The 57,671-nt window shown below is 64.7% G+C and carries 52 protein-coding genes and 1 pseudogene (1 of these 53 only partly in view); 35 read left to right on the forward strand and 18 right to left on the reverse strand.

Features of this window, described 5'->3' with window-relative positions; all coding sequences use genetic code 11:
• The first annotated feature begins 356 nt into the window (after positions 1–356).
• From L8H00_RS12825 to L8H00_RS12920, 20 genes are read left to right on the forward strand one after another with little or no spacing between them, the layout of a single operon-like run.
• Positions 357–611, forward strand: coding sequence for a hypothetical protein (locus tag L8H00_RS12825; RefSeq protein WP_232307963.1), 255 nt, complete (start codon positions 357–359; stop codon positions 609–611).
• A gap of 40 nt (positions 612–651) precedes the next feature.
• Positions 652–936 (forward strand): type IV conjugative transfer system protein TraL, encoded by a 285-nt coding sequence (traL, locus tag L8H00_RS12830; protein ID WP_133192342.1) that lies wholly within the window; start codon positions 652–654, stop codon positions 934–936.
• Complete coding sequence (locus L8H00_RS12835) at positions 937–1,521, forward strand: type IV conjugative transfer system protein TraE (protein ID WP_133192341.1); 585 nt, start codon at positions 937–939, stop codon at positions 1,519–1,521.
• Positions 1,518–2,330, forward strand: a complete 813-nt coding sequence (locus tag L8H00_RS12840) for a type-F conjugative transfer system secretin TraK (protein ID WP_133192340.1) — start codon at positions 1,518–1,520, stop codon at positions 2,328–2,330. The genes L8H00_RS12835 and L8H00_RS12840 overlap by 4 nt, the downstream gene beginning before the upstream one ends.
• The gene (locus L8H00_RS12845; protein ID WP_133192339.1) at positions 2,327–3,655 is read left to right on the forward strand and encodes a TrbI/VirB10 family protein; all 1,329 of its coding nucleotides are present in this window, start codon (positions 2,327–2,329) and stop codon (positions 3,653–3,655) included. Before L8H00_RS12840 ends, L8H00_RS12845 begins: the two co-directional genes overlap by 4 nt.
• Positions 3,656–3,689: 34 nt before the next feature.
• Positions 3,690–4,505 carry a DsbC family protein gene (locus L8H00_RS12850; RefSeq protein ID WP_240699134.1) on the forward strand — a complete coding sequence of 272 codons (816 nt, stop codon included), beginning with the start codon at positions 3,690–3,692 and terminating at the stop codon, positions 4,503–4,505.
• Positions 4,502–5,299, forward strand: coding sequence for a conjugal transfer protein (locus tag L8H00_RS12855; protein ID WP_242097710.1), 798 nt, complete (start codon positions 4,502–4,504; stop codon positions 5,297–5,299). The genes L8H00_RS12850 and L8H00_RS12855 overlap by 4 nt, the downstream gene beginning before the upstream one ends.
• A 4-nt stretch (positions 5,300–5,303) precedes the next feature.
• Complete coding sequence (traC, locus tag L8H00_RS12860) at positions 5,304–7,844, forward strand: type IV secretion system protein TraC (protein ID WP_133192336.1); 2,541 nt, start codon at positions 5,304–5,306, stop codon at positions 7,842–7,844.
• Positions 7,841–8,236 carry a hypothetical protein gene (locus L8H00_RS12865; protein ID WP_242097711.1) on the forward strand — a complete coding sequence of 132 codons (396 nt, stop codon included), beginning with the start codon at positions 7,841–7,843 and terminating at the stop codon, positions 8,234–8,236. Before traC ends, L8H00_RS12865 begins: the two co-directional genes overlap by 4 nt.
• Positions 8,229–8,894, forward strand: coding sequence for a TrbI F-type domain-containing protein (locus L8H00_RS12870; protein ID WP_133192335.1), 666 nt, complete (start codon positions 8,229–8,231; stop codon positions 8,892–8,894). Before L8H00_RS12865 ends, L8H00_RS12870 begins: the two co-directional genes overlap by 8 nt.
• Positions 8,884–9,465: a S26 family signal peptidase gene (locus tag L8H00_RS12875; protein WP_347340731.1), complete on the forward strand. Its 582-nt coding sequence runs from the start codon at positions 8,884–8,886 to the stop codon at positions 9,463–9,465. Before L8H00_RS12870 ends, L8H00_RS12875 begins: the two co-directional genes overlap by 11 nt.
• 26 nt (positions 9,466–9,491) lie before the next feature.
• Positions 9,492–10,121 (forward strand): type-F conjugative transfer system protein TraW, encoded by a 630-nt coding sequence (traW, locus tag L8H00_RS12880; RefSeq protein WP_133192334.1) that lies wholly within the window; start codon positions 9,492–9,494, stop codon positions 10,119–10,121.
• Entirely contained in the window at positions 10,118–10,402 is a 285-nt protein-coding gene (locus tag L8H00_RS12885; protein ID WP_133192333.1) for a hypothetical protein, read from the forward strand. Before traW ends, L8H00_RS12885 begins: the two co-directional genes overlap by 4 nt.
• The gene (traU, locus tag L8H00_RS12890) at positions 10,399–11,412 is read left to right on the forward strand and encodes a conjugal transfer pilus assembly protein TraU (protein ID WP_133192332.1); all 1,014 of its coding nucleotides are present in this window, start codon (positions 10,399–10,401) and stop codon (positions 11,410–11,412) included. The genes L8H00_RS12885 and traU overlap by 4 nt, the downstream gene beginning before the upstream one ends.
• An 11-nt stretch (positions 11,413–11,423) precedes the next feature.
• Positions 11,424–12,167, forward strand: a complete 744-nt coding sequence (gene trbC, locus L8H00_RS12895; RefSeq protein ID WP_133192331.1) for a type-F conjugative transfer system pilin assembly protein TrbC — start codon at positions 11,424–11,426, stop codon at positions 12,165–12,167.
• A 2-nt stretch (positions 12,168–12,169) separates the two neighbouring features.
• On the forward strand, positions 12,170–14,164 hold the full coding sequence (locus tag L8H00_RS12900) for a conjugal transfer protein TraN (protein WP_242097712.1): 1,995 nt from the start codon (positions 12,170–12,172) through the stop codon (positions 14,162–14,164).
• The gene (locus tag L8H00_RS12905) at positions 14,161–14,568 is read left to right on the forward strand and encodes a hypothetical protein (protein WP_133192329.1); all 408 of its coding nucleotides are present in this window, start codon (positions 14,161–14,163) and stop codon (positions 14,566–14,568) included. The genes L8H00_RS12900 and L8H00_RS12905 overlap by 4 nt, the downstream gene beginning before the upstream one ends.
• Complete coding sequence (locus L8H00_RS12910) at positions 14,568–15,494, forward strand: conjugal transfer protein TraF (RefSeq protein WP_133192328.1); 927 nt, start codon at positions 14,568–14,570, stop codon at positions 15,492–15,494. Before L8H00_RS12905 ends, L8H00_RS12910 begins: the two co-directional genes overlap by 1 nt.
• Positions 15,494–16,960, forward strand: a complete 1,467-nt coding sequence (locus L8H00_RS12915; RefSeq protein WP_133192327.1) for a conjugal transfer protein TraH — start codon at positions 15,494–15,496, stop codon at positions 16,958–16,960. Before L8H00_RS12910 ends, L8H00_RS12915 begins: the two co-directional genes overlap by 1 nt.
• Positions 16,961–16,984: 24 nt before the next feature.
• A complete protein-coding gene (locus L8H00_RS12920) occupies positions 16,985–20,248 on the forward strand; it encodes a conjugal transfer protein TraG N-terminal domain-containing protein (RefSeq protein WP_242097713.1) in 3,264 nt (1,087 codons plus the stop codon).
• On the opposite strand, the gene L8H00_RS12925 is transcribed toward L8H00_RS12920, so the two are convergent.
• Positions 20,229–20,480 carry a hypothetical protein gene (locus L8H00_RS12925; RefSeq protein WP_133192325.1) on the reverse strand — a complete coding sequence of 84 codons (252 nt, stop codon included), beginning with the start codon at positions 20,478–20,480 and terminating at the stop codon, positions 20,229–20,231. The two genes, L8H00_RS12920 and L8H00_RS12925, sit on opposite strands and share 20 nt — an antisense overlap.
• Positions 20,481–20,605: 125 nt before the next feature.
• Here L8H00_RS12925 and L8H00_RS12930 point away from each other — a divergent pair, with 125 nt between their 5' ends.
• The 4 genes from L8H00_RS12930 to L8H00_RS12945 all read left to right on the forward strand — a co-directional run bounded on the left by L8H00_RS12930 (position 20,606) and on the right by L8H00_RS12945 (position 24,893).
• Positions 20,606–20,968, forward strand: a complete 363-nt coding sequence (locus tag L8H00_RS12930) for a hypothetical protein (protein ID WP_242097714.1) — start codon at positions 20,606–20,608, stop codon at positions 20,966–20,968.
• A 138-nt stretch (positions 20,969–21,106) separates the two neighbouring features.
• Complete coding sequence (locus tag L8H00_RS12935) at positions 21,107–22,321, forward strand: tyrosine-type recombinase/integrase (RefSeq protein ID WP_242097715.1); 1,215 nt, start codon at positions 21,107–21,109, stop codon at positions 22,319–22,321.
• Positions 22,312–24,450 (forward strand): tyrosine-type recombinase/integrase, encoded by a 2,139-nt coding sequence (locus tag L8H00_RS18985; RefSeq protein WP_242097716.1) that lies wholly within the window; start codon positions 22,312–22,314, stop codon positions 24,448–24,450. Before L8H00_RS12935 ends, L8H00_RS18985 begins: the two co-directional genes overlap by 10 nt.
• Entirely contained in the window at positions 24,450–24,893 is a 444-nt protein-coding gene (locus L8H00_RS12945) for a hypothetical protein (protein ID WP_242097717.1), read from the forward strand. Before L8H00_RS18985 ends, L8H00_RS12945 begins: the two co-directional genes overlap by 1 nt.
• 704 nt (positions 24,894–25,597) lie before the next feature.
• Here the strand turns inward: L8H00_RS12945 and ald are convergent.
• Positions 25,598–26,698: an alanine dehydrogenase gene (ald, locus tag L8H00_RS12950; RefSeq protein ID WP_242097718.1), complete on the reverse strand. Its 1,101-nt coding sequence runs from the start codon at positions 26,696–26,698 to the stop codon at positions 25,598–25,600.
• A 123-nt stretch (positions 26,699–26,821) separates the two neighbouring features.
• On the opposite strand from ald, the gene L8H00_RS12955 reads away from it, so the two are divergent.
• Complete coding sequence (locus L8H00_RS12955; RefSeq protein ID WP_242097719.1) at positions 26,822–27,271, forward strand: Lrp/AsnC family transcriptional regulator; 450 nt, start codon at positions 26,822–26,824, stop codon at positions 27,269–27,271.
• Between the two features lie 35 nt (positions 27,272–27,306).
• On the opposite strand, the gene L8H00_RS12960 is transcribed toward L8H00_RS12955, so the two are convergent.
• From L8H00_RS12960 to L8H00_RS13000, 9 genes are all read right to left on the reverse strand, one after another.
• Positions 27,307–27,582 (reverse strand): hypothetical protein, encoded by a 276-nt coding sequence (locus L8H00_RS12960; RefSeq protein WP_242097720.1) that lies wholly within the window; start codon positions 27,580–27,582, stop codon positions 27,307–27,309.
• 139 nt (positions 27,583–27,721) lie between these two features.
• The gene (locus L8H00_RS12965; RefSeq protein WP_242097721.1) at positions 27,722–29,662 is read right to left on the reverse strand and encodes an acetyl/propionyl/methylcrotonyl-CoA carboxylase subunit alpha; all 1,941 of its coding nucleotides are present in this window, start codon (positions 29,660–29,662) and stop codon (positions 27,722–27,724) included.
• A complete protein-coding gene (locus L8H00_RS12970; protein ID WP_242097722.1) occupies positions 29,659–30,021 on the reverse strand; it encodes a nuclear transport factor 2 family protein in 363 nt (120 codons plus the stop codon). The genes L8H00_RS12965 and L8H00_RS12970 overlap by 4 nt, the downstream gene beginning before the upstream one ends.
• 10 nt (positions 30,022–30,031) lie before the next feature.
• Positions 30,032–31,630, reverse strand: a complete 1,599-nt coding sequence (locus L8H00_RS12975; protein ID WP_242097723.1) for a carboxyl transferase domain-containing protein — start codon at positions 31,628–31,630, stop codon at positions 30,032–30,034.
• Positions 31,627–32,793: an acyl-CoA dehydrogenase family protein gene (locus tag L8H00_RS12980; protein ID WP_242097724.1), complete on the reverse strand. Its 1,167-nt coding sequence runs from the start codon at positions 32,791–32,793 to the stop codon at positions 31,627–31,629. The genes L8H00_RS12975 and L8H00_RS12980 overlap by 4 nt, the downstream gene beginning before the upstream one ends.
• Positions 32,783–33,907 (reverse strand): branched-chain amino acid aminotransferase, encoded by a 1,125-nt coding sequence (locus L8H00_RS12985; protein ID WP_242097725.1) that lies wholly within the window; start codon positions 33,905–33,907, stop codon positions 32,783–32,785. Before L8H00_RS12985 ends, L8H00_RS12980 begins: the two co-directional genes overlap by 11 nt.
• An 11-nt stretch (positions 33,908–33,918) precedes the next feature.
• Positions 33,919–35,184, reverse strand: coding sequence for a dihydrolipoamide acetyltransferase family protein (locus L8H00_RS12990; RefSeq protein WP_242097726.1), 1,266 nt, complete (start codon positions 35,182–35,184; stop codon positions 33,919–33,921).
• 2 nt (positions 35,185–35,186) lie between these two features.
• Positions 35,187–36,200, reverse strand: coding sequence for an alpha-ketoacid dehydrogenase subunit beta (locus L8H00_RS12995; RefSeq protein ID WP_242097727.1), 1,014 nt, complete (start codon positions 36,198–36,200; stop codon positions 35,187–35,189).
• 4 nt (positions 36,201–36,204) lie between these two features.
• A complete protein-coding gene (locus L8H00_RS13000; protein ID WP_242097728.1) occupies positions 36,205–37,434 on the reverse strand; it encodes a thiamine pyrophosphate-dependent enzyme in 1,230 nt (409 codons plus the stop codon).
• A gap of 129 nt (positions 37,435–37,563) precedes the next feature.
• Here L8H00_RS13000 and L8H00_RS13005 point away from each other — a divergent pair, with 129 nt between their 5' ends.
• Both L8H00_RS13005 and L8H00_RS13010 read left to right on the forward strand, forming a co-directional pair.
• A complete protein-coding gene (locus tag L8H00_RS13005; protein ID WP_242097729.1) occupies positions 37,564–38,016 on the forward strand; it encodes an Lrp/AsnC family transcriptional regulator in 453 nt (150 codons plus the stop codon).
• A gap of 416 nt (positions 38,017–38,432) precedes the next feature.
• Positions 38,433–38,576 (forward strand): hypothetical protein, encoded by a 144-nt coding sequence (locus L8H00_RS13010; RefSeq protein ID WP_242097730.1) that lies wholly within the window; start codon positions 38,433–38,435, stop codon positions 38,574–38,576.
• Between the two features lie 35 nt (positions 38,577–38,611).
• Here L8H00_RS13010 and L8H00_RS13015 read toward each other — a convergent pair whose 3' ends face one another.
• Positions 38,612–38,812: a hypothetical protein gene (locus L8H00_RS13015; protein ID WP_242097731.1), complete on the reverse strand. Its 201-nt coding sequence runs from the start codon at positions 38,810–38,812 to the stop codon at positions 38,612–38,614.
• A gap of 172 nt (positions 38,813–38,984) precedes the next feature.
• Between L8H00_RS13015 and L8H00_RS13020 the strand changes: the two genes are divergently transcribed.
• From L8H00_RS13020 to L8H00_RS13035, 4 genes are read left to right on the forward strand one after another with little or no spacing between them, the layout of a single operon-like run.
• Positions 38,985–39,572, forward strand: coding sequence for a recombinase family protein (locus tag L8H00_RS13020; RefSeq protein WP_242097732.1), 588 nt, complete (start codon positions 38,985–38,987; stop codon positions 39,570–39,572).
• Positions 39,573–39,595: 23 nt separating this feature from the next.
• Positions 39,596–40,252, forward strand: a complete 657-nt coding sequence (locus L8H00_RS13025) for a plasmid pRiA4b ORF-3 family protein (RefSeq protein ID WP_242097733.1) — start codon at positions 39,596–39,598, stop codon at positions 40,250–40,252.
• Positions 40,249–41,205 (forward strand): hypothetical protein, encoded by a 957-nt coding sequence (locus L8H00_RS13030; RefSeq protein WP_242097734.1) that lies wholly within the window; start codon positions 40,249–40,251, stop codon positions 41,203–41,205. The genes L8H00_RS13025 and L8H00_RS13030 overlap by 4 nt, the downstream gene beginning before the upstream one ends.
• A complete protein-coding gene (locus tag L8H00_RS13035; protein WP_242097775.1) occupies positions 41,172–41,741 on the forward strand; it encodes a hypothetical protein in 570 nt (189 codons plus the stop codon). Before L8H00_RS13030 ends, L8H00_RS13035 begins: the two co-directional genes overlap by 34 nt.
• Positions 41,742–41,826: 85 nt before the next feature.
• Here L8H00_RS13035 and L8H00_RS13040 read toward each other — a convergent pair.
• The 5 genes and pseudogenes from L8H00_RS13040 to L8H00_RS13060 all read right to left on the reverse strand — a co-directional run.
• Positions 41,827–41,934, reverse strand: a pseudogene (locus L8H00_RS13040) (IS5/IS1182 family transposase); the annotation flags it as partial.
• 123 nt (positions 41,935–42,057) lie between these two features.
• A complete protein-coding gene (locus L8H00_RS13045) occupies positions 42,058–42,471 on the reverse strand; it encodes a hypothetical protein (protein WP_242097735.1) in 414 nt (137 codons plus the stop codon).
• 6 nt (positions 42,472–42,477) lie between these two features.
• A complete protein-coding gene (locus L8H00_RS13050; RefSeq protein WP_242097736.1) occupies positions 42,478–43,389 on the reverse strand; it encodes a transposase in 912 nt (303 codons plus the stop codon).
• 368 nt (positions 43,390–43,757) lie between these two features.
• Entirely contained in the window at positions 43,758–46,625 is a 2,868-nt protein-coding gene (locus tag L8H00_RS13055; protein ID WP_242097737.1) for a TonB-dependent receptor, read from the reverse strand.
• 268 nt (positions 46,626–46,893) lie between these two features.
• Positions 46,894–49,797: a M14 family zinc carboxypeptidase gene (locus L8H00_RS13060; RefSeq protein WP_242097738.1), complete on the reverse strand. Its 2,904-nt coding sequence runs from the start codon at positions 49,795–49,797 to the stop codon at positions 46,894–46,896.
• Between the two features lie 580 nt (positions 49,798–50,377).
• On the opposite strand from L8H00_RS13060, the gene L8H00_RS18990 reads away from it, so the two are divergent.
• The 3 genes from L8H00_RS18990 to L8H00_RS13075 all read left to right on the forward strand — a co-directional run bounded on the left by L8H00_RS18990 (position 50,378) and on the right by L8H00_RS13075 (position 55,131).
• Positions 50,378–50,959, forward strand: coding sequence for a serine hydrolase domain-containing protein (locus L8H00_RS18990; protein ID WP_347340732.1), 582 nt, complete (start codon positions 50,378–50,380; stop codon positions 50,957–50,959).
• A gap of 13 nt (positions 50,960–50,972) precedes the next feature.
• Complete coding sequence (locus tag L8H00_RS13070) at positions 50,973–53,075, forward strand: prolyl oligopeptidase family serine peptidase (protein ID WP_242097739.1); 2,103 nt, start codon at positions 50,973–50,975, stop codon at positions 53,073–53,075.
• Between the two features lie 178 nt (positions 53,076–53,253).
• Positions 53,254–55,131, forward strand: coding sequence for a CocE/NonD family hydrolase (locus L8H00_RS13075; protein WP_242097740.1), 1,878 nt, complete (start codon positions 53,254–53,256; stop codon positions 55,129–55,131).
• 66 nt (positions 55,132–55,197) lie between these two features.
• Here L8H00_RS13075 and L8H00_RS13080 read toward each other — a convergent pair whose 3' ends face one another.
• On the reverse strand, positions 55,198–56,970 hold the full coding sequence (locus L8H00_RS13080; RefSeq protein ID WP_242097741.1) for a CocE/NonD family hydrolase: 1,773 nt from the start codon (positions 56,968–56,970) through the stop codon (positions 55,198–55,200).
• Positions 56,971–57,254: 284 nt separating this feature from the next.
• On the opposite strand from L8H00_RS13080, the gene L8H00_RS13085 reads away from it, so the two are divergent.
• On the forward strand, positions 57,255–57,671 hold the start of the coding sequence (locus L8H00_RS13085) for a gamma-glutamyltransferase family protein (protein WP_242097742.1). The gene runs 1,287 nt beyond the window's last position; 417 of the gene's 1,704 nt are visible here — the first part of the coding sequence; the start codon lies at positions 57,255–57,257; its stop codon lies off the right edge, out of view.

A 57,671-nucleotide genomic window follows, 5' to 3' on the forward strand; every position in this document is an offset into this window, starting at 1 on the left:
ACCCGATCAGCAATAGCCCCAAGCGCCGGTTGTCGGCGGATGCAGCTCACTCGCCCATCCTTCACAAAGACGATCGCAAGTAAACAGGGTAATTTTTTTACCCTGTAGGGGCCTGCGCGTCCGGTCGCACCGATCCGGATCGATCTCCCTGAGCGCCGCAACTGCGAACAACAGTGTTACGATCGTTGTCACAGACAAGGTAACTTTTTTCCTCTGTTCAAGTGTTACGATTTCGTTTTTTTTATCAGCGGCGCAGCAATTCGCTTCGTCTATCAAGGGGAAAGAGCATGTCTGCACTTGCGATGCCGAAGGAGGGTCGTACCAACGCCGTCCTTCTCGGTCTGGCAATCATCGCCATGGTGATGGTTCTGGGCGCGTCGGCGGCCTTCGCCGGCACCGATACGACGTTCAATACCGCTCTGACGAAGTTCACGGACTTCCTTGAGGGCTCGGGCGGCAAGATCATCACCGTGATGAGCCTCGCCGGCGGCATCGTCGCGCTCGCGTCGGGTCGCTTCAGCCTCGGCCAGGTGGCCGTTCCCGTCGCGGTCGGCGTCGGCGCCGGCACCGGCATTCCGATCGTCACCTCGACCGTCACTGCGACGATCTGAGGCGCGGCTGGAATCAACCGCTGGGAGGGCGGCTTAGCTTATGGACCGGTATTCCATCCCCTCGCATCTCGACGACCCGGAGCTGATCGGCTTCTGGACGCTGGACGAGTTCCTCGCGATGGCGATCCCCTTCATCTGGGGCATCCTATCGCAGCACGTCGTGATCGGGTTGGTGGTCTCGTTGCTCGGGTGGTGGGGGTTTCGGAAACTCAAAGCCGGGAAGGCCTCGTCGTGGATTCTCCACATGGCCTACTGGCATCTCCCGTCGAGCTTTACCGGGCTTAAAGCGACGCCGCCCTCTCACCTTCGCGTGATGGTGGGCTAAATGGATTACAGTGTCGGCCTCGCGCAGTCGCAGCGGGTCATCAAGCAACGCAACATGCTCGGCATCGTCGCGCTCGTGCTGGCGGGCCTTGTCGTCCTGCTCTTCCTGGTGGGCGCGACACGCGACCGGGAAATCGTGCTGCAGCCGATCGTGCGCACACCGCTGACGCTCTCCTCGAGCGGGGTCAGCAAGGATTATCTCGAGATGGTCACGCGCGACACCGCGTTGATGACGCTCAATCGATCGCCGGAGAACCTCCAGTATTGGATGGACTCGATACTCGCGATCGCCACGCCCGAGAGCCACGGCGCGCTCAAGCGTGATCTCATGAAGATCGTCAATGAGCAGAATGGCTCGACGATCAGCCAGTATTTCACCCTCACCGGCATGAAGGTCGACCCCGAGGGTCTGACCTCTGAGGTGAGTGGGACACTCCACACTGTCGTCGGTTCGAAGTCGGTCACCGCCGAGCCGAAGATCTTTCGTTTTTACTGGGCGTATCGCGGCCTCTCCCTGCAGCTGAAGGGCTTCGGGATGGTGAGCAAGGCCGACAAGGACGGCGCCGCACTCGGAGACGCGTCATGAGCCCTCTGCTTGCATACGGTCTTATCGGCGCTGGAGGAGCGGTCACCAGTCGGTGGTGCCATCTGTCGCGATTGATCGGCGGGTGCATGATCGTGGTTGGTGGGGTTGCGCTCGCGGCGCCAGCTTTCGCAGACGAGCACGTGCTGGCGCGCGACAACAGCGAGGTCGCCTGCACAATGTCCAAGTCGGGGCTGACTCGCGTCAGCCTCAAGGACGATCGCTTTGCCAGCGTCTCCAAGCTCACCACCGGCGTCGACAGCGAGGACTTCACCGTCGTCAATGAGCCCAACCGCGGCGATATCTACGTCTCGGTGCCTGAAGGCTACTCCCGCGCGACGGTCTCCTTCTTCGGCACAACGGCAAAAGGCTACGTTTACAAGTTCTCCTGCCGCCTCGCCGGCGACGACGCACAGCAGGTCTTTGTCGAGAACAAGGACGTCGAAACCGAGAAGCAGACGCAGGTCGCTTCCGCGGCGCCGACCCCGCAGGAGGCATCCGCGAACCTCGTCCAGGCGATGTACGAGAATGCCAATCTCGATGGCTTCGAGATCCGGCCCGCGTCGATGGCGGCCGTAATGATCGGCGCTCTCAAGGTGCAGATGATCTCAGAATACCGCGGCGCGCAGATCGCAGGCCGGGTCCTGCGGATCCAGAACACCGGCAAGGCGCCGGTATCGCTCGGTGAGGGGACGATTGCGCCGTCTAACGCGATCGCGGTCTCGGTGCCGCACCCTGACCTCAAGCCCGGTGAAGCCACCACCGTCTACATCGTCACGCCTTCGGGCCTCGCCAACGGAGTGCGGCCATGAGCCTCAGGGACATCTTCAATCGCAACAAGGCCAAGCAGCTCGATGCTGAGCCCGAGGAGGGCGACGACACCGGCATGATGGCCGGCAATGAGGCCGTTCGGAAAAAGCAGACGATGTGGTTGTCGATCATCGCCGGCTTCATCGTGCTGTTCGGAGGTTGGTACATCCTCAAGCCGTCAGGCAAGGCCACGATCGCGCAGACCGACGGCAAGGACGTGACGATCGCGACCGACGACATGGTCAACCGCAACATGTCTCAGCGCGAGTGGCAGGCCTCTTCCGAGGCGCAGATGCAGTCCATCAACAATCAGCTGAAGTCGGTCGATGGCCAGGCGGCGCAGATGCGCGCGCTTCAGGAACAGGTCGCGGCGCTGCAGGGCCAGAACCAGTCAATGGCGTCCGATGGCCAACGGGTCATGAGCGCCTACCAGCAGGAGAACGACCAGCTGCGCAAGCAGATTTCCGACCGTTCCACCACGCCTGCACCAGCGCCGATCCCGACCCAGATGTACGGAGCCGGGCAGCCGAACTTCCGCACTCCCGGTGGAGCAGCGGGTCCGATGACGGCAGGGGAGGCGGCTGCGGCTGCGGTCGCTTCGCGCCAGATCAAGCTCGTCTCGTTCGAGGGTGGTCCCACCGGCACCGCCACCCGGATTTCCGGTGGCACCACTAGCTATACCGACAGCCCGAACTACCTGCCGCCCAACTCCATCGCCAAGGCGAAGGTCATCGTCGGCGTCGACGCTTCTGCGGGTGTCCAGTCGCAGTCCGATCCTCTGCCCGTCGTGCTGCGCATCACCGGACCGGCACGCTCGGTCTATCGGGACGGCAAGCTGCTCACGACACGGATCGAGGGCTGCCTCATCAACGGCGCGGCGCGCGGCGATCTCTCATCCGAGAAGGTCTATGTGAAGCTGCAGCGGATGACCTGCCCGCAGTCAAACGGCCGCTATGCCGTGTCGGACGTGAAGGGCTTCATCAGCTTCGCCGGCAAGACCGGCGTGCGCGGCCGGGTCGTCAGCCGCGAGGGTGGCCTGGTCGGTCAGGCATTCCTTGCCGGCGTTGCGGGCGGCATCGGCCGCGGTTTCGCAGCCAACGCCAACTCGTCGCTGCTCGGCTCGAACATCACGGTGAACGGGAAGCGTCAGATGCTCGGCGCTGGCGAGCTCGCAACCGGCGGCATCGGCAACGGTGTCGCGGAAGCCGGCGACATGGTCAGCAAGTATCTGATCGAGCGTGCCGAGCAATACCAACCGGTAATCGAGATGCCCACCGGCATCGATGTCGAGATCGTCTTCCTCGAGGGCGTCTTCATCCAGAACTGAGCGGCCTCGACTAGGTCGGAAAGGCGGAAGAGTTATGATGCAGGGTTTGGGATCGTTGTCCCTCGCGGCCATGGCGGCGCTTCTCACCGGAAGCGCGGCGGCTCCCGACGGCGAAATCGTCAAGGCGGCGCTGGCCAAGAGGCTGCCTAAAACGCAGGTGACTTCGGTCGACTGCTCCAAGGTGGAAGGCTTGTGCGAGGTCGTCGCCGGGTCGAACCTCTTCTACGTCGACAAGTCGGCTCGTTTCCTTGTCATCGGCCGCGTCTACGACATGCAGACGCGCCAAGACCTGACCGCGGCGCGGTTGCTCGCGCTCAACCCCGACATGCTTGTTGGCGGCTCCGCGAAGGCGAATAGCGCGGCCGATGCGCCCGACGCACCGCCGGCGTCGGTGGGCGCGAGCACGCGCGTGACCCAGGCGGCGTCGCCGCAGCGCCTCGACCTATCAGTGCTGTCGAAGAAGGGCGCGATCGTCTGGGGCTCGGGCGCCCAGACGGTGACCGTCTTCTCCGACTTCCATTGCGGATACTGCCGGGCGCTCAGCCAGTCGCTCGAGTCGATGAACGTCACCGTGATCGAGCGCCCGATCTCGGTACTGGGGAGCCGCGAGGTTGCAGATCTCGTGCTGTGCGCGCGCGACAAGCATGCGGCGGTTCGTGCCGCCTATGCGCAGGACGAGATCCGCACGGGTCCCAAGTGCGACACCAGCGGGCTCGATGAGAACGAGGCGTTCGCCAAGGCACATGGCCTCAACGGTACGCCGGTCATCGTCCGCTCGGACGGCGCGGTGATGGAGGGCTTCAAGCCGAAGCCTCAGCTCGAAGCATGGTTGAAGGGAGCGAGGTCGTGAAGAGCGATGTCATCTACCTGCCGGCAGGCCCGGTGCCTGCGCCGCGGACCCGTCGCAATCGTCTGCTGACGGGGATCGCTCTTGCCGTCGCCGGGCTCGGCATGACCAGTTGCACGACGTTCGGTACGAACATTTCGGGCAAGTTCGGCTGCGGCGCGCCTGCAGGGGGAAGCTGTGCGCCAGCGACCGTCATCGACGACAAGGCGCTGGCCGAGATCACCGGCGACACTAGCTTCCGGCCGGCGGTGCAATATCAGCAGGGGCCGGTGCGACCCGCTCCGCAAAGTGTCGCGATCGCGGCGGCCGGGCCGGTCGGGGTCGGGCCGCAGAAGGTCCTGCGCATCGTCTTCCCCGCGCACACCGACGGCGCTGGACGTTACCATGAGACGAGCGTCGTCCAGGCGGTGGTCGACACCGGCCAATGGGTGGCGGCGACCAACGGGCATGGACCGGGCCTCGCTGCCTCGACCACACTGAACGTCAGCCCCGAGATCCTGTCGCAGCTGGGCGCGCCGATCGACGCCGTGACCGCGAACGAGCAGGCGACCGCCGAGCGCCTGGTCGCGGATGCGCCGGCGGTGCCCCTTGCCGGATCGACCGCACCAACCGTCGGTGCGGTCGCGGCCGCGCGAGCCAAAGCAAAGACAGGTCGCCCTCTTGCCGCGACCAAGACGCCCGCGCCGGTGCCGACACCCTCGACGACCGTCGCAGCGGCAGCGCCCGCAGGGCAGCGGATCGCTTCCTCGTCGCCGACCAATCGGCCCGCGCGCTTCAGCCCGAACGTGGAGGACTGATCCCATGGCAGCCAAAAGGGGGTTTATCGCCCGGATGCTCGGCGACACGCGTGGGACGGACGAGGGTACGCCCGCCTTTGACGCGCCGATGCTCTCGAATTGGCTGCCGTACCGCAGCTACGACGCTCGACACGATATCTTCTACCAGACGAACTCCATCGGCTTCGCACTCGAGCTCGCGCCTCTCATGGGTGCAGACGAGCGAACCGGCGAGATCCTGGCTCAGCTTCTCTCCGAAAGCATCCCATCAAACGCGCGGGTCCAGATCCTCGCGTTCCAGAGCCCGCGCGTCGGCAAGCTGATTGCGCAATATGCACTGCCGCGTTTCAAGGCGGGCGGCGTCCACCGCAAGATCGCGGAGCATCGTTCAGCGTTCCTGCGCCAAGGCGCGTGGGTATCGATGTCGAAGGATGGTCCCTTCCACGTCCGCAATCACCGCATCTTCCTCTCGGTCTCGATCGCGAGCGGCAAAGCGACGCCCGAGGAGCTTGTCGGCGTACGGGACGGCATCGTCTCGACCCTTCAGTCGATCGATATGCCCTCGGTGAGGATGAAGCCGGTCGACCTCATCTCGCTGATCGATGACATCACTGCTCCCGCGTTCAACGTGGCGGAAGAGGTCCTCGAGTATTCCGAGCTCGATCCAATCGCCGATCAATGCATGCGTCGGGACGTGCAAACCGTGGTGCAGGCGGACCGGCTGCTCGTCTCGGTCGAGCCGCTTCGCGCGGTCACCAATCTGTCGGGTGAGACAGCCTACGAGGAGATCCGTCCGGACACGTTCGACTATCGCTTCTTCTCGGTCCGCAACCTGCCGAACCGCTGGGCGCCGTGGGACGTCCAGAAGCTGATCGGCGACATGTTCTCCGACAAGCTGCGCCCGGGGTGTCCGACGCTCACGTCGCTCTGCCTATGCTACCAGGACGAGCAGGCCGCATCCTCCAAGGCCGGCTATAAATTCATGCGCACCTCGAGCCTCGCTGACTCCAAGTCGGCGCGACTTCTCCCGCAGCTCAAGGATCAGAGCCGTGAGTGGGAGCACGTGACGCAGGAGCTTCGCCTCGGCAAGAAGCTCGTTCAGGCCTATTATTCGGTCGGCATCATCAGCCCGAAAGGGCAGGGCGACGCCAACGAGCGCACCGTCAAGTCGATGTACAAGGCGGCAGGATGGGATCTGCTCGACGAGCGTTTCCTTCAGATCATGGCGTTCATGTCATGCCTGCCGATGACGTTGGGCAACGGCATCGACAGCGACCTGAAGCGCATGAAGCGCCTGCGCACGATGCTCACCAGCACGACTGCGAATATGCTCCCCATCCAGGGTGAGTATCTGGGCGGCCACCTGCCGCACCTGATGTTCGTCGGGCGGCGAGGGCAGCCCTTCTTCTGGTCGCCCTTCGAGAACAAGGCGGGCAACCACAATGTGGCGGTGTTCGGCAAATCGGGCTCGGGCAAGTCGGTCGCGCTGCAGGAGCTGTGCGCCGCCTTCGCCGGCGTAGGTGCGAAGATCATCGTCATCGACGACGGTCGCTCCTTCGAACACATGGCCAAGAGCCTCGGCGGCAATTTCGTCGAGTTCCGCCTTCGCGACGGCTTCAGTCTCAATCCCTTCTCGATGATCGACGAGGCGCTTGTGGCTCAGGACGAGGACTATCTCGTCGACGCGCTTGCGATGCTTAAGTCGATCATCGGGCAGATGGGCCGTCATATCGACAAGCTCAATGACACCGAGCGCGGCTTGATTGACCGGGCGGTAAACCGGGTGTGGGAGGCAAAGGGTCGCGGCGGTAGCGTCGATGACGTGGTGCAGGAGCTGCGCACTGACGGTAGCCCGCAAGGCACCGATCTCGCCATCGCCATGTTTCCGTTCTCGTCTGAGGGCACCTACGGCCAGTTCTTCGTCGGCGAGGCGTCGGTCGATATGTCCAACGCGCTCACCGTTTTCGAGCTGTCCGACCTGGCCAGTCGCGAGGAGCTGCGCTCGGTCGTTCTCACCGCGATCATGTTCATGTCGAGCCAGACAATGCGCCGCATGGATCGCCAGATCCCCAAGGCGCTCTTGATCGACGAGGCGTGGCAGATGCTGCGCGGCGGATCGATGGCCGATTTCGTCGAGACATACAGCCGTACGTGCCGCAAGTACGGCGCCTCGCTCATCACGGCCACGCAGAGCCTGAACGACTACTACAAGTCGGAGGGCAGCCTTGCGGCGCTGGAGAACAGCGACTGGTCGGTCATCTTAATGCAGAAGCCCGACACGATCTCGGACTTCCAGAAGCACGGCCGGTTCGACATGGACCCCTATACCGAAAGCCTTCTGCGATCGCTGAAGCGAAATGGGGCTGAATATTCGGACATCATGATCAAGGGGCCGGACAGCCAGGCGGTAGGCCGGCTCGTCCTCGATAAATATTCGGCCACGCTCTACTCCTCTAGCCCGCAGACGTTCGCCGCGATCGAGCACCTGATCGAGCAAGGCTTCTCGATGGACGAGGCGATCGAGCGCGTCGCGTTTCCGGAACAGTATCTGGAGGCTGCGGAGTGACCGCCACCAACGAGTTCGGCTTCGACAGCGACTGGCATGTCGCAAGCGGCCGGGACAGGGCAGTCCGCTGGCAGCGCGACCTACGCCGGGCGATCGCCGACACCAGCTACATCGCGCTGCGGTTCTCGGGCTGGCTCGCCATGACGACGCTGGCCGCGCTGGGCGTCACCGTGCTGTTCTTCTTGATGCTGGGCAATTTCACCCCGCTCGGCTTCTTCTCCCAGGTCGCCAATTTGGGGTCGCACTTCGTTGCGGCTGACGCCGCGCGGCGCGCGACGTTCGTCGGCGAGCTGCGCATCGTTGCCCTCCTCATCTTCGGGGTCATCGCGCTGCTGCGCTGGCAGCTGCTCTTCGCGATCCTCGTTTCCTCGAAAGGCCCTCGTCATGGTTGACGTCCTCGACAAGCCCACGCCGGCCGCGGCCGCTCATCCGACATCACCCAGCGAGATGCTCGATCGTCCCGGCCTCGACGTGCCGAGCGCGCGCAAGCCGCCTCTTGCAACACCGCCGGCGACGAAGAAAGCCGAAGGCCTGCCTCCGATCACCTGGGCCATGGCAGCGATCGCGATTGCCATGCTGCTCTGGGGTGCTTGGGTCACGAAGCATATCGCCAGTCCCGCTGCTGCAGTGCCGATGGCGAGCGTCAGGCTCGAGGCGATCGTCAGCGAGTATGTTCAGGCGCAGAGCCACAGCAATGGCCAACCCGACGCCGTAGCGGCGCAAACTCGCGCTTTCATGGGCACGCTTGACCAGGAGCTGCAGAAGATAGGGGCCTCGGGTACGACGGTGCTCGTCGGCGAGGCCATCCTTTCCAAGAACGTCCCAGACATCACCGATCAGATCCGCCGTGCGGTCTATGCGAAGGTCCCGCTTCCCGTGGCCTCCGCAGCCCCGCCGGCTGGTCCCTCGGTCGGCGCGGTTACCCCATCAGCCTCCGGGGTAGCCGCGCCGATCGCGCCGGCCGCATCGCCGTTCGCATCGCCGCCACAGGGCTCCGGGCTCGACGCCGCGATCGCGCCCTCCGTCACGGGACAGGCCGGTGGCCAGTAACGCCACCTCTCTCGGCCCGATCCCGTCGGAGAGGGCCGTCCGCCCCGACGCGCTGGCGCGCCGCGTGCTCTTCGCCAAGCGCGTGCGGCAGTGGAGCGCGGTCGCGCTGATGGCTGTCGCCTGGGCTTCCTACAACACCATCTCGGACTGGCAGAAGCACAACGCCTTCCTCATCAACGCCAGCGATAGCCTCCCGAACTGGGCCTTCTTCGTCCACCTCCACCATACACCCGCGAAAGACGACTACGTCTTCTTCGCACCGCCGGCGAACCCGCTCGTGCGGCGCCATTTTGGACCGGACTCCGGCCCGTTCGGAAAGCGAGTCATCGGCATGCCGGGTGCGCTCGTCGAGCACCGGGGATCTGACGTCTATGTTGATGGCATCCGCGTTGCCCATATGAAGCCGTTCACCCGCACCGGCGAGCCGCTCACCCCGGGACCGGTCGGCCGCGTGCCGCGTGGCTGCTACTATGTGGGCACTCCCCATCCCGACGGGTTCGACAGCCGTTATGCCGAGATTGGCTTCGCCTGCGCGAACCAGGTGATCGGAACCGGGACGCCGATCCTGTGAGCTCGCGTCGCCTCCTCGCTGCGAGCATGTTCGCCTCCGCGTTGGTCGCGAGCTCTTCATGGCCGCTCGTCCAGGGCGCGCTAGCCCGTGATCACGGCGTGATGGGTCAGACCTGGGGTATCGCCGAGCCTGACCTCCTGACGACGATCGACGGCCGTCTCAAGGCACTGCAGGCGAACGGAGGAATCGAGCGCATGCAGGCGACGATGCGCGCGAACGCCGAGAACCGCGTCCGTAATCCACTGGCCGTAAGTGGCATCATGCCGGTTCGCGAGGCGAAGAGCTGGACCTTCGATCCCTCGATCGTGCTCGATCGGGATTTGCGGGACGTGAAGGGCAACCTCGTCGCGGCGGCCGGCACACGGGTAAATCCGCTCGCATTCGTTTCGCTCAAGACGGACCTCGTCTTCATCGACGGCCGCGACGATGCGCAAGTCGACTGGGCGCTTAAGCGCTGGAGCGCGACGGCTGCCAAGATCATCTTCGTCGCCGGGTCGCCTTTCGAGCGCATGGGCGAGAAGAAGCGCCGCTTCTTCTTCGACCAGCAAGGCAAGCTGACAGGTCACTTCGGCATCACCCACGTCCCCGCGATCGTCGCGCCAGAAGGCCAGGCGATGCGGGTCAGCGAAATCGAGTTGCCGGGAGGCGCGTCATGATGTGGCTCGACATGCTTCGGACGCCGATGGCGGCGCCCGAGACACGCTCGCTCAAGAGCATGCGGTTGACGATCCTCGCTTCGTCGGCGCTGTTGATGCTGACCATCCTCGCGTTGGCGCCGTTGCGTAGCGCGATTGGCGTGGGGGCAGGGGGAATCGCAGCCGCGTTACTCGTCATGCTCGTCATCCTTGTGCCGGTCTATGCGACCGCCAAGAACCGAGCGGACAACGCCTATCTCGATCAACTCGGTGCGGCGCACGAAGCTGGTGACGCCGCATGATCCGGCGCTTGCTCGCCTTCCTCAGCGTCATCGCGGCGTTCGCCTTGTTGCCGGCGCCGGCGAGCGCAGTCCCATCGAACTGCACCGGCAAGTTCGTCAATCCGATTACCGACGTCTGCTGGTCGTGCCTGTTCCCGCTGTCGGTCGGTGGCTTGCATATCTGGCCGGGATCGCGGCCCGATACCAAGAACCCCGATCTCCCGGTCTGCGCCTGCGGCAGCCCGGTGCCGCGCATCGGCATCGCGATCGGCTTCTGGGAGCCAGCACGCCTCGTCGACGTGACGACAAAGCCGTGGTGCTTTCCGAACCTTGGCGGTCTTCGGCTCAACCCGGGCCTGGACATCGGGCAAGGCCAGTACACGGGGCCGCTGATCAGGGGGGGCTCCACCCAAGCGTCGGCGAACTGGCAGGCTCACTACTACGTCTATCCGCTGCTCTACTGGCTTGAGATCCTCACCGACTTTGCCTGTTTCGAGCAAACGACGTTCGACGTCGCCTACATCACGGAAATCGATCCGCTGTGGAACGACGACACGCTGACCACGATCATCAACCCCGAAGTCGCGCTGTTCAACAACCCGATCGCGGTCGCGGCGTGCGCGGCCGACTGTGCTGCGGCGACCGCTAAGCTGCCGATCGATCAGATGTTCTGGTGTGACGGCTGCAACGGCTCGATGTTTCCGATGAACGGGAACGTCGCTGCGCACAATTCGCCTGTTCAATCGTCCCGGCTCGCCGCGGAGCGGTTGTTGTTCAAGATGCACCGGCAGGGTCTCGCCTGGGGCACAGCGGGCTCCAAGGCGCTCTGCAACAAGTACATCATGCCGATCCTAAAAAAGTCGCAGTACCGGATCCAGATGACGAACCCAACGCCGACCGTGAGCGGGAAGTACGCCTGCTCTCCGATCGGTGCATCGACACTGCCGCCAGATGCCGGCCGCGCGTTCCCTGTGGGAGGCGAGGACTTTGGCTACCTGCTCTGGCGCAAGCGCAACTGCTGCATGCTGTGAGGGCCGGACCGATGCGCAAGATCCTCCTTTCCGCAGCCGCGCTCGCCACGCTAGGCACCGGCGCTGCCGTGATCGCGCAGACGGTCGAGGGACTGAACCTCGACGCAATCCGGGCTCGCTCGGAGACGATGTCGGCCGACGCGCAGGCTCTATCCAACGAAGTCCAACGCCGCGGCGACGCCTTCCGCAAGGACGCGGAGACTGTCCACGCGGTCGCGATGGAGAAGGTTCGGACGATCGATCGCGCGGCCCTTCCCAAGGGACCGACCGGCGCCGTCGACTTTGATGAGATGATCCAGACGGCCTCGGCGAACATGAAGGATAATCGCGGCAGCGCGCCGCAATTCATGGTCTTCGTCTCGACATCGATGCCGGAGCAAGCGCTCAAGCAGATCATCGCGGACACCTCGGCGGCAGGAGGCGTGGTGGTGTTCCGCGGCTTCCCGAACAACTCGGGCAAGGCCTTCATCGCCGCGCTCTCGAAGGTGGTCACCAAGGATCAGCAGTTCGCATCGATCGGTATCGATCCGCGCCTGTTCCGTGCCTTCAACGTCGATGCGGTGCCCGCCATGGTGGTCACCTCCACGGACTTCACACCTTGCGACGGCCTCACCTGTCGCAGCGAGCCGCCACCTTTCGACCGCATCGTCGGCAATGTGACGGTTCGCTATGCGCTCGAGACCTTCGCCGATGCGAACGGACCTGGCGCGCTGATCGCAAAGACCGCGCTCGGCAACCTCGGCCGGGCTCCCTGACCATGACGGGGGGCCGCCTCATCCTCGCCGGTTTGGCCGCGTTGCTGGCGGTTCCCGTCGCGCTCGATGCTCAGACGAGCGGACAGCCGCAGTCCCAGTCTGGTGGCGGCTATTACGACATGGGCGACTATTCCTATTTCAACGAGCCCAAGTCGGCGACGCCCGCGCCGACGCCCACCCCGACGCCCCGGGCAAATGTCACGACAGCCAAGACCCTTTCGGTAACCCAGGCCCCGAGCCAGACGAATGCGCAGGCGGCCGTGAGCGCGCAGGCGGCGCAGCAACCTACCGCGCAGATGGCGGGACAGCCGTACGTCTACCCCAAAGGGGACCTGGACAAGGCCAGGGCAGACGCGAAAGCGCTCGCCAAGCCGGCTCGCGCGAATGCCGCCAGTCTGCCCACGTCGACGCCTCTGACCGACGTTCCGGGCTACTCGCCGAACGCAAACCCAGCGGAAGCTTATGCCGACGACCCTGACGGGTTAACCGCGGCCGGCAATGCCGCGGTAGGCAGCAACGATGCTTGGAAGATGGTCACCGACCCGGACCGTGTGAAGGTGACCCTCGCGCCGAGCGAGATCGCGCGGGCGCAGGATGTTGAGAAGGATCCGAACAGCTTTCTCAATGGGCAATCGATGGGGGCAACTGACGGCAGCTGCAAACCTCTGCCCCCGGGTGGCAGCGCGGGGTATTACGAAGCGACTTGCAACTCGGGCACCAAGGTCGAGGAAGGCGAAGCGGTCTGCCGTACGCCGCTCGTCGTCGACGTGACCCCTGGGTCGACCAAGTATGTCTACACTTGCGAGAACTGGATCGGTCGTCGCCCGACGTCGAACGACAACACCTCGCGCCGCTGCACGCCTGCGTTTACCCAGCCCGTGGCTCAAGGCATCTGCCGCGAGCGGTCGCGCACCACCGTCCTTTATGACGTCTGCCGCCAAGGCACGATCACTAAGTGCTTCGAGCCTGACTCCGAAGAGGGCGAGGAGATCACCTACGAGTGCGATTCTCCGGCAGTGGCGCGTTATTATGCGACGGAAACGGTGGGTCAGGTCGTCAGCGAGCGTCGCAACGAGGCGATGTGCAACGCGACAACGTCAGGCAAGACGTGCCAGCTCAAAAGTGAAACCTGTGTCGATCCGGATCCGACCACCCGAACGATCAACGGTGTTCAGGTCACCCGCGCGTGTTGGAACTGGGAACGCAGCTACACATGCACCAGCATGACGCAAACCTCGGATTGCGCCAGCCTGGCCGGCAATCCGAAATGTACGTACGTCCGCGACGAATGCCTTGATGATCCGCAAGATGGCCCCTGCAAGGTTTCGACCAAGGTCTACAAGTGCCCGCTTCCTGACAAGCAGGACGACGCCAAGCAGTATATCTGTGGTAGTGATGTCTATTGTATCAATGGAGACTGCGAACCCGTCGAGCGCGAGGCATCGACCGAGTTCAAGGATGCGATCGTCGGGCTCCACGCCCTGGGGCAAGCCAATGCGGAGTTCAACGAAAGCACGCTGACGCTGTTCTCGGGCACGCGCGAGACCTGCAACAAGAAGATCTTCGGCGCCTCGAATTGCTGCTCGGGCAAGGGCGTACCGCTCTTGACCCCTTGGTTATGCAGCTCTGCCGAGAAGCAGCTCGACCAGAAGGACGACAAGGGGCTGTGTCATAAGCTTGGATCCTACTGCTCTGACAAGGTGCTTGGCATCTGTGTCACTTCAAAGGATGCATATTGCTGCTTCGCCTCGAAGCTGACCCGCATCCTGCAGGAGCAGGGCCGCCCGCAGCTCGGCAAGCCTTGGGGCAGCGCCAAGAAGGGCACCTGCGAGGGCTTCACGATCGACGAGTTCTCTCGTCTCAACCTGTCGGTGATGGACTTCTCCGAGGTCGTCGCCGAGTTCACGGACGCCGCCAAGCTTCCGGACGAACTCGCGACCTCGACCATGATCCAGCAGCGGATCAAGGACTATTACGAAACGAGGAAGCCGAAATGAGCGATGTGGCGCCCTTCGACCGTCATCGCCGCTTCACCGACATGTCGGTCATGGAGTTCGCGTTGCTGATCGCCCTGATGCGGGTCGGTCCGCATCCGCTGGCCTTTCTTCTGCCGACGCTGGACGCGTGGTTTGACTGCAAGCTCGGCGTCTCGGATCTCGAGCCGACGGCAGGTCGGCTCGAGAGGGCCAACTACGTGCTGCGTCGTGGCGACACCCTCTACCCGCGCCGGCACACCGCAGGGATCGTGATGGGCCTCTACGGCTCTCTGTTCAGGGTCCTCGCGGACGACATGACCAAGCTCATCTCGGCGCATGAGCCGAACATGCTCTCGACGATGAAAGCGTACCTCGACCGCAAGGCGACCGAGGACCGGAACCAGGACAAGGACGGGGATCAATAATGCGCACCACACTCACGCTCGCTCTTGTTGCGTCTCTCACGACGGCAGCAATTGTGCCGCCTGCGGCGATCGCTCAGGCCCGGTATGCCGAGGAGCCGATCGCCGGCGTCGAGGGGCCTGGCGATCTGCCTGACAGCGTTTCCATGCAAGGGCAGGGCGGTGTTGACGGCGATCGGGAGGAGGAGGATCGTCGTACCGCGAGCCAGACGGGCGATGCTTTCTACTGCCAGCAGCGCAAGCTCGGGACCTGGTTCTATTGCGACAAACCAAAGCCGAGCCCTGCCGATCGCAAGGCAGCGCAGCCCGCGCAGTCCGCGCAGTCCGCGGCCGAGCAGCTGGCGGCGATCGGTAAGGAACTGGACGAGAAGAAGGCGAGGGCGATCCTCGACCCGACACCGGAGAACGTCTCGTCCTACATCAGCTACCAGCGCCAGCAGCTAAACCGCGCCTCGTCGTTTGCGGACATGTGGCGCCGCTCGATCTGGCAGAATCCGGAACTGGATTACACGCTGCAGCGACCGGTTAACCAGCTGGGCAAGCGCACATGGCTCGATACGCGCACGGCGGACAAGAACCGCGTCTTGGGCTCAATCTCCAAGCGGTACGGGGTCTTCTACTTCTACTCGTCCGCCTGCGCCGCGTGCGAGGTGTTCGGGCCGATCATGCGTAGCGTGTCGGATCGCTTCGGACTGACCGTGATGGCGGTCTCCCTCGATGGCGGACCCTCCAAGACGTTTCCGAACTTCACCGTCGACACCGGCCAGTATCGCGCCATGGGCATGCAGGGCGGCCAGGTGCCGGCGCTTGTCCTCTTTGACACTGTCACCAAGCGACCGATGCCCATCGGTTACGGCGTCATGGCCGCGGATGAGGTGATGGACCGCATTTTCACTCTGACCAGCGTCGAACCCGGGAGCGACTTCTGATGCGCCGCCTGATCCAGTGCTTCACCCCGCGCCGGCTTGCGAAACTCGCTGCGGCGACCTTCGCGCAGCTGACCATGCTGCTCGCGGTGTTTGGTCTCGTCTCGCAGCCGGCGATGGCCGACGTCGGATCGGAGATGAACAGCTACTTCAACGCGGCTGGCTCTTCCGCGAACGTCACCGGTCCGGCTGCGTTCAACGGTCAGTCGGCCGGATACTACTCAGGCGGGTCGGTTTGGAGCCGTTTCCCGCAGAAGTCGATCAATCCGGTTAGCGTGGCATTGCCCTCCGCGCGCGCCGGCTGCGGCGGGATCGATCTCTTCGCCGGCAGCTTCAGTTTCATCAATGCCGACGAGATGGTTGCCACGCTGAAGGCGACCGCGAACAACGCGATCGGTTTCGCCTTCCAGCTCGCGATCGACAGCATATCTGCGCAGATTGGCGGTGTCATGAAGGACATGAGCCAGCGCGTGCAGGCCCTCAACGCGTTCAATATGTCGAGCTGCGAAGCCGCACAGCAAGCGATCGGCTCGATCTGGCCGAAGATGGATGGCGCAAGCTCGACGATTTGCCAGCAGGTTGGTGGTGCCAAGGGCTTCTTCTCCGACGCCGCCTCGGCACGTCACGGCTGCACCAACAAGGGTGAGCGCGAGGATACGATTGCCAAGGGCGGCGACGACGCCGAGCTCGTTCAGTCGAAGAACTATACCTGGTACGCGCTCAACGCGAAAAGTGCGACCAAACCATCAAAGGAATACGCCGAGTTCTTAATGACAATGGTCGGCACGATAATCTACGATTCGACCAAGAAGGCCGACAGCATGGGCGGGTTCCGATTCATCGCTCCTGCAAGCTGGGACACGTACCAAGCCCTTCTTGATGGCACGGCATCGGCGCCGACCGATGTTTGGTCGTGTGACACTACGGACGACAAGGGCTGCCTTTCGCCGAGATCGGAAAAACTCAGCATCCCAACGGAAGTGGCGCTGCGTACCCGCGTCCTGAAGATGATGGATAGCATGAGCGCGAAAATTCGCTCGAACGCGGCATTGTCTGGCGACGAGATCAACCTGCTCGGCATGACCTCCATCCCGCTCTACAAGATCCTCGTCGTGAACGAGGCAGCGCACATGGGCCTCGGCTCCGGCGACAAGGCCACACTCTCCGAGATGGTCGCGATCGATCTCCTCATTTCGATGCTTGATCGTATGCTCGACACGATCTCCCAGGCGCAGCAGGGCGCGAACTACGTCTCGACCACCGAATTCGAGACATGGCGCAAGCAGGTCGACAGCGTGAAGACCGAGCTTGCGCGGCGCAGCACGAAGATGGCTGGCGAGGTCCAGAACACCTACCGCGTGATCCAGCAAACGCAGTTCCTAGAGTCCACGCTCAAGAACACCATGAGCCCGCAGATGACCGCCTCGCTCCGTTTCGGACGCGGGTTAAGCTCGCAGGGTCTTCGGTAAGCGACAGGGCAGGGAGCCAGGACGATGGGCGCGCTCGAGGTTTTCACGATTGGCGGGGGCGAATACATCGTCAACGTCCTGAATGCGGTCGCAGCATGGTGCGGGGGCGGAGGCTACCGCTCCATGCTGCAGGTCGTCATGGTGATGGGGCTCACCTACTCGCTATTCGTCGTCGCCTTCTCGCTGGATTGGCGGGCTTGGTTTAACTGGTTCCTCCAGTCGACCCTCATCTACATGATGCTGATGGTGCCGACCGTGACGATCAAGGTCACGGACCGGATCAATCCGGGGCTGGCGCCGGCCGTGGTCGACAACGTGCCTCTGGGCCTCGGTGTCATGGCGTCGTTTACCAGCCAGGCAGGCGACTGGCTGACTCGATCGGCCGAGACAGTTTTCGTCATGCCGAACGCGCTCGCGCTCTCGACCAACGGGATGATCTACGGCGCGCGGTTGATGGATAAGGCTCGCACCTTCGAGCTGACGAACAGCGTGTTCCGCGCAAACATCGACGAGCACCTGAAGCAATGCACGTTCTATGACGTATTACTCGGCTTCAAGTCGATGAACCAGCTTACGAAGTCCAATAAACTCTGGGAAGACATCGGTCCTGGTTCGCCGGCGCGTAGCCAGCGTTGGATTACGTCAACTGGCCCCGACACGACGGAGAACTCGATTATCCCGTGCAACGAGGCCTACTCGCGGATGAACAACCAGTGGAAGGCCGAGTACGACAACGATATTCCCTGGTTTAGCAAGAGCGCCTACCCCGGCGTGGCCGATGACATCGCGGCGGAGCGCCTGAAGAACGATCTGCCGATCGTCGCGGCTCAGATGCACGGCTCGAGCAGCGACGCGTATGGCTATTTGCGGCAGGTTTCGATGATCGACGCCTTCCTTGCGGCGCGGGAGAGCTTCTCCGAGGCCGGGTGGGATGCCTATGCGGCGCAGCGCGCTGACGCCCAGGCAAAGAACACCTATACCTCGATCGCGCAGCAGGCGATGACATGGGTCCCGCTGCTCGGCATCGTCCTCACCGTCGTCTTCTACGCCATGTTCCCGGTGCTCTTTCCGCTCTTTCTGTTTCCGCGCACCGGAGTGCAGACGCTAAAGGGCTACGCGGCCGGCTTCTTCTACCTCGCCTCGTGGGGGCCGCTCTACGTCATCCTGCACATGTTCGTCATGAGCAGGGCGGCGAGCCTGTATCATGCTGTCTCCCCGAACGGGCCAAGCCTCCTTGTGGTCGACGGCATGGCGAGCGTGAACGAGTCCATCACGACTTTGGCCGGCTTTTTAATGATGAGCGTGCCGTTCATCGCCGGCGGCATGGCGCGCGGCGCCATGGCGATCGCGGGACACGCGACGTCGATGCTTCAGCCCGCACAGAGCGCTGCCGAGCAGGCCGCGACCGAGCGGACGACCGGCAATTACTCGTACGGCAACACCTCGTTTCAAAACCTCACGGCTGGAAACACTCAGGCCAACAAGTTTGACGATCAGCCGAAGTTCAACTCCGGCTATGCCTCTAGCTCCTTCACGAATGCCGATGGCGGCGTGACGTATGGCTTCTCCGACGGGTCGAACTCGTTCGACACATCCCAGGGTATATCTCGCCTCGGCTTCCAACCCACGCGAACGGCCGGTTTCGACAGTCAGATGAGCCGCGCTCTTTCGGACGGGCAGTCCCACACCGAATCGTTGCGTAACTCGGCATCCCAATCGTGGAACGCGACAGCGACAACAGCTACCGATTTGCTTACCGCCTCGGAGCACCGCCGCGGCAGCTCGACCGAAACGGGCTCGGGCTTCAATAACAGCGTAGCAAAGATGACGGATGCGTCGCGCAGCCTTGCCACTGGCCTTAGCCATCGCTTCGGCTTGAGCGAAGCTGATGCTCAACAGGTCGCTCGTGCTTCACAGACCTCGGGGGAGGCCAGCGCTGGTATTGAGGCTCTTAAGAAGCTTTGGGGTGTCACCGGAAGAGCCGGCCTGAGCGGAAAACTAGCTTCGACAGCAACCGAGAACACTAACCGCAATGTCTCGGCAGACAATGCCTACGGCGAGCTAAACGAGTATCTAAATAGAGAAACTAACACGACACAGGCTCGAGCAGCCCGTGACGATTTCTTCCGAGAGACTAGCACTAGCGGTGACAGCGAAGTGCGATCGCTTTCCCAAAAGCTGGGGGTTAGTGTCGGCGAGTCGCGGTCCGCTTCTCTTGAAGCCACTCGCGCCGAGGAGACCTTTCAGCGCGTCAGCAACGACGTCCGCGAAGCGTCCTCGAGAGGCTGGTCGCTCAGCCGAAACGAAACGCAAGAGTTCGTCACATACGCGCAGGAGCGGCTTCTGCAGGACGACAACCTATCACAGTCGGGCTGGACGCCCGGCATGGTCATGCCGCGCACTCCACAGCAGGAGCAGGTTCGCGATATCCTCTTGAGCGACTTCATGGACCGGCGGGTATCGGCAGTGCGTGAGGAGCTTGGTGTCAACGTCTCTGATCGACTGAGCAACAACCTGCATGGACCCGCGTCGACCACCGCGGCGGGTGTTCAGCAGTGGGGAGGACGCCGAGCTGGTGGCGTTGCCGCGCAAGGACCAGAGGTCTCAGTCCGTGATAGCTCTCGTGACCACGATCTCGCCGGTGAGGTGTCTGACGCAATACCGAATGCGTCCGCGCGGATCACTCGCGGCGCCTTCGATGTTGGGAACCAGGTCGATGACGCCAGAGGGACCGCTGGGCGACTTGGCGATCATGTTCGTGAGCGGAACGATGCGTGGATCCCGACGACGCTGCCGGGCGTCGAGGGCGCCCGTGATTGGGCGCGCGACACGCTGGGCGTGGGCCAGGGGACGAGCCACGTTTATGAACTACCGCGGGGTGAGCGCGCGATCCTACCGATTTCGGGCCGGCTAAGCTCGAACATGGGAGGACGGATTGATCCGGTGACGGGGCAGCCGGGTCACCATCATCGTGGGGTGGATATCGCTGCTGCGGCTGGCACCCAGATCCGAGCGCCCGCATCTGGCCGGGTCGTGAAGAACGAGTTTCAAGAAGGCGGGGCCGGAAACTACCTCGTGCTACAGCACAGCGATGGATCGCAGAGCAAGTACTTCCACATGCAGGACCGTTCGGCCTTTCCAGTCGGAAGCAGTATCGAAGCGGGCTCTGTTCTAGGTCGGGTCGGGACCACAGGTAGGTCGACCGGTCCCCATCTCCATTACGAGCTATGGAAGGATGGCGCCCCGGTCGATCCTAAGAAATATCAGCTCAAGAACGGCCGGGAATGATGAAACAGGCGACCAGCATGAACACTAGAATGGCCACGAAGAACGCTTTTGCGTACCTGTTGTCTTCGACCTCGGCGTGCTCGGCCGTCACGGGGCGAGGTGCATCGTAAAGCGCCTCGCGTCCCACATGTGTCATTTGATCATACACGTTGTTCGGATTGAGGTAGCCGTTATTAGTTGAAGCCGAGCTTGGATCTCGCCAGTCCATCTGGCCAGTATCATGGTTCAACATGGCCGCTCCTCCTGCACCCAATCGGCCCATGCGGACACGATTTACGCTTGCAAAGCGTAGCAGACCAGATTGAACTAGGCGAGGAGTTTTCCGCGTTTGTTCTTCTCGACGCTACAGGGAGCGCGATGACGGTGAACGAGGCAGATAAGGACCCTCGCATCGCCGCCCGATACGAGGAGCTGTTGGCGGTGCACCTCGGCTTCTACGAGGCGCTACGGCTGCGCGAACGGCGACCGAGAAGCGCTGCCCAGCGGCAGTTTCAGGATGTTGCCTGGGGAAAAGCCGAACCGGTCAGCGATCACGAAAAAGCTTACGTCTGGCATCTTCGGCGACAACAGATCGCGCCCTTTAACGGAGGCGCACCAGCGCCACACATCGATGACGTAATGGCTAAATTCGAGCCCGGAGCACGACCAATCAGCCATAGCACAGGAAGCAAGTGGGACAATGCTTGGCGCGAAATCCGTGGTAGTCGTGAGTTCTGGTAAGCAGCAGATCGGTATCTACCGGCCAGTTCGATAATAGTGATTATGTAAATAGCAGTACCAGAACTGTCCATGTAATCCGTGTCCAGTGTGGTCCAAGGCTGCTTGTCATCGCGGCGTGATACCAGCAGTATCCGGAGCGTGTCCACGCCGAGCTACCTGGCACCGCTGCAAACCGCACGCATCGCGATGCCCGACGGTCGGCGATCGTGGACCGTCCTCGATGACGACGCTGAGATCGTCGAGTGCTTCCGACATTGGATCGTCCATCTCGAGCAGACCAACGCATCGCCGAACACCATCCGGGCCTACGCCCGGCACGTCGTCGATTTTGCCAATTTCCTGGGTACCAACGGCGCTGGCCTTCGCGACGTCACCGTCCCGCTCTACGATGGCTTCCTCGCATGGCGGCTGACCAGGCACCGCAATGCGCTGCCGAGTCCGAAGCTGGTTCGGCTGCGAGCATCCCCGGAGCCCGCGCTGGCACCGGCGACGCGCAATCAGATCCAGCTCTCGATCAAATCGTTCTACCGGTTCTTCAACGGCACCGACAACTTCGCAATTGATACCGCCGACGTGGCAAAAGCTTTTGACGGTCACCGCGTCTACAAACCGTTCCTCGAACATATCAGCCAGCGACGCACGACCAGGCGCAAGGACCGCTACCTAAGCGGCGATCCCGTTCGCGTGCAGCGGCGGGTCACGGACAAACGCCTGACCCCGACCGAGGTGCTGACGATGATCAAGGCCTGCGGCCTCGCCCGCGACGCCTTCCTGATCGTGCTGCTCTACAATACCGGCATGCGCATCGGCGAAGCGCTCGGGCTGCGTCACGTCGACATCGACCTTGCTGAAAAGGTGATCTGGGTCGTGCCGCGCGACGACAACGCCAATGGTGCGCGCGCGAAGTCGGGACGGACGCGCGGCATCCCCGTGCACGATTACGTGCTCAACATGTACGTCGATTATCTGACGAGTGGCGAGTACCTGCCGGCGTTTGAGGCCGGCACCGAGTATGTCTTCGCCAACGTCAAGGCGGGACAGGTCGGCCGCGCCATGAGCCTGTCCTACGCCTATAAGCTGAACAGCCTCCTCAAGCGCCGCACCCGGACCGCCTTCACCTGGCACATGTTCCGCCACAGTCACGCGTCGGAGGCGATCGCGGCGGGCTACAGCCTGTTGGAGGTCGCCGACCGGCTCGGTCATGCGAGTCCGCAGACGACCGCCACCTTCTACCAGCACCTTTTCGCGTCCGAGGTACGCAAGCTCTACCTCACCGGTCCTGCGCAGGTTCAGGAACGACTTGCCCATCTTCGCGAAGCCAACCTGGTTGGGAAGGATGTTCGGTGGGCGTAACGTCGCTCGCCCTCGTCGCCGGCACGCCCGACGACCCCGACCGCTACAACAACTGGCTGGAGGGGCGGCTTGCCGCAGTCTCCCCTCTCCTGCTCGCCAACGATACCTGGAGCGACGCGCTGATGAGCGAGGTCTTTGGGCACCCCTGGCTCGCCCCGGTCTACGCCGCCCTGCCGCTCCGCGCCGCGAGCCCGATTCTCACCAACGAGATCAAGACCTATCTCGCGGCTTCGGTTCTGGACGATCGCAAGGCCGACCGCCGCTGGTTCTGGCGACGGACGGGGGTGGTGGAATATCGGACCCAAGAAGGCGTCGCGCTGCTGGCGAGCTTTGGCGTCCGCTGTTTGGCCGACATACCGCACCCCAACTTCGCGCCCGATGACAGCGCCTGCAAAGCCGGCCCCATGTGCCATAACGAAGCGGTGCTTGAACAATACTCGGCTTGGTACGGTCGAACGCATGAGCACAGGCGGCTGCGTCAGACGCGCAACTGGTTGCGCGATGGCAAGGTGACGACCGGCGAGTTCCACGCACCCGAGGTCCAGCTGTTCGGCGATCTCCATCGCCACGCAATCATCGACCGCGCGCAGATGCGCCCCGTGGCGGAGCGCGATATCGTCCTGCTGAACGACCTCTATAGCGAGGATGATACCCGCTTCCGCGATCGGCAGCGTATCAGCGATCAGTACCTCAACTTTTTGCGCTTCCCGCCCTGGCTAAGGCCGCTCTCACGAGCGTTTTTGCTCGACAAGATCAGCCATGGCGAACTGGCTCCTGCGACCGCAACCGGGACGATGTCGCGCCTGCGGCGGTTCGCACGCTTCCTGCACGAGGAAGGCGTCACTGGTCCTGACGGCATCGCCGAACCATTGATGGAGCGTTTCCTCGCCTGGGGAAATGCCCGCGGGGCGAAGGGCAAGAACTGGTACACCGACATCGTCCAGCTCCTGCGCGCTGCACCTGTCCTGGCACCCGGGCGGTGGCCCACGATCGCCCTCGACAAGCGGGCCGTAAGGCGGATCGATTACAAGCAGGCGCCCGATGACTCGCGCAATCGGCTTTATGCCTCGCGGGAGGGTGCGAACCGAGCGGCGTCGACGGACTCCATCGCCGCGATCATGGCGCACCTGAACGAGCTGCCGGACCCGATCCCGGCCATCTTCAGGATCGGCGTGACGACGGGCGCCCGCGCCGAAGACCTGCATGCCCTGCTGTTCGACTGCCTGGAGCCCGACCCGCATGACGCCCGGTTCATGCTGTTCACCTTCTGGCAGAACAAGGTCAGCCGTTGGAACCGCAAGCCCCTGCTGGTGACCGATGCCGCCCATCAGGCAATGATTGGGATCATCGAAGAGCAGCGCGAGCGCGTCCGCCGGTGTCACGGACGTGAGACGAAATACCTGTTCCCGGTGTTCCATGGCAAACGCGAGTCCTTCCTTGGGTGCAATTGGACCTCGCAGGAGCTCAAGAGCCTCTGCCTGCGTCACCAGATCACCGATGGCGAAGGTCGACCCGTCGACTTCGCCTGGCATCCGCTGCGGCATCACCGGGGCACGCAGATGGCGGCCGAGGGACACGATATCCTCAGCATTATGTTCGAGCTAGGCCATGCCTCGCCCGACATGGCATCGATGTACGTCAACAAGCGCCTGGAGCTGAGGAAGAACGCCTTGATCCGGAAGGGCGGCGGTCGGTTCTACACGATCGAGGGGCGGGTCGATGAAGCCGTCGGCGATCTCCTGCTGCGCAAGGACGCAATGACGGCGACCCGGGTAGGCGGCGGCGCCTGCACCTTGCCCGGACAGCTCGGTGAATGGTGCGAGCACGCGCACGCGCACGCCTGTCTCACCTGCCGGCACTTTCGCGCCGATGGCGACGACGTCGACCATTTTCGCGGAGAACGCAGCAAGCTTTATGTGACGATCGAGAACCTCGAAAAGGAAGCGCGGACCTGCGAAGACGAGGGTCGAACCCGCATGGCGGGCATCGCCCGCAAGCGGCTCGAGCGGAACAAGGACGCTGTGCAGAACACGGACGCCATCATCCGATCAATCGAGGCGCAGGGCCAGTACCAAGGCAGCGAGCAACGCTATCGGCCCGCCCTGGCCCGGCAAGAGGCGACGCAATAATGAGCGGTGAAGACCGGCGGATAGCCACGTTGGATGGCGCTCGACAACGCCGCAGCGCCGACAAGCGCGCGGCGGTCGAGGACGCCATGTTGCGGCTGCGCGACAGCCGGCAAGCCGTCACGTTCGTCTCCGTCGCGCGCGAGGCGAAGGTCAGCCGCCAGTACCTTTACAACAACTTCGCCGATGCGATCGGCGAAGAGCGAGCCGAAACGCGCGCCGAGACCACGATCATCGACGGCATGAAGGTGCCGCTGCGCACGCCGGAGGAGCACCGGCATATCGAAGCCGCACTGCGCAACAAGGTCGACCGCCTCGAGACCGGGCTGAAGGAAGCCCGGGCGGAACGGTTGAAAGCCGAGAGAACAGCCGAGCGGGAACGCGGCAAGGCCGAGTACTGGCGACGGCTCTACACCGCGGTGCTCGCCCGGCTGTCGGAACAGTAGGAAATCGTATGATGCTTGCCCCGCGCCGTCATGCCCTTCGGGTTACGATCAGGTGAGTTTGAAGTGAGCCGCCTACGGCGTCTTACACTTCCAACTCACCTGATCGTTCAGATTGATGCCGAAACAGAATGGACAGATGGTTGTCGATCAAGACACTGCATTCGCTGTAGAAAGACAGCCGGTGGTGGAGATATATGTTAAACTACCTTATCGAAACGCCCGAAGGCGAGCTCGATGCACAGCTTGCGCGCGATCGACCGCCGTCGGGATCCGGCGAAATGGCGCAGCGCCTGAATCGATCATCAGCGCTTGGGCTGAGCCCCGTCGAGAGTTTCAACGCTCAGTCTTGGGCCAGCCCCCGACACTTACCGGTCCGTACACAAGCCTCCACGCCGTGGCAGTTCAGCGGCGACCCCGCCGCCGCCTCCAGCACCGAGGACAGAGCTTCGCCTCCTGCTCCCTCCCCTGAGCGCCGTCGCAGCTTCCATGCGCAGGAGCACGGGCCGGCGCAACTCCGCTATGGTTTGAGAGCCTTCGTGACTTATCCAGTCCATTGCTGAACACACCGAGCCATTAATGCCGTCGACGCGGCCAAGGGTAGAGAAGGTGTCGACCCGCCCCGGCAGACGCAACTGGAAGCGCGAGCGCGCCTTTCGGCTACGCCCTCGCGCTTCCGAGCGTCAGGCTGGACTATCATTAGCATGCTATCCCGCGACGTACTGAAGATCCAGAGCGTCGGCAACTGCGTGGTGCCGGATGTTTCCACCGGAGACATTCAGGCCATTTGCCAGATGCGTATCCGCCGTCATCGCCGCCTCAGCCCCCAAATTCGCCAGTCGCACCGCAAAGGGTAGCGTCGCGTTGTTAAGCGCCAGAGTAGAGGTGCGCGCAACCGCGCCTGGCATGTTGGCGACGCAATAGTGGATCACGCCATCGACCTCGAAGACCGGGTCTTCGTGCGTGGTCGCATGGCTGGTCTCGAAACAGCCGCCCTGGTCGATGGCGATGTCCACCAGTACCGCGCCGCGCTTCATCGTCTTTATCATGTCGCGCGTGACGAGCTTGGGCGCCGCCGCCCCGGGGACCAGCACCGCGCCGATAACGAGGTGCGCATTCTTCACCGCCGCCGCGATCGCCGCCTTGGACGCAAACGCGGTCTTGATCTGGCTGGAAAAGAACATATCGAGCTCGGCTAGGCGACTCATGCTGATATCGTAGATAGTAACATCGGCGCGCATGCCGACCGCTATCTGCGCGGCGTTGACGCCGGAGATGCCGCCGCCGAGGATCGCGACCTTGGCCGGCGCGACGCCCGGCACGCCGCCGAGCAGGATGCCGCGGCCGCCCTGTTCCTTTTCCAGATAATGCGCACCGACCTGCACCGACATCCGGCCCGCGACCTCGCTCATCGGCTTCAAGAGCGGCAGGCTGCCATTGCGGTCGGTGACCGTCTCATAGGCAATGCAGGTCGCGCCCGACTTCATCAGGCCCTCCGCCTGCGGCTTGTCGGCGGCGAGGTGGAGATAGGTGAAGAGCAGATGCCGCGGCTCCAACAGCGCGATCTCAGAGGCTTGCGGCTCCTTCACCTTGACGATCATGTCGGCCGCCGCGAACACGGCGCGCGCATCCGGCAGGATGGTCGCGCCGGCCGCAATGTAATCCTGGTCGGTGAAGTCAATGCCCTCGCCCGCCTTGGTCTCGACCACGGCATCGTGGCCCGCCGCGACCATCTCGGCCACCGAAGCCGGCGTCAACCCCACCCGATACTCGTGGTTCTTGATCTCCTTGGGGACACCGATTTTCATAAAACGTCCTCTCGCTATGGCCGCAATATACCGGCAAAAGTGCGGGATTTCTGTGCCATTTTGCTCTAGGCGGTGGTAGACTGCGGGAGATTATTGCACATTCAGGCGAATGTGAGGAAAGCCATGCTGGACGCCTTCGACGTCAAACTCATCCACCAACTCTCGGTGGATTCGGATCTGACGAGCGCGGAACTCGGTGATCGCGTGGGTCTGTCGGCGAGCGCGGCGCATCGGCGTGTCGGCCAGCTCAAGGAGCGTGGCTACATTTCCGGATTTCGCGCCATTCTGTCCAAAGCGGCGCGGGGCAATCCAAGTTCGGTATTGGTCAATGTCACCCTCCGCGACCAGACGGAGCAGACGATGGCCGAGTTTGAGCGCAGAATCACGGATTGCGCGGAAGTGCGCGAGTGCTTCCTGATGAGCGGCGAAGCCGACTACCTTCTTCACGTCGAGGTTCGGGAGAACGAAACGTTCGAGCGCGTGCACCGGGAAACACTTTCGCGCCTACCCGGTGTGGCTCGACTTGCGTCCCATTTTGTTATTCGTGAGGTCGTCAGAGTAGTTGATCGTTAAGAGCATAGCCTTTCGAAACCGAAAGGAAGCGCTTTTCAAGGACGCACCAACCGATAGAGCACATGTGGCTCCGTCGCGAATGACAGGCGATGATCGCTGGCGGGACCATAAAACTCGAGCCGCTCGAACGGCCCTCCTTCGCACGGGCCGGTCACCTCCTCGAACAGATTGGGGCCGATCAGCTCCCAATACGTCTTCTCACTTCTGCGACTGACGGTCAGGCCGTGCTGACCGACGGCAGAGACGGTGACATCGTTCTTCGGGTTGCCGGGCTTGCTATAGTCGCGTCGGTTGGTCCGGTAGGCGCCCATCGGCGCGGCGGTCTGGCAGCCTGGCCAGCGCGGGGCGGGCGATTGGGGAAAGAGCCGGCCGCGATCACACTCACCAGCTCGGTGCGGGTATCGCTGCTTTCCGCGCCGCCGGTGAACTAGTAGGGCGGGTGACGGAGACCTATAACGAACCTTCCCGCTCCACCCGGGCCAGTGTCGTGCCCTCGGTCACCTGCCCGCCTTCGCTGGCGTTGAGTTCGGCGACGGTGCCGTCGAAGGGCGCGGTGAGCGCATGCTCCATCTTCATCGCCTCGAGGGTGACGAGCTTCTGGCCCTTGGCGACGCGATCGCCCGCGGCGACCTCCACCGCAATGACGCGGCCGGGCATGGGCGCGAGGATCGCACCGTCGGCGGCGGTGCCGGCGGCGACTCCCTCGAACCGCGCCGGCTCGAATCGCCAGGTTCGCCCCTGCATCGTTACCCAAGTATGATCGTCAGCCTTCTCGATTAGTGCATAATGCTTCTGATCGTAAGTGGCGGGGCTCGCGAGGTCGGCCTCGTACACCTCTGCCCCGCTCATCAGCCGGGTAGCCGATCTTGTATGGCCGTTCAGCCGAAATCCCGCCGGAGCCGGCGCCGAGGCATCGACGTACTCGCGTCCCACGAGCGCGAGCAGCCAGCCCGGCGGATCGATTGGATAGACGAGATCGTCCAGTTTTTGCTCGATGAAGCCGGTATCGACCCGCCCGGCCATGAAATCGGGATCGACAAGCGCAGAGCCGATGAATGTCGCATTGGTTTTCACCGGCCAGACCTGCACGTCCCAGATAAGCCGGGACAACCCATGTGCTGCCGTCCGCCGGTCGTCGGCGTGGCAGATCACCTTCGCGATCATGGGATCGTAGAAGGGCGATATGGTCGAGCCTTGCTCGACTCCGGTTTCGATACGGGCGTGGCCATCGAAGTCGAGCTTGTACCGAGTGCCGCTGAGTTCTGCGCGGTAGCGCGAAGGACGGATCGTATCTGGTAGATTGAAGCGTTCGAGAGTGCCGGTCGACGGCAGGAACCCTGTGCTCGGGTCCTCCGCATACAGCCGAGCCTCCATCGCCCAGCCGTCGATGCGCAACTCCTCCTGCCGCTTGGGCAGCGGTTCGCCGCTGGCGACGCGGAGTTGCCATTCGACCAGGTCTTGGCCGGTGATCTCTTCGGTCACCGGATGTTCGACCTGGAGGCGGGTGTTCATCTCCATGAACCAGATGCGGTCGGCGCGCAGGCCTTCGCTGGCGTCGGCGATGAACTCGATCGTGCCGGCACCGACATAGTCGACCGCCTTGGCGGCGCGCACCGCCGCGTCGCAGACGGCGGCGCGGGTGGCCTCGTCCATGCCGGGCGCGGGGGCTTCCTCGATCACCTTCTGGTGGCGGCGCTGGAGCGAGCAGTCGCGTTCGAACAAATGGACCACGTTGCCGTGGGTGTCGCCGAAGACCTGCACCTCGATGTGGCGGGGCGAGAGGATGTATTTCTCGAGCAGCACGCGGTCGTCGCCGAAGGACGAGGCGGCTTCGCGGCGGCAGGAGCCGAGCGCGTCGAGGAACTCGGCCGCGCTCTCGACCCGGCGCATGCCCTTCCCGCCGCCGCCGGCGACCGCCTTGATGAGGACGGGATAGCCGATCGCGTCGGCTTCGGCCTGGAGGCGCTCGGGGCTCTGGTCGTCGCCGAGATAGCCGGGGGTGACAAGGACGCCGGCGGCGATCATGCGGCTCTTGGCGGCATCCTTCAGGCCCATGGCGCGGATGCTGTCCGGGCGCGGGCCGACCCAGATCAGGCCGGCGTCGAGCACGGCCTGGGCGAAGTCGGCGTTCTCGGAAAGGAAGCCGTAGCCTGGGTGGATGGCCTCGGCGCCGGTTTGCTTGGCGGCGGCGATGATGCAGTCGCCGAGGAGATAGCTCTCACGCGCCGGCGACGGGCCGATGTGGACGGCTTCGTCGGCCTGGCGGACGTGAAGGGCCTGGGCGTCCGCGTCGGAGTAGACGGCGATCGTGCGGATGCCGAGCCGGCGCGCGGTGCGGATGACCCGGCACGCGATCTCGCCCCGGTTGGCGATGAGAAGAGAGGTGATCATGCCGCCCCCACTCGCGGCTTGTCGATGCATGCGGTCTCCGACACCGCCAAGTCCGCCACGTTGAACAGCACCGTCTCGATCACGTCGCGGCCGCTGTCGTCACGGTAGTGGAACGCGAGGGTGAGATGCCCGCTGTAGACCCGGACCAGTTGCAGATCGAGCTTCGGCAGGCGGCGGATGACCTCGCCCCAATACGCCCGCAGCTCGGCCTTGCCGCGGATCACGCCGTCGGTCGCGTAGAGCTTGGCGAAGGGCGAGCGGAGCTGCACGTCGTCGGCATACATCGCCATCAGGCCGTCCAAGTCGCGGGCGTTCCAGGCGGCAACCCACTTCTCCGCCCATCTTTGCGGGATGATCATCGTGGTTCCCTCACATCCGGAACACGCCGAAGCGTGGCTCTTCGATGGGTGCCTGAAGCGTCGTCGCCAGGGCGAGGCCGAGGACGTCGCGGGTCTGAGCGGGGTCGATGACGCCGTCGTCCCACAGGCGGGCGGTGGCGTAATACGGGTTGCCTTCGTCCTCGTACTTCTGGCGGACGGGGGCCTTGAAGGTCTCGGCCTCTTCCGGTGTCCAGTTCTCCGCATCGCGGTGGACGGTGGCCAGCACCGAAGCCGCCTGCTCGCCGCCCATCACGCTGATCCGGGCGTTGGGCCAGGTGAACAGGAACCGGGGCGAGTAGGCCCGGCCGCACATGCCGTAGTTGCCGGCGCCGAAGCTGCCGCCGATCAGGATCGTGATCTTGGGGACGCTGGCGGTGGCGACGGCAGTGACGAGCTTGGCGCCGTGCTTGGCGATGCCCTCCGCCTCGTAGCGGCCGCCGACCATGAAGCCGCTGATGTTCTGGAGGAACAGGAGGGGGATGCGGCGCTGGCAGGCCAGTTCGATGAAGTGGGCGCCCTTCTGCGCGGATTCCGAGAACAGCACGCCGTTGTTGGCGAGGATCGCGACCGGCTGGCCCCAGATGTGCGCGAAGCCACAGACCAGTGACGCGCCGTACAGCGCCTTGAACTCGTGGAACTCGGAGGCGTCGACCAGGCGGGCGATGACTTCGTGGACGTCATAGGGGGCGCGGACGTCCTGGGGGACGATGCCGTACAGGTCCTCAACAGCGTATTTCGGCGGGCGGGGATCGCGGAGGTTGACCTCGGTCTTCGCCGCGGGCGCGAAGGTGGAGACGATGTCGCGGACGATGGTGAGCGCGTGCTCGTCGTTCTCGGCGACGTGATCGACGACGCCGGACTTGCGGCCGTGGGTGTCGGCGCCGCCGAGCTCTTCGGCGCTGATCACCTCGCCGGTCGCGGCCTTGACCAGCGGCGGACCGGCGAGGAAGATCGTGCCCTGGTTGCGGACGATCACGCTTTCGTCGGACATGGCGGGGACATAGGCGCCGCCGGCGGTGCAGCTGCCCATCACGCAGGCGACCTGGGGGATGCCGAGCGCGGACATGTTCGCCTGGTTGAAGAAGATCCGGCCGAAATGGTCGCGGTCGGGGAAGACGTCCGCTTGGTGCGGCAGGTTGGCGCCGCCGCTGTCGACGAGGTAGACGCAGGGCAGCCGGTTCTGTTGGGCGATCTCCTGCGCGCGCAGGTGCTTCTTGACGGTTAGCGGATTATAGGTGCCGCCCTTCACCGTCGCGTCGTTGCAGACGATCATCACCTGCCGGCCGGAGACGCGGCCGATACCGGCGATCATGCCGGCGCCGGGGACTTCGTTGTCGTACAGCCCGTTGGCGGCGAGTTGGCCGATCTCCAGGAACGGCGAGCCGGGGTCTAGCAGGCGTTCGACCCGGTCGCGGGGGAGGAGTTTGTTGCGGGAGGTATGGCGCTCGCGGGACTTTTCGCCGCCACCGAGAGCTGCCTGCGCCACGCGCGCGCGGAGCTCGTCGGCAAGAGCGCGGTTGTGGGTGGCGTTGGCGCGGAACTGGTCGCTGTTCGCGTCGATCTTGGTGTCAAGGACGGGAGCGGTCACTGGGCGACTCGCTCCCCTGCCCCGACCAGTTCGCGGCCGATCAACATGCGGCGGACCTCGTTGGTGCCTGCGCCGATGTCGAGCAGCTTGGCATCGCGGAGGTAGCGTTCGACGGGCCAATCCTTGGTGTAGCCCGCGCCGCCGAGCGCCTGGATCGCCTCGCCAGCCACGCGCACGGCATTTTCGCTCGCGAGCAGGATCGCGCCGGCCGCGTCGAAGCGGGTGGTCTTGCCCGCATCGCAGCTCTTCGCGACCGCATAGACATAGGCGCGGGCGCTGTTGAGGGCGACGTACATGTCCGCGATCTTGGCCTGCATCAGCTGGAAGCTGCCTACGGGCTGGCCGAACTGCTTGCGCTCGCGGACATAGGGAATGACCACGTCCAGGCACGCCTGCATGATGCCGAGCTGGATGCCGGCGAGCACGGCGCGCTCGTAATCGAGGCCGCTCATCAGCACGCCGACGCCGCCATTGAGCGGGCCCATGACCTGAGTATCGGCGACGAAGCAATCGTCGAACACGAGTTCGGCGGTGGGCGAGCCGCGCATGCCCATCTTGTCGATCTTCTGCCCGATCGATAAACCGGGGGTGCCCGCTTCGATCAGGAAGGCGGTAATGCCGCGGCTGCCCTCGCCCGTTTTGGCATAGACGACGAGCGTGTCGGCGTAGGCGGCGTTGGTGATCCAGAACTTGGTGCCGTTGAGCACGTAGCCGCCGTCGGTCGCGACCGCGCGGAGCTTCATCGAGACGACGTCGGAGCCGGCGCTCGCTTCCGACATGGCTAGGCTGCCGACGTGTTCGCCGCTGATCAGCTTGGGGAGGTACTTGGCCTTCTGCTCAGGGGTAGCCCAGCGGCGGATCTGGTTGATGCACAGGTTGGAGTGGGCCCCGTAGCTGAGGCCGACGGAGGCGGAGGCGCGGGACACTTCCTCGCAGGCGATGACGTGCTCGAGGTAGCCGAGGCCCAACCCGCCATCGTCCTCGCCCACGGTTATACCGTGCAGGCCGAGTTCACCCATCTCTGGCCACAGGTCGCGCGGGAACCAATCCTCCGAATCGATGCGCGCGGCCAAGGGCGTGATGCGCTCTGCGGCGAAGCGACGCGTGGTGTCGCGGATCATATCTGCGGTCTCGCCCAGCGCGAAATCGAACTCAACGGACATCATGTACCTCGCTCTGTGATTCGAACGGACCGATACGGTGGTTCCAGCCGTCCGGGTCAGGCACCGTTCCGCGCTGTATGCCGACCAGTTCGGCCTTGATCTCGGCGGTGCGCGGACCTTCTTCGCCGTTGCCGATCGTCCAGCTGCCCCTGCCACTTCTAACCTCGCCAATGGCGGTGAGGACGGCGGCGGTGCCGCACGCGAAGACTTCGCAGAGCGAGCCGTCACGAGCATCCGCCTGCCACTGGTCGACCGAATAGGGCTGCTCCTCGACGATGAGTCCGCGACGCCGCGCCAGTTCAATAATTGACGCGCGGGTTATGCCCGGCAGGATCGTGCCGCCGAGCGGCGGCGTCACCATCCGCCCGTCGTCGAACAGGAAGAAGATGTTCATGCCGCCGAGTTCGTCGACCCAGCGATGCTCGATCGCGTCCAGGAACACCACCTGATCGCAGCCGTGCCGATACGCCTCGGCCTGCGCCAGGAGGCTGGCAGCGTAATTTCCGCCGCACTTTGCTTCTCCCGTACCGCCCGGACCGGCGCGATTGAGGTGGTCCGACACCCAGAGCGAGATCGCCTGCTTGCCGCCCTTGAAATAGGCACCGGCGGGCGACGCGATCACGCAGAAGGTGTATTCGCTGGCCGGTTTCACGCCCAGGAACGCTTCGGACGCGAACATGAAGGGGCGGAGGTAGAGGCTGCCGTCGCCACCGGGAACCCAGGCCTCGTCGGCCCTGACGAGCGCTTCGATCGCGTGGAGGAACATGGCCTCGGCAAGCTGCGGCATGGCCATCCGGGCGGCCGACGCATTGAACCGGCGCGCGTTCTGCTCGGGGCGAAACAGCGTGGTTCCGCCATCGGCGGCACGGTACGCCTTCAGACCTTCGAATATCTCCTGTGCATAGTGCAGGACCGCGCAAGCCGGATCGAGCGTGAACGGGCGTCGGGCCTCGACCCTCGCGCTGTGCCACCCGCGTCCCTCCGTCCAGGTCGCGACCGCCATATGGTCGGTGAACACCCGGCCAAACGCCGGATCCTCCAGCAACGCGGCCCGTGCCGTGTCGGACACCGGATCGGGATGCGGATCGGTTATGAAGGGCTGGGTCGTCGACATGCTCTTTCCGGTCAATCCATGAAAATCAGTGCGGGATGCTCGATCGATCGCTTCAGCCGCTGGATGAACAGGGCCGCGTCGTACCCATCGACGATCCGGTGGTCGAAGGAGGACGACAGGTTCATCATCTTGCGAACGGTGATGAACTGCCCCTCGACGACGGGGCGCTCGACGATCTTGTTGGGACCGAGGATCGCGACTTCGGGATGGTTGATGACCGGGGTGGTGGCGATGCCGCCGAGCGCCCCCAGCGACGTGATCGTGATGGTGGAACCCCCAAGCTCGTCGCGCTGCGCTGTGCCGTCGCGCGCCGCGGCGCTGAGCCGGGTCAGCTCCGCCGCGAGCGTCCACAGGTCGCGCGCCTCGGCGTGGCGCAGGACGGGAACCATCAGGCCGCCCGGCGTCTGCGTGGCGATGCCGACGTGAACGGCATCGTGCGCGTGGAGCACGCCCTGATCGTCGTCGTAGCGGGCGTTGATCTGGGGAAAGTCCGGAACCACACGCACCAGCGCCCGGATGAGGAACGGCAACAGCGTCAGCTTGGGCTGGTCGGACCTCCTGTTCGCGTTCAGATCCAGTCGCAGCGCCTCAAGCTGGGTGACGTCGACTTCCTCGACATAGGCGATGTGCGGGATGCGCCGCTTGGCCTCCTGCATCTTCTCCGCGATCCGGCGCCGCAGCCCGATGATCCGCGTGTCGCGAACGCCGCTCCGCCTGGCGTATCGCTCGGCGACCGGAGCCGTTCCGCCACCGTCGGGCGTGTGCGCCAGAAAGGCGTCGAGATCGTAGGAGGTGATGCGGCCGGCGGTGCCGGTAGCCGGCACGTTGCGCAGGTCGATCCCTGCCTGCCGAGCGCGTCGCCGGGTCGAGGGCGCCGCGACGGGAGCGAGTCCAGGCGTGATATCGCGGGGGACAAAGGCGCCGGACGCTGGCACCGGTGGTGCGACCGGCGGCAGCGGATCGGCCCGCGACGCGGCCGGTTCGGGAGAGGATGGCGGGGCGGTGCGGGCCGCCTCGGCCTCACCGTCGCCGCTGCCGGCGACCTCCAGCTCGACTAGGACCGCGCCGACCGGGATCATCGCCCCGACCTCGCCGTTGATCGAAAGCACGACGCCGTCGACCGGCGAGGTCATGTCGACGGTCGCCTTGTCGGTCATCACGTCGACCAGGCTCTGGTCCTCGCGAACCGTATCGCCCGGCTTGACATGCCAGACGGTGACCTCGGCTTCTGCGACGCCTTCGCCGATGTCGGGCAGGCGGAATTGGAAGCGGCCCACGCTCAATTCTCCATGACACTTGCGAGCGCGGCGGCGAGCCGGCCCGGGCCGGGAAAATAATCCCATTCGAAGGCATGCGGGTAGGGCGTGTCCCAGCCCGCGACGCGTACGATCGGACTTTTCAGCGCCCAGAAGCAGCGTTCCTGGATCAGCGCGGAAAGCTCCCCCCCGAAGCCGCCGAAGCGCGATGCCTCGTGCAGGATCACGCAACGCCCGGTTCTGGTCACCGACTCCACGATCGTGTCCACGTCCAGTGGGACGATCGAGCGCAGGTCGACGAGTTCGGCATCGATGCCGCTCTCCGCGATGCCCTCCGCCGCAACGTGCACCATCGTGCCATAGGCGAGCACGGTGGCGTCGGTTCCGGCGCGAACAACGGCCGCCTGCCCCAGCGGCACGGTGTAATGCCCTTCGGGCACGTCCGCCTCGGGCAGGCCCGCCCAGGTCCTGAGCGCCTGGTCATGCCTGCCGTTGAACGGTCCGTTATAGAGGCGTTTGGGCTCCAGGAAGATCACCGGGTCGTCGCACTCGATCGCCGCGATCAGCAGCCCCTTGGCGTCATACGGGTTGGAAGGGATAACCGTCTTCAGCCCGGTGATGTGCGCAAAGATTGCCTCCGGCGACTGGCTGTGGGTCTGCCCGCCAAAGATCCCGCCGCCATAGGGGCTGCGTACCGTGATCGGCGCCGAGAACTCCCCGTTCGAGCGATAGCGCAACCGCGCCGCCTCGCTGACCAGCTGATCGAAGGCAGGCAGAATATAGTCGGCGAACTGGATCTCCGGCACCGGACGCAGACCATAGGCACCCATGCCGATGGCGGTGGCGATGATGCCTCCCTCGCTGATCGGCGCGTCGAAGCAACGGGTCAGGCCGTGCTTCTTTTGCAGCCCGTCGGTCACGCGGAAGACGCCGCCGAAATAGCCGACGTCCTGGCCGAAGATCAGCGTGTCGGGATCCTGCCCGAGCTTGACGTCCAGCGCGGAGTTGAGCGCCTGGATCATGTTCATGGTCGTCATGCGATCAGATCCCCAGCTCGCGGCGCTGCTCGATCACGCGCCAATCGGGTTCCTTGAACACGCCCTCGAACATTTCGGAAAGCGGGGGCTTGGACTTGCCAAGAGTGCCGACCGCGTCCGCCGCCCGCTGCGCGGTGCGGAGCGCTTCGGTCAGTTCCGCTTCCATCTGCACGTGGCGCTCCTCCGACCAGTCGCCCCGCCCGATCAGATGCGCCTTCAGGCGCACCACCGGATCGCCCAGCGGCCAGTGCGCCGCCTCGTCGGCGGGGCGATATTTGGTGGGATCGTCGCTGGTGGAATGGCCCGACGCCCGGTAGGTCACGAACTCAATCAGCGTCGCGCCCCCGTTCGCCCGCGCCCGCGCCGCCGCCCACTCGGTCGCGGCCCACACCGCCAGGAAGTCGTTGCCATCGACCCGCAGTCCGGGGATGCCATAGGCCAGCGCCTTTGCCGCAAAGGTCACGTGTTCGGCGCCGGCGATGCCGGAAAAGGTGGAGATCGCCCACTGGTTGTTGGTGACGGCGAGGATGACGGGCGCACGGTACACCGCAGCAAAGGTGAGCGCCTCGTGGAAGTCGCCCTCCGCCGTGGTGCCGTCGCCGATATAGCCGAGTGCGATGCGGGTATCGCCCTTGTACGCCGATGCCATCGCCCAACCGACCGCGTGACCGAACCGGCTGCCGACGTTCCCGGATAGCGAGTAGAAGCCATAGTCGCGCGCCGAGTAGAGGATCGGCAGCTGACGTCCTTTGAGCGGGTCCTTTTCGTTCGAGTAGATCTGGTGGATCATCTGTTCCATCGGATATCCGCGCGCGATCAGCCAGCCCTGGACACGGTAGGTCGGAAAGCACATGTCGCCCGGCGCCAGCGCCATCGCCTGAGCGACTCCGATCGCCTCCTCGCCGGTCGACTTCATGAAGAAGCTCGTCTTGCCCTGCCGGTGCGCGCGGAACATGCGGTCCTCGAACAGGCGCGTCTGCACCATCGCCCGCAATCCGGCGATCAGCACGTCCGCGCTCACGTCCGGAACCCAGTCGCCGACAGCTTTGCCCTCCTCGTCCAGGATTCGCAGCAGCGCATACGGGAGATGGCGCAGCGTCGACTCGGCCGAACAGGGATCGGGTCGGGCGACGGCGCCCGCCGGATCGAAGCGGAGATGAGAGAAGTCGGGGATGTCCCCGGGTCGCGCGGACGGCTCGGGGACGAACAGGCGAAGTGGCAGTGATCCAGACATCCGACCCTCTCCAGCGTGGGCGACATTCTTGCACATCGCGCTAAGATAGGTTTTCTTTTTTTTCTAATTTTGGGCACGGTTGGTAAAATTTCATTCTAAGTAGCTCGACCGCGGAGGAATGCTGTTCCAATGGACAATTACGATCGCGCGATACTTCGCCACATTCAGTCGGAGCCCGACCTGACCACCGCGGATTTGGCGGCGCGCGTCGGCCTATCGCAGACACCGTGCTGGCGACGCCTCAAGACGCTGGAGACCACCGGCGTGATCCTAGGGCGTGCCGTGCTGCTTGATCCGGCCAAGGTCGGCTATCCCGTCAGTGTCATCGCCCACGTACGTATCGCCGGTCACGACGAAGTCACGCTCGAGGGCTTCGAGACGCAGGTCTGCGCCCATCCGGAAATCGTCGAATGTTTCTCGATGAGCGGCGATAGCGACTATCTGATGCGGATCGTCGCGCGCAGCATCGAGGATTACGAGCGATTTCTGAAAAAGGTCTTGCTGCACTTGCCGGGCGTCTCGGCGGTCAATTCGTCCTTTGCCCTGAAGCAAGTCAAGGCGACCACCGACTTGCCCGTCTAGCGGCAGGGTCCCGCCTCCGGCAAGCAGCGCCCGCGCAATGCACGTTCGTGCTTTCGACATCGGTAGTACTTTCCCCGGAGGGCGAAACGCATTACCGCAGTGGAGTGAACGCGCTCTCGACAATGCGAACAAGGGTTCAGCGGCTGCCGAGCGTGCGCGCGTGGAAGATCGGCAAGCGAATTAGCAGCCGGATCATCTGATCCGGACCCCTGCTCGTCGCGGCGCACGCATGCGGGCGCCACCTCTCGCTCACCCGTCAAGGGCTTCCCATGTCCCACCGGTCCAGCCGGGCTTCCACGTCGGCTTCCAATCCCTGTCCGAATCGCGTCCGCTTTCGGATCGTGGGCGACATCTGCCCCAACCTACTGCCCCGCATTCTAGGTCTTCTGGTGCAATTCGAAACCATTCCTTGGAGCATGGCGCTGACCAGGACACCGGCGACCCTGAGCCTCTCGATCGACCTCGACCGGCCCGAGGGCCTGCGGGCCGACATCTTGCTGAACAAGATCGGCGCGATCCCCAGCGTGCGGCGCGCGACGCTGGTGAAGCTGCGACCCTGACGTTCGCTCAATCCGCCGGCCGTCGTCCGCCCGGTTTAGCGGGCAGCGCTGGAGAGCGCCGCCAGCGGTGCCCGCCTGCGTCCAGCCGGCTTCGCCGCGGGAACACCCTTGCGCCCCTCGTGCAGCGTCAGCAGTTCGCGCATCAACTCCTCGTCCAAGCTCGACATGATCGCCAGCACCTCGGCCTCGTCGCACCCTTCGCCCGCGACATGGAGTGCATCACAAATTGGGGGCAACCTGGTCGTCATCGGGTGGCAAGGCAAAGGAGCGGATAATTGCTCGTCATCCGGCACGTTGACACGGCGCTCGCGTTCAGTGCTGGAGCGCAGTAAGGCAATCAGGTCATTCTATCTAGGGCAATGACAGCCGCCTTCTGACGGCTTTCCTGCCCGGAACAGGATCCTGCCCTTGCTTATCGGCTATGCCCGGGTGTCGACCGAGGACCAGCACCTCGACCTGCAGCGCGATGCGCTCGCCCGTGCCGGATGCCAGAAGACTTTCGAGGACAAGAAGTCGGGTGCCAGGACCGACCGGCCCGGCCTGGCCGCGGCGCTCGAGTATGCGCGCGCGGGCGACCAGCTGGTCGTGTGGCGCCTCGACCGGCTCGGCCGCTCACTCCCCGACCTGATCGCGCTCGTACGCCAGTTGGAAGAGAACGGCGTGCAGCTTCGCTCGTTGACCGAGGGTATCGACACTTCGACTATCAACGGCAGGCTCACCTTTCATGTGTTCGCCGCCTTGGCCGAGTTCGAGCGCGCTCTGGTTCGCGAGCGGACCAAGGCGGGCCTGGAGGCCGCGCGCGCGCGGGGCCGCATGGGCGGGCGCAAGCACCGGCTCTCGCCGGACAAGCGCCGCCACGCAGTCGAGCTCTATCGTGCCAAGGACAAGACGGTGCGCGAGATCTGCCGGTTGATGGGCATCTCCAAGCCCACGCTATACGCCTATGTCGCCGAAGCCGACGCGGAAAGGGCACCCGAACGGAAGCGTGCGGCGTGACTGGACGGCGCGCGGGCGCGGACGTGACCGGCCTTGCCGATCTCGTCCGGCTGCGCGTGCAGCTGCGGGATGTGAAGCCGACCGCTTGGCGACGGGTCGTGATTCCCGCCACGATCCGGCTCGATCGCCTGCACCGCGTGGTCCAGGCCGCGATGGGATGGGAGGACGCGCACCTCTGGTCGTTCCACCTCCATGGCGTCGACTACGGTCCGGAAACGGGGCGGAATCCGAGCGTGCCGTTCGCCCAGTTTCGCCTCCGGCCTGGCGAGCGCTTCACCTGCGTCTACGATTTCGGGGACTGGTGGGAGCACGAGGTGCGTGTCGAGGCGGCGACGCCGGCCGACGCGCGCGGGTTCGTGCCGCGGTGCGTCGGCGGCAACGGAACCTGCCCGCCAGAGGATTGCGGCGGACCGGCGGGTTACGCCGAGCAGGTCGGCGAGGCACTCGGCCTCTCGGCGAGCCTCGACTTGGCCGACTTTGCCGAGTTCGGGCGCGATCTGCTGGCGGCGAAGGAGTCGGGCGACTGGAGCCCGATCACAAACCCCGACCGTTTGGACGACCTGGACCGTATCGTGCGCCGATCGCAGCGACGGCTTCGGTTCACCGAGCCGTTCAGCAAGGGGGCGGCGAACGATCGGCTGCACGCGTTAGCGGGAGCGGAACAGGAGACCGACCCATGACCTTGCGTTGCGCCATGCACGTCGCGATCGGCGCGTGCCCGACAAACGAGGCGTCCGGCAACGCCATCGTGATCGAGCGTACAGGCGAGCTCGCGCCCGAAACCCTCGGATTGACGCTCGCCGAGGCGCCCGCGCTGTTGCGCGAGGCGCAGGCCCGGCTCGTCACCGCCCAGGTCGGCGCATGGCAGGCCGCGCATCGTGCCTGTCCGGCCTGCGGTGCCGATCGCGCGCTGAAGGATCGCCGCCCGATGGTGATGCGCACCGCCTTCGGCGAGCAGCGGGTCGCGGCCGAGCGATTGCGGCGTTGCGGTTGTGGCGGCGACACGGGGCCAGGCGCGACGATGACGCCGTTAGCCGCGCTGCTGCCCGAGCGTACTACGCCCGAGCTCCTTTACCTGGAGACGCGCTGGGCGTCGCTCGTCTCCTTCGGCCTGGCCGCGCGCATGTTGAACGAGCTGCTGCCGCTTGATCGACCGGTCGCGCCGGAATGCGTGCGCCGACATCTTCATGCCGCGGCCGAGCGCGAGGAGGTCGCGCTCGAGGCCGAAGAGCCCATGCGGTTCGACGCCTGTCAGCGCGACCTGTTCGACATGGCCGTGCCGGACGGGCCGATGGTGGTCGGCATCGACGGTGGTTATGTCCGCGACCGCGAGGGCTCTTGGTTTGAGGTTGTCGCCGGCAAGGGGCGAACCTCGTTTGCGCGCGGCGACGGTGAGGCGGGCTCACCCCCGAACGAGGCCGCCTCTTCGCCCGGCCGATGCTTCGCGTTCGTGCAGGCTTATGACGATGACCCGCGCCGGCGCATGCTCCGAATGTTGCGCGACCAGGGCTACCAGCCCAACCAGAAGCTGGTGTTCCTGTCGGACGGAGGCGAGAGCGTGCGCACGCTTCAGCGCCGCACCGGCCCCGAGCCGAGCACGTGCTGGACTGGTTCCATGTCGCCATGCGAGTGACCGCGCTCGGGCAGATGATCAAGGGCACCGCAACCGAGCTTGAATGGCGCGACGCGCGCCTGGGCGATCTCGATCGCGTCAAACACCTGCTCTGGCACGGGCACGCGCGCGAGGCGGTCGAACAGATCGGCTGGCTTGAGGACGACGTCGATGGTGCGGCCGAGGAGGTAACCGGCGAGAACCAGGCCAAGCTCCGCAAACTCGCGGCCGGGATCGGTGAATTCGGGACCTACATACGCCGAAACGCGGGAAGCGTCATCGACTATGGCGAACGCTACCGCGCGGGCGAGCGGATCTCGTCCGGGTTCGTGGAGAGCGCGATCAATCAGATCGTCGCCAAGCGGTTCTCGAAGCGGCAGTCGATGCGCTGGACCAGACGCGGTGCGCACCTCGCGCTGCAGACGCGCGCCCAGGTGCTCAATGGCGAGCTCGAAACCTCGTTCCGGCGTCGCTGGCCGGGATTTCGGGCAGCGCGGTCAGCATTAAGCTCCTTTGCCTCACCACCCGATGACGACCAGGTTGCCCCCAGTTTGTGATGCACTCCTTTCCGCTTTTGATATACTGGATCGCATCCCTCAGCGTCCGCGCCTTGTGCTCGCGCGGGCGGCCCACCTTGGTGGTCCGCCTCAACAATGGCCGGACGACAGCCCATTCTCCATCGGTGCAGTCGCTTGCATGGCGCAGGCCGCTTCTGTCATGTTCGCGGCGAGCGGTTTTGGTCCAGCCCATGTGATCCTCGTGGTCTTCGCAACCCCCGGTGAATCACAAGCCACTGAAATCGCTCAATTCAATTTTCGGTCGGTCTCTTAGCTCGACTTTCCGCATTTCAGGCGGCGTAGCAGGCAAGTTCGATCAGGCGGTCGAGGATGCCATCTGGAGTTTTCTGCGGGGGCGGGTCGTGTCGGGACGTGGCGAAAGTCTGGTCTGCCCATAATTGTCGTCGACGGCAGCGAGCGCATCGCTGAAGGTCACAACTTCCTTGGCGTACCATCGTGCGGAACGCACGACGATGGTGCGGGCCTTGTGGATGTCGTCGGTGAACAGGGTGATGAGCGAGAACAGCGCCAGCAGCATGGGGGTAGTGCGAGCGATGGCGCGGTCGGTCCACTGACGCTGCGTCTCGACGCCGAGGTGGCGACGGACCTCGGCGAAGGTCACCTCAATCGACCAGCGGCGGATGAACCAGCCGAGCATGTCGGCGGGCGAGACATCAGGATCGGTGGACAGGAAGGCCTGTGGCCTGAACCGTCCGGCGGGATCACGCACGATAAGTTAGCGCAGCGGCACGACTGGTCGGCCGGGGTGGCTCCAGACTGCGCATCCGGTAGCGAGTTCGACGCGCCGTTCGCCTTGGCCGTACCAGTCGGTGACGATATGCGTCGACCACGGGGTTGCCGGATCGGCGCGACGCCGCGCCAGCGTCGGGAGCCGTTCGCCGGTCCGCCGGGGGCGACCTCTCGTGCCTGGCTGGCGGGGTACAGCCCGTGCGAACAGGCGCGCGTCGAGCCGCAGCCGCGTCACCATGCAGACATGGGCGCTCACGGCGTCGAGCAGGCCGATCGCGGAAAAGCCGCTGTCGGCGACCGCGACGATGCGCCGGTCCGGCAGCCACTTGGCAACCTGCAACAGCATATGCCGGGCGCCATCGACCAGTGACTTGTGGCGGACACCGCGCCGGTCGGCCCAGCGCTGCGACGGCATCAGCACGGTCAGGAACGGCAAAGCCCATACCCGCCGTGCCCATGGCACGGGCACCAGCAGCATGGCCGACAGCCAGCGCAGCCCGCTGGCTTTGACAAAATGGCCATGGCTCGAGCGCACCGGGTCGCGGTAAATGCCACGTGCCGCGATCTTCGCGCCCCAGCGCCGCTCGATCGTATCGTCCAGCCCGATCACGACCGGCCCGGAGGGAACGAACGTCGCGACCAGCCGCGCCAGCAGAAGCCCGGCAGCCGCCAGCGCGGACCATCGGCTTCTGCTGAGAACATCGTGATATCGCGAAAAGTCCGCATCCTCACCGCGTCCCGTCACCCGCAACGCGGCTGCAACCGTCCGCCGATGCGTTGTAAGGATCGCCCCGGTCGCCAGCACCAGCAGGCGCTGCCAGGTCGGCTGCGTGAACAGGGTCCGGAACGGAGCCAGCCACCCTTCCAGCCGGTCCTGCCGGTCAACCGCTGCGCCCATCTGTCGTCTCCGTGACGGTTCCACCGTTCACGGAATCAACCAGCCCCACGATCCGACTCAACAGCCCCAAAAATGCGGAAAGTCGAGCTTAGACGTTACCGCTGAAACGGTCGCCGCGAGGGCCGCTATTCGCCCGTCGGCGGCGCCGACAACCTGGCGGGCTACAGCTTACTCGTCCCTGGTAGCCCGACGACGTCGGCAAACCGCGCTCGGCGGGGCTGGACTGCGGGCGAGTAAAGCCGGCGGGCGTCAATGCCGCGACCGCCAGCCTATCCAGAACAACCAAGCCCACGATCGGTATTATCTGATCATGACTTTCACAGAGGTGGAGAAAAGCGGACGGCCCAAGACCGTCCGCCTCCTCCGGTTCAGAATTTGACACGAGCGCCGGCGGTAAAGTACGTCCCGACCTCATCGTAAAACGCGCTTCCGGTCGTGATCAGCGGTGGAGACCGATTGAACACGTTGTCGACGTTACCGAACAACGTGAACTGATCGTGGACATGGAATTGAATGCCAAGGTCCAGGTAGGTCCGGGAGGCGACATTGTTGTTGATCAACCCCGAGGTGACGCCGGCGGCTGAGGTGGTGACCGCAGACAAATGATTGACCAGCCCCCCGCCGACATACCGGACGCGGGCATCCAATCCGACCGCTTTGCTCTCATAGGACAGGCTGCCCGTCGAGCGCCAATGCGGGTTCGCGTTGGCGGTGGCGTCGCCCACGTCACCGGCGCTGTTGATCCGGGTTACGCCCGTATCGACGATGAAGCGGGCGATGTAGGTGGCCAGGGCACGAAACCGGATCGTGCCGGGAAGGCTTGCCTTGAAGCGCGAGAGCGGCGTGATGTACGACGCTTCCAGATCCAAGCCGTTGGTCTCGAAATTGGCAAGGTTTTGGGAGTTAGCGAACGCGGTAACCACGGTGCCCGTATTGTCGCGGACAATCCGGGCACATGCCGCCGTGCTTCCCGCATTGCAGGCTTGGGTCAGTTGCGATGCGGTCAGCGTAGTGATCGCGCCGGCGATGCTGATGTTATAGTAATCAACCGACACGCTGAAGCCTGGGAAGAACGATGGCGAGTAGGACCCGCCGACCGTCAACGTACTGCCGATCTCGGGCACTAAGTTGGGGTTGCCGCCGTTGAATGTATTCACCAGCGTCGGATTGGCATTGTAGCCGGGCGTTCCGGCGTATTTGGCAGCCTGCGCGTCGACTAGGGGACCGATGGTGATCCGCTGCGTCGAGAACAGTTCGGTAATGCTCGCCGAACGAATGTCACGCGAGCGTGTGGCGCGTAGCAGCAGGTCGTTGAACAACCGCAGCGTACCGCCGCCTTTCCACGACCAGATACCGCCGCTGGTGCTGTAGTCCGAATAACGAGCCGCACCGTTGAGGTCGAGCTTAACCTTGCCTTCCACGTTGATGAGCGGGACGGCAATTTCGCCGAAACCTTCCTTTACGTTGAAGCCGCCGGCCAGCGTGCTGGTGAAGACTGGGAGCGCGAAGGTGCCCGCGATCGGAACGGTGCCGGGTTGGGCCGTTTGCTTCTCGTAACGTATCTCGCCGCCGATCACCGCGGTGACCGGACCAGCCGGCAGCGAGAACAGGTCGCCCTGGATCTGCGCCGACCCGGCATCCAGCTTGTTGAGGGTATGCGCGATCTGCGTGCCGGTCGTATAGGCGATCGCCGCCGGCGACACGTTGCCCGTGCCGAACGGATTGATCGGCGCGCAGGCGGCGTCGGTGACGGTGACCGCGTTGATCGCGCATATCGGGGTGCCGTTGGGCCCGGCTACCGCATTGATCGCATTGGCATATTGCGTCGCCAGACGGGAATTGGTCAGTTGCTGGTCGGTCGTCACCTCGCCATGACTATAGTGGGCGCTGTACTTGAACCGGCCAAACGAGCCGTCGATGCCGATCGCACCCTCGTAATCCTGCCGGAGCGAGTGGAGCCCGATCGTGTAGGCGTCGGGATAGAAGCGCCCCAGCTTGAAGCTCGTCTGCCCAGCGGCGGCCAGCTGATTCCTGATCGCTTGCGACAGAAACGGATTAGTGGCCGAGATCGTCGTCGTTGTCAGGGTGAGATCAGGAAAGAAACCAGAGTCAGATTTCGACCTTCCATACGTGCCGTCAACCCAGATCGTGGCCCGACCGACATCGTAACTCAGCCGTGCATACGAACTCAGGCGCTCGACCGGCGACGCCACGTTGATGTTGTCATAAAGGCTGGTAGCGTCGGCACCGCCGATCTGGCTGGCGTTGAAAGCCGCCGCACCCACTTGCGTACCGCCGCGGAACGGACGCAACGTGCCGTCCGGATTGAAGATTTGCCCCGCCAGCACGCCGCTGGTGATCAGGCCGCCGACCGCGGTATTGCCGTAGTTCACATCCGGAGTCAGCTGGGTGCGCAGATCCGTGGTCGACGTCGGATTGACCCGCACCACGCCGGCACCCAGATTCGGTCGGCTTGCCCGACCATCTGGCCCGATACCCTCGTCGTTGACGTATTCGGCACCGGCGATCAGATGTCCCTTGCCCTCGGCAAATGACGTCCCGAAACTTCCATCGAACCCATAGCGCCGGCCATCCCCGCGCGACGAAATGCTGTCCTGAACGCCAAGCGAGAGGCCCTTGAGCTTGTCGTTCAGAATGATATTGACGACCCCGGCGACGGCGCCCGAGCCATAGGCGGCCGACGCGCCGCCAGTCACCACGTCGACTTGGCGGATCAAGCCGAGCGGGACGAAGTTCAAATTATTATCGCCGACGAACCGCCGCCCATTGAGCAGCGTCAGCGTCCGGACAGTGCCGAGGCCGCGCAGATCGACCGGCGCCGTACCGGTCGATGTATTGCCGATCGACACGGCGGGCGTCGTCGTGGCGCGAAATTGGGGCAGGTCGTTCAGCGCCTGCTGGAGATTTGGCCGCGCGCCCTCGCGTAGTTCAGTAGTGCCGATAACCGTGGTCGGCGTCGGCTGGTCGAACCCCGCCCGATCGATGCGCGATCCCGTGACGACGATGTCTTCCGGGTTCTGCGGACCGGCGTCGTTGGCGGTGTTCTGGGGCGGCGTCTGCGCGGCAGTGCCCGCAGTCTGACCCTGTATGCTGTTATCGGACTGCAGTGCCGTTTGAGCATTCGCGGCTGCCGTATGCAGTAACACGACGGCAACCGCGGAACTGCTTGCCCCGCGAATTGCCAAGCTATTCCACGCCTTCACAGAAAATCGCATAATACCCCCCTGAACGCGCTTGATTTACCGCGCCAAATTTTTATACGGCGATCGTTTTGAATTAGGAACGATCTTGCAGGGACAGTTTATGTCGTCAAGGGGTTTCTAGCGAAATATGGTTCCAATCCCGGGACCAAGGCCGGGAACAGCTTAGCCTTCACACCGCCCTCGACATGCATCTGGCCGAGAAGATAGATCAGCGAGTCAGCAACGTCTCTCCTTATGCGAGGTGGCGTTGCGCGTGCCCGGGGCGCATCGGGGCGAGCTGCTACTCGCCGCCGGTTGCCGTCGCGTTCCGCCGTGCCGCGCCCGCGTCGAGGTGGTTCCAGTTAAGCAGCGCGTTGAACGCCAGCCGGTAGCTTCCCTGCGTCTGCCACCGCCAGAACGGGCGCAACGCATACAGCACCATGTGCCCGTGCCCGAGCGTGACGTCGACGAGCAGCGGCTTCTTCGCGAGCACCTGCCCGCCGCTGAGGAGCCCGCTGAGCAAGATGTCGTTCGCCGCGGCGGGAAACTCCATCACCACGCGGGGCTTCGGGACGGCGAAGGGACTGACCGGGCCCGGCGGCGTTTTTGGGACTTCGGCAGCGGCGGCGGGCGGTACGCCCTGCGCGGCGGCGTTGGCGTTGGGAACGCTGGTGGCGGCGGGACGCTCGAACGGCGCGGGCATCGCGGGGTTCATGTTGGGCGTGGTGTTCTGCGCGACGCCCACACCCGGCCCGTTCGGGTCAAAATACGTATTGCTCGCGTCGCGCGCGGTCGCGCCCACCGTCATCACCGGGTCGCCGCCGAAATAGATCGGCATCTCCTTGCCCGCATAGCCATAGACCAGCGGGCTCGACCGGTCGGCGAACACGCCGCGCATCAGTGCGCCCTTGGTATAGAGCTGCGACGGCTTCTGGATGCTCACGCCCGGGGCCGCGCCGAAGCTCGCCAGCAGCTCCACCGTCGAGCCGTCGCCGAGCAGCGTTCCCCCAGCGCGCACAAAATCCTGCAGCGCCGCCAGCCCATCGGGGCCGAGCCCGCCGCGGATGTCGTCGGCGGAGTCGAGCACGCCGAGGTTCGGGGTCAAGGCGGTCTTCTTGTACGGGATCGGGTCCTTGCCCGTCATCGGCACGCCGACGATCTGGTCGCGCGGGCCGCTGCCGACGGTGGGATAGATCAGCACGTCGTACTTCGCCCGCAGCCGCCCGCGACGCGCCAGCGTGTCGGCGAAATAGCTGTACGGGATGCCGTAATGGTCGAGCGCGGCGCGCCACCAGCCCTCGTCCTGCGTATAAACCCAGCTGTGCAGGAAACCGATGCGCGGCGCAGTCAGCTCGTGCGTCGCGACCGCCGGGACCGCAGCGACCGCTTCCCCGCGCAGGCCGAGCGTGGCGAGCACGCTCTCTACCGACGCACGGTTCGCCGCGGGCAGGATGAAGCTGCCCGTGGGGTAATGCTTCCCGCCTGCCTCGAACGGGGCTTCGGCCGCAAGCATTCGCACGCCCTTGAGTCGGAAGCGAACGCCGACCAGCGCGGTGTCGCCGGTGTCGGCAATCAGCACCGTCCCGCCCGTGCCCGATAGTCCGCCCGGCGGCACGGCGTCGGCGGTCATCAGCGTCATCGGTCGGGTCAGCACCGACGCGTCTTTGACCGGCGACAGGCGGACGTTGCGCATATATTGCATCGTCCAGCCGGTATCGTCATACGGCCGCGGGTTGGTCGCGGGATAGCTCTGCACCGCGAAATACATGTCGGCCAGCGTGCGATAGGGCTGGTCGGCGCGGATCACGTAATCGCCCGGCGCGACCGCCACGCCACCGGCGCTAAAGGCGGCGTCGGCGCGGCTGACCTCCACGCCCTGGCGGCGCAGATCGTTGATCATCTCCGCCACATTGCCCGATGCGTGCTGCGCCGCCGGGATTACCCAGGCGTTGACCGCGCCCGTCCGCCCGGTCTCGATCGACTGACGGTTCTTGATCCAGTAATTCTCGAGGTACAGCGCGCGATCGTCCGCGACGCGATGGAGTGCGAACAACAACCCCGATTCCTGGATGTTGACGCTGTTGCGCGGCCCCCATCTGATCGACGGCAACGGCGGGTTGGGCCGGTACCATTCATGGCTGGTGTCGACCGGCTCCAGCTTCAGATCGGGCTTGAGATCGGGGCCATAAGACTCGACCTCGTAGAAGCGGCCGAGCGAGTTGTGCGTGTTGGCGATCCAGAACAGATAATTCGGCACCCAGCCGTCGTAAAAGCCGTAGGTCCACACGCCCGGCACGTTGCGCTTGCTCATTTCGGTCAGCTCGGCCTGGGCGAGCTGCCACCATTCCTGCGTCTGTAGCGGACTCAGCGACGGATTGTACGGCCCGGTGCCGGTCGAGACATACAGGTAGGAGCGCGCCTCGTGCAGGTCGTGGAGCACCGTCGGGTGCCAGTCGAGCACGCCGCGGGTGATGTTCTGCGTCAGCTTGAGCACCTGCCCCATGCCGTCGCGGTTATCGTCGTGCGCGACGTACTTGCCCCAATACATATTGGGCGGGCGGACCTTGCCGGTCTTCTTGCCGTAGTAATAATTGTCGACAATCTTCTCGCGCCCGTCGACCTCCACCACCGGCGTGATGAAGGTGATCACATTCTTGCGGATGTGGTCGATGAACGGCGTGTCCTCGACCGCGAGACGATAGGCGAGTTCGATCAGCGTTTCCGGCCCGCCGGTCTCGGGTGAGTGAATGCCGCTGGTGATCCAGTAGATCGGCTTGGCGGTTCTGATCAGCTCGCGCGCCTGCGCCTCGCTGGTCCGGCGCGGGTCGCCGAGCGCGGCGAGGGCCACCTTGTCGCGGTCAAGGTCGCGCAGCACATCGGCGTCCGCGACCACGAGCGCGACCATGTTGCGCCCTTCCTCACTGGTCCCGAGCTGGAGCAGGCGCACCCTGGGCGAGGTGCGCGCGAGCTCGCGATAATAGCGCTCGATATCCGTCGCATAGGTCAGCTCGCCCGGCGTGCCCGGGATGCGGCCGAAGAACTTCAGCGGCGAGGGCACACTGTCCGACGCGGGCATGTGGTCGACCAGTTCGGTGCTGATCCGCTTGTCGGTGAGGTATTGGCGAATTAACCGGGTATATTCGGCGTCCTGCGGCTGGGCCGCCGTCTGCGCCGCAACGGGTGCGCCGATAACGACGGTGCTCAAAAGGACGAGGTGCCCGAACCGACTTACCGGCAAGGTCGATCTCCGTTCGAAAGCGGGCTTTGCTTGAACCGCATCTGACACTCCCTTGCTGTCCATCGCCACGGCTCGCATCCGTGCGAGACGCTGCAGGTGTCGAGAGTGTCAGACGGTCTCAAGCAGGACAACAGCTTTCTTGTCGGGGGCCGGCGATGGCGACGTCCGACCGATCGGTCGCTTCGCGCACCGCGGCGACGCAGATCGAGAGCGAGCATAGCCGGACGCGCACCGCGAGGCGCGACCTGGCGCGACCTGGCCCGAGCAGAACCCGAAGAGCGTGCCGGTAGCGAGCAGTGGCGAGCCCGCGACAGGCAGTGCGAAGCTGCGAGCGGCCAGCACTGCCAACGAAACCGCGAACGCGAGCTTCAAAATAGAACCGACGCTCCCAAGGTATGATGCGGTTGTCGGGCTGCGCCGACGTTAGTGGTCCATGTTTTGGCCCGGGAAGGCTTGGCCCTTCGCCGCTGACGAGAATATCTTATGCTGGCCTGCTTGACCCTCTTCGGATGGTCGGTAGCATCCCGATCAGGATCATATCAACGGGATGGGCGAGCATGAGATGGGATGGCGAGCGCATCGGCCTGTCCGGGGTTCGGCGATCAATGGGCCGGATTGCGCGGGCGGTGGTGTACTGTGGGTGGTCGTGACGCTTTCGCTGGCGTCGGGGACTAGCGCGCAGACGCCGCCCCCTGCGGTGCCGTCCGCTCATGCCGGGGCGAAACTGCGGTCTGCCGCTCAGGCGGTGCCGACGCCTGCGGCCCGACCGTTGCAAAAGGCTGATGTTGATGCGTGGCTGGACGGATTCTTTCCGCCGCAGTTGCAGGCGGGCGACATTGCCGGCGCGGTGGTCATCGTCGTCAAGGATGGGCAGATGCTGACCCCACGCGGCTATGGCTATGCCGATGTGCAGGCTCGCCGACCGGTCGATCCGGCGACCACCATGTTCCGCGTCGGCTCGGAATCGAAGCTGTTCACCTGGACGGCGGTGTGGACGGCATGGCTGGCCTGGACGGCACCGCGCGGCTGGTTCGCGAAGCTATGGGCCACCCTGCTGGTCGCCGCGGCGGTAATGGCATGGTGGGGAGCGCTGGCCTTCCACCTAATCGGCTTCGGCCATGATTACTGAAAGGGGAACCGGAATGCGACGCCCATCTCTGCTGTCCGGAATCGCGGGGCTGCTGCTCGCCGCCGCCGCCCCGGCGACCAGCCCGACGCGCCCTGCGGATCTCGACGCCTTCCTGTCCTATGACTTCGCAAGCGATCTCACCGCGCCCGACAGCGGCGACCGGATCGCTTGGGTCGAATTGCATGACGGCGTGCGCAACCTATGGTTCGCGCAGGCGCCCGATTACCGACCGCGGCGGCTGACGAACGGCACCGCCGACGACGGTCAGGAACTCAGCGACCTCGGCTGGTCGCCCGACGGTCGGGTGCTCGCCTGGGAGCGCGGCGCGGTCGAGCATAACGGGTGGGCGAACGGCATGCCCGCCGCGAACCCGGCGTCCGCGGTGGTGCAGCCGCAAATGGAGATCTGGGTGTCCTCGGCGGGCGGCGTGCCGGTGAAGGTCGGCGAGGGGGAAAGCCCGGTCGTCTCGGCCGCAGGTCGCGTTGCCTTTATTAAAGACGGCCAGGCCTGGGTCGCCTCGTCGGAAGGACAGGGCAAGGCGGCGAAACTATTCTATGATCGCGGCAAGGTGGACAGCCTGGCTTGGTCGCCCGACGGCACCCGCTTGGCGTTCGTGACGCGCCGTGGCGATCACAGCTTCATCGGCTGTTACGGCGGCCCGGACCACCCAATCACCTGGTTGGCGCCAGCGACGGCCTACGACGATTCGCCGGTCTGGTCGCCGGATGGACGCAGGATCGCGTTCGCCCGTCGCATGGGCCTGCCCCAGGCGCTGCAATCGCCGCTGGTCGAGCGTCCCAATCCCTTCTCGCTTTGGGTGGCGACGGTGGCGAACGGCGATGCCCGCCAGGTGTGGCACAGCCCCGACACGATCAACGGCTCCTACCCCGCGGTGCCGGACGGCCTATTCCTGCAATGGGCCGCGAACGATCGCCTGACGTTCCGGGCGGAGATGGACGGCTGGCCGCACCTCTACTCCGTCCCGGCCCAGGGCGGCGAGGCGACCCTGCTCACCCCTGGCGCGTTCATGGTGGAGCATGTCGCGCTCACGCCGGACCGCCATACGCTGCTGTTCGACGCGAACGCCGGCACGAGCAAGGGCGATACGGATCGCCGCCATCTGTTCCGCGTCGCGGTCGATCATCCCGGGGCCGTCGCGCTGACGCCCGGCACTGGGCTGGAGTGGACGGCCGTTCCGCTCGGGGGTGGCAAGCTGGCCTATATCGCGGCGACGGTCGCCGTGCCGCCGCACGTGGTGCTGGCCAATGCGTCGGCGCGCACGTCGCGCGCACTGCTGCCAGCCGCCACCGACTTCCCTTCCGGCCGACTGATCGTTCCCAGCCCGGTCACGTTCACCGCCGCCGATGGCCAAGTCGTTCACGGCCAGCTGTTCATGGCGCCGAACGGACAGGCCAAGCGACCGGCCCTCGTCTTCGTCCACGGCGGCCCGTCGCGGCAAATGCTGCTCGGCTGGTCGTACATGGACTATTACACCCATGCCTATGCGATGAACCAGTATCTGGCGACACACGGCTATATCGTGCTGTCGATCAACTACCGGTTGGGCATCGGCTATGGCCGCGCTTTTCAACATCCCGACCACGCCGGCGCGGCCGGTAATGCGGAATATCAGGACGTGGTCGCCGGTGCCCGCTTCCTTCAGGCGTTGCCCGGGGTCGACGCCAACCGGCTGGGAATCTGGGGCGGCTCGTACGGTGGCCTGCTGACCGCGCAGGCGCTTGCGCGTAATAGCGACATCTTCAAGGCGGGAGTGGATTTCCACGGCGTACACGACTGGACGTTGACGCCCGGACAGGGCGCCCCACAGCGCTACGAGCAGGGCGACCATGCCGCCGCGAGCAAGATCGCATTTGAAAGCTCGCCGGAATTCGCGTTGCAGGGCTGGCGATCGCCGGTGCTGCTGATCCAAGGCGACGACGATCGCAACGTCCGCTTCGATCAGACCGTTGACCTCGCCCGCCGGCTGGCGGCGCAGGGAACGCCGTTCGAGGAAGTGATCCTGCCCAACGAAATCCACGGTTTCCTGCGCCATGATAGCTGGTTGCAGGCGGATAGCGCCGCCATCGACTTCCTCCACCGCAAGCTGAAACCCTAAACGCACCGCCTGGATAGCATCTCCTGTTTGAACTCCTTCGGGTGATCGCCATCGACGGTCCGGCGGTGCAGGTGAACAACGCCGCCTGCTGGACATAGAGGCGCGATCAGTACATAAGGATTGCGCGGATAAGAGACCTTCCGATTAGCTCCTTTTCGGGACCATTGATGTTGCCGTGATGCGCTTTGTTTCCTTCTTGCTTGCGCTGACGGCCTGCGCTTCGCCGCTCGCGGCGCAAGACCTGTCCGTTTATTCGGCGGAGGCCCTCGATGCCGAGCTGGCCAGGATGGCCACCGCGCGTGAGGGGGTGCTGGTGCCGATGCGCGACGGCGTCGGGCTCTCGACCGATATCTACACTCCGCGCGGTGCTGTCGGCCCGCTGCCGACGATCCTGTGGAAGACGCCTTATAACGAGCACCGGATGCGCGGCAGCACGCTGCGCTATGCGATCGAGGCGGTGCACCACGGCTATGTCTTCATACTCCAGAACGAGCGCGGACGCTATTTCTCGCAAGGCCGATACGAGATCCTCGGGCGACCGCAGACGGATGGCTACGATGCGCTGACCTGGATCGCCAAGCAGGGCTGGTCGAACGGCAAGGTCGGCACCCTGGGCTGTTCGTCCTCGGCGGAGTGGCAGCTCGCGCTTGCCGCGCAGAACCACCCCGCGCACGCGGCGATGGTCCCGATGTCGGCCGGCGCCGGGATCGGCAAGGTCGGCCGCTTCCAGGAACAGGGCAACTGGTACACCGGCGGAGTGCCGCGCACCTTGTTTATTCCGTGGCTCTACGGTGTCGACAACCCGCTGCGGGCAGAGCTTCCCGCCGGGATCGACGAGACGATGCGCGCGCACGTCGAGCAGTATAACGATCTCGCCGGCAACAAGCCCAAGGTGGACTGGACGCATCAGGTCCGCCATTTGCCGATCGATACGATGCTCACCGACCTGGGAGAGCCGCCGGCGACCTTCGAGCGTTTCGTCCACCGCACCCCCGCCGATCCGGCATGGCGGGAGGGCGGACTCTATCACGACGATATGGGCTGGGGAGTGCCGGCGCTATGGTTCGACGCCTGGTACGACGTGTCGATCGGTCCCAACCTGGAGCTTTTCAATCACGCGCGCACCGCCAACACCGATCGCGAGGCCAGCGCCCATCAATATGCCGTGATCGCGCCGGTCACCCATTGCGGCTATGCAAAGCTAGGCCCTCATACCGTGGTGGGTGAGCGCGACATGGGCGACACCAGCTTCGATGTCGACGGCACGATCTTCGCGTTCTTCGATCGCTGGCTGAAGGATGATCGCCGGGCATTTCCCGACAGCACGCCGCACGTGCGCTACTTCACGATGGGCGAAAATCGGTGGCAGGCCGGCGCGCAATGGCCGCCGGCGGGTGCCGCGCCGATGCGGCTCTATCTGCGAAGCGGTGGCCATGCGAACAGTCTTTATGGCGACGGTCGGCTAGATGCTGCGGCGCCTCCTACCGGCGAGCAGGTCGACCGCTTCCGCTACGATCCGCTGAACCCGGTACAGACATTGGGCGGCGCCGACTGCTGCAACGGCGGGCTGGTCGTGCCCGGCCCGGTCGACCAGCGACCGGTCGAGGCGCGGAGCGACGTGCTCGTCTATTCGACCGAGCCGCTCGACAAGCCGGTCGAGGTGTCGGGCTTCGTTAATGCGGTGCTGAAGGTGTCGTCGAAGGCCAAAGACACCGATTTCGCGGTGAAGCTGGTCGACGTCGCCCCCGATGGAACCGCTTGGATCATCGGCGACACGATCCTGCGCGGGCGCTATCGCGATGGTTTCGACCATCCGCGGATGATGGAACCGGGCCAAATTTATACGCTGAAGCCGACGCCCATCGCCACCAGCATCCGCTTCGGCACCGGTCACCGTATCCGCGTCGAGATCACTTCGTCCGACTTCCCGAAATTCGAGCGCAACCTCAACACCGGCGGCGACAACGAGCGCGGGACCGATACCCTGGTGGCGGACAATGCCGTCCACCATGCCGGCGGCGACGCTTCGTACATCGAGCTGCCGGTGGTGCGCTGAATTGGAGCGATCCTGCCCGGAGCGCCGATGGCATCGGCGCTCCGGGCAGGATCGGCGCGCGAGCACTCAGTCGCCCGCCACGACCGGCAGGACAATGCGCGATGCGCGGTCGGGCGAGGCATAGATTTTCTGTGTCGCGCTGACGAAGTCGCCCGCTTTGGCGGTGTAGATGCTGGGGGTGAAGGTCTGCGGGTTGCGGTCGATCAACGGGAACCAGGTCGACTGGATCTGCACCATGATCCGGTGGCCCTTCTGAAAAACGTGGTCGTGGTCGCGGAGCGGCACGTCCCACCGCCGCGGCACGTTCGGCCGGAGCGCGGCGGGATGCTCGTAGCTGTCGAGATAGCGCCCGCGCCGCACCTCCATCGCGATCGGCAGCTCGTAGCCGTTGGGGCTGTGCGCGAACTGTCCGGGCGCCGGTCCCTCTGCGGCGCCCCACTCCGGCTTGCGCGCGTCGTCCGGATAGATGTCGATCAGCTTGACGATGAAGTCGCCGTCGGTGCCCGAGGTCGACGCAAACAGCTCGGCCGACAGCGCGCCGCTGACCGTCAGGTCATGGTCGAGCGGTGCGCTCGTGAAGCTCAGCACGTCGGGCCGGTGATCGACGAAGCGCTGGTCGGCGGATTCCCAGGTACGCCAGTCGCCGCGCGGATAGGTCGGTGAGATCGGTCGCTGGCGATAGGGAACGGGATTGGCTGGATCGGACACATAATCGCGGTGCGCGTCGCGTTCCGATGCGCCCGGTGCGGCGAAGTCCAGCCTGCCATCGGCATGGAGATAAAGACTGACCGGCCTCGCCCCGGTGGGCGGCCACGACGCATAGCGCTTCCAGACGTTCGATCCGGTCTGGAAGGTGGTCGCCTGCCAGGCGGGCTTGGTGCCGGTGCCGTGCAGCCAATAGGCGAAGTAAGGAGCCTCGATCGTCTGGCGGAACGTCAGGCTCGTATCCTGGCTTAGCGCGATGTCGCCCAGCGTCGAGACCGAACCGTGCCAGCCGCCGTGATACCACGGACCGGCGACCATCAGGTCGGTGCGGTCGGGGTCATGCTCCTGCGCGTGGCGAAAGATCTGCCACGGACCCCACGGGTCTTCCTGGTCCCAAAAGCCGGCGACGTTGAGATTGGGCACCGTCGAGCCGTGGATCATCTTCGCCCATGACTGGCCTTGCCAGAACGCATCATAGTCGGGATGCGCGACGGTCTGGTTCCAGAACGGGATACTGCCGTGCAGGACCTGATCGTTGATGTTCGCGACGGGACCCTTGGCCAGATACCATTCATACGTGTCCCACGTGTCGAACGCGAAATGAGTGTTGGCGGTCTTGCTTGCCTCTTCGAGGACGGCATATTCCATCGCATAACTGAGGCGCAGAGCGCCGAAGCGGTGATAATCGTCGTTCATGAACCAGTCGGCGGGAGACGCCTGCTCACTGACCGCCTTGAGCGCCGGGTGGGGCCCGAGCAGCGTCGCGGCCGCGGTGTAGCCGTCGTAGGACACACCGAACATGCCGACCCGACCATTGTTGCCGGGGACGTTCTTCACCAGCCAGCCGACCGTGTCATAGGCGTCGCGTGTCTCGATCGTGCCCTTGCCCGGATCGACGTGGAAATCGCCCGACAGACTGAAGCTGCCTTCCGACTTAAAGCGGCCGCGGATGTTCTGGATCACGAAGATGTAGCCGTCGGCGGCCAGCGCCTGCAACGCTTCCGGCATCGCCGCATAAGGCTTGTCGGGGACGCCGTAGGGGGTTCGACGGAGCAGGATCGGCAGCGGCCCGTGCGCGTCGGTCGGGGTCAGGATCACCGTCTGGAGCCGGACGCCGTCACGCATCGGCACCATAACCTCTTGGTAAGTAAAGATCGGCTTCGCCGTGCTGGCCGCTGCCTGCCGTGGCGCCCGCGCCGCCGCTAACCCGTGGGCGAACGTGGTGGGAACGAACAGGACCGGTCCGATCAAGACTGCCGCCGCCCCTAGCAACCGCAATTTCTTCATGGAATTCCCCTCGTGGAACCAGGACAGTAATTGCAACATCCAGCCGAGAACGGCAAGTTGGCGCGGTGCCAGGACCGGACGCGGTCCGAGTGCTGCGGCAGAAGATCATCATAGGTGGCAGGGTGACGCTCATGCTAAACTTGGCGGCGCCGCTGGTGCGGAGATTGATCGGGCTGTCTGGGTTGGCGGCGACGATCGCGTCGGGCACCACCGAGCCGGCGCGCGAACAATCGCGATCGATGGCGATGACGCCGTACGGCATCGTCGCGACCAGCCAGGCGGCGGCCTCGCAGGCAGGCGTCGCGGTACTCGAGCGGGGCGGCAACGCGGTCGATGCGGCGATCGCCGCCAATGCCGCGCTGGGCGTGGCCGAGCCGATGGTGAACGGCATCGGCGGTGACCTGTTCGCGATCGTCTACATCGCCAGGACCAAGCAGCTATATGGCCTGAACGCGAGCGGCTGGGCGCCTGCCGCGCTCAGCGCCGAGACACTCAGCGCCAAAGGCATCACACGGCTGCGTCCGATCGACCAGGTGACGGTGCCCGGC

The organism is Sphingomonas sp. CROZ-RG-20F-R02-07 (genome assembly GCF_022662335.1).
In the GTDB taxonomy this organism is placed as follows: domain Bacteria; phylum Pseudomonadota; class Alphaproteobacteria; order Sphingomonadales; family Sphingomonadaceae; genus Sphingomonas.

What these genes read in the sequence shown, in the direction of transcription:
- L8H00_RS12905 (WP_133192329.1), top strand. Translation starts at nt 14,161, where the DNA reads ATGAGCGATGTGGCGCCCTTCGACCGTCATCGCCGCTTCACCGACATG.
- L8H00_RS12885 (WP_133192333.1), top strand. Translation starts at nt 10,118, where the DNA reads ATGATGTGGCTCGACATGCTTCGGACGCCGATGGCGGCGCCCGAGACA.
- L8H00_RS13030 (WP_242097734.1), top strand. Translation starts at nt 40,249, where the DNA reads ATGACCTTGCGTTGCGCCATGCACGTCGCGATCGGCGCGTGCCCGACA.
- traU (WP_133192332.1), top strand. Translation starts at nt 10,399, where the DNA reads ATGATCCGGCGCTTGCTCGCCTTCCTCAGCGTCATCGCGGCGTTCGCC.
- L8H00_RS13000 (WP_242097728.1), bottom strand. Translation starts at nt 37,434, where the DNA reads ATGTCTGGATCACTGCCACTTCGCCTGTTCGTCCCCGAGCCGTCCGCG.
- L8H00_RS12980 (WP_242097724.1), bottom strand. Translation starts at nt 32,793, where the DNA reads ATGTCCGTTGAGTTCGATTTCGCGCTGGGCGAGACCGCAGATATGATC.
- traC (WP_133192336.1), top strand. Translation starts at nt 5,304, where the DNA reads ATGGCAGCCAAAAGGGGGTTTATCGCCCGGATGCTCGGCGACACGCGT.
- L8H00_RS12825 (WP_232307963.1), top strand. Translation starts at nt 357, where the DNA reads ATGGTGATGGTTCTGGGCGCGTCGGCGGCCTTCGCCGGCACCGATACG.
- L8H00_RS13050 (WP_242097736.1), bottom strand. Translation starts at nt 43,389, where the DNA reads ATGGGCGCAGCGGTTGACCGGCAGGACCGGCTGGAAGGGTGGCTGGCT.
- traL (WP_133192342.1), top strand. Translation starts at nt 652, where the DNA reads ATGGACCGGTATTCCATCCCCTCGCATCTCGACGACCCGGAGCTGATC.
- L8H00_RS12930 (WP_242097714.1), top strand. Translation starts at nt 20,606, where the DNA reads ATGACGGTGAACGAGGCAGATAAGGACCCTCGCATCGCCGCCCGATAC.
- L8H00_RS18990 (WP_347340732.1), top strand. Translation starts at nt 50,378, where the DNA reads ATGGGCGAGCATGAGATGGGATGGCGAGCGCATCGGCCTGTCCGGGGT.
- L8H00_RS12995 (WP_242097727.1), bottom strand. Translation starts at nt 36,200, where the DNA reads ATGACGACCATGAACATGATCCAGGCGCTCAACTCCGCGCTGGACGTC.
- L8H00_RS12910 (WP_133192328.1), top strand. Translation starts at nt 14,568, where the DNA reads ATGCGCACCACACTCACGCTCGCTCTTGTTGCGTCTCTCACGACGGCA.
- L8H00_RS12840 (WP_133192340.1), top strand. Translation starts at nt 1,518, where the DNA reads ATGAGCCCTCTGCTTGCATACGGTCTTATCGGCGCTGGAGGAGCGGTC.
- L8H00_RS12850 (WP_240699134.1), top strand. Translation starts at nt 3,690, where the DNA reads ATGATGCAGGGTTTGGGATCGTTGTCCCTCGCGGCCATGGCGGCGCTT.
- L8H00_RS12845 (WP_133192339.1), top strand. Translation starts at nt 2,327, where the DNA reads ATGAGCCTCAGGGACATCTTCAATCGCAACAAGGCCAAGCAGCTCGAT.
- L8H00_RS12970 (WP_242097722.1), bottom strand. Translation starts at nt 30,021, where the DNA reads ATGATCATCCCGCAAAGATGGGCGGAGAAGTGGGTTGCCGCCTGGAAC.
- L8H00_RS13070 (WP_242097739.1), top strand. Translation starts at nt 50,973, where the DNA reads ATGCGACGCCCATCTCTGCTGTCCGGAATCGCGGGGCTGCTGCTCGCC.
- L8H00_RS12955 (WP_242097719.1), top strand. Translation starts at nt 26,822, where the DNA reads ATGCTGGACGCCTTCGACGTCAAACTCATCCACCAACTCTCGGTGGAT.
- L8H00_RS12915 (WP_133192327.1), top strand. Translation starts at nt 15,494, where the DNA reads ATGCGCCGCCTGATCCAGTGCTTCACCCCGCGCCGGCTTGCGAAACTC.
- L8H00_RS12900 (WP_242097712.1), top strand. Translation starts at nt 12,170, where the DNA reads ATGACGGGGGGCCGCCTCATCCTCGCCGGTTTGGCCGCGTTGCTGGCG.
- L8H00_RS13075 (WP_242097740.1), top strand. Translation starts at nt 53,254, where the DNA reads ATGCGCTTTGTTTCCTTCTTGCTTGCGCTGACGGCCTGCGCTTCGCCG.
- trbC (WP_133192331.1), top strand. Translation starts at nt 11,424, where the DNA reads ATGCGCAAGATCCTCCTTTCCGCAGCCGCGCTCGCCACGCTAGGCACC.
- L8H00_RS12945 (WP_242097717.1), top strand. Translation starts at nt 24,450, where the DNA reads ATGAGCGGTGAAGACCGGCGGATAGCCACGTTGGATGGCGCTCGACAA.
- L8H00_RS12925 (WP_133192325.1), bottom strand. Translation starts at nt 20,480, where the DNA reads ATGTTGAACCATGATACTGGCCAGATGGACTGGCGAGATCCAAGCTCG.
- L8H00_RS12835 (WP_133192341.1), top strand. Translation starts at nt 937, where the DNA reads ATGGATTACAGTGTCGGCCTCGCGCAGTCGCAGCGGGTCATCAAGCAA.
- L8H00_RS12920 (WP_242097713.1), top strand. Translation starts at nt 16,985, where the DNA reads ATGGGCGCGCTCGAGGTTTTCACGATTGGCGGGGGCGAATACATCGTC.
- ald (WP_242097718.1), bottom strand. Translation starts at nt 26,698, where the DNA reads ATGAAAATCGGTGTCCCCAAGGAGATCAAGAACCACGAGTATCGGGTG.
- L8H00_RS13080 (WP_242097741.1), bottom strand. Translation starts at nt 56,970, where the DNA reads ATGGTGCCGATGCGTGACGGCGTCCGGCTCCAGACGGTGATCCTGACC.
- L8H00_RS12960 (WP_242097720.1), bottom strand. Translation starts at nt 27,582, where the DNA reads ATGGGCGCCTACCGGACCAACCGACGCGACTATAGCAAGCCCGGCAAC.
- L8H00_RS12870 (WP_133192335.1), top strand. Translation starts at nt 8,229, where the DNA reads ATGGTTGACGTCCTCGACAAGCCCACGCCGGCCGCGGCCGCTCATCCG.
- L8H00_RS13005 (WP_242097729.1), top strand. Translation starts at nt 37,564, where the DNA reads ATGGACAATTACGATCGCGCGATACTTCGCCACATTCAGTCGGAGCCC.
- L8H00_RS13055 (WP_242097737.1), bottom strand. Translation starts at nt 46,625, where the DNA reads ATGCGATTTTCTGTGAAGGCGTGGAATAGCTTGGCAATTCGCGGGGCA.
- L8H00_RS13010 (WP_242097730.1), top strand. Translation starts at nt 38,433, where the DNA reads ATGGCGCTGACCAGGACACCGGCGACCCTGAGCCTCTCGATCGACCTC.
- L8H00_RS12985 (WP_242097725.1), bottom strand. Translation starts at nt 33,907, where the DNA reads ATGTCGACGACCCAGCCCTTCATAACCGATCCGCATCCCGATCCGGTG.
- traW (WP_133192334.1), top strand. Translation starts at nt 9,492, where the DNA reads ATGTTCGCCTCCGCGTTGGTCGCGAGCTCTTCATGGCCGCTCGTCCAG.
- L8H00_RS12965 (WP_242097721.1), bottom strand. Translation starts at nt 29,662, where the DNA reads ATGATCACCTCTCTTCTCATCGCCAACCGGGGCGAGATCGCGTGCCGG.